The 56,223-nt window shown below is 62.1% G+C and carries 51 protein-coding genes, 8 pseudogenes and 1 other annotated feature (1 of these 60 only partly in view); of the genes and pseudogenes, 23 read left to right on the forward strand and 36 right to left on the reverse strand.

The annotated features are described in order from the left end of the window. Positions 1 to 137: 137 nt before the first annotated feature. Positions 138 to 1,321, forward strand: a pseudogene (locus tag IIE29_RS15560) (IS3 family transposase). Between the two features lie 212 nt (positions 1,322 to 1,533). Then, positions 1,534 to 1,881: a nuclear transport factor 2 family protein gene (locus tag IIE29_RS15565; protein WP_209326222.1), complete on the forward strand. Its 348-nt coding sequence runs from the start codon at positions 1,534 to 1,536 to the stop codon at positions 1,879 to 1,881. A gap of 79 nt (positions 1,882 to 1,960) precedes the next feature. Here the strand turns inward: IIE29_RS15565 and IIE29_RS15570 are convergent, their stop codons facing one another. From IIE29_RS15570 to IIE29_RS15595, 6 genes and pseudogenes are all read right to left on the reverse strand, one after another. Next, positions 1,961 to 2,698: a class I SAM-dependent methyltransferase gene (locus tag IIE29_RS15570; protein ID WP_209326223.1), complete on the reverse strand. Its 738-nt coding sequence runs from the start codon at positions 2,696 to 2,698 to the stop codon at positions 1,961 to 1,963. Positions 2,699 to 2,937: 239 nt separating this feature from the next. Next, positions 2,938 to 3,747 carry an AAA family ATPase gene (locus tag IIE29_RS15575; protein WP_209326224.1) on the reverse strand — a complete coding sequence of 270 codons (810 nt, stop codon included), beginning with the start codon at positions 3,745 to 3,747 and terminating at the stop codon, positions 2,938 to 2,940. Further along, positions 3,747 to 5,135, reverse strand: coding sequence for a Mu transposase C-terminal domain-containing protein (locus IIE29_RS15580; RefSeq protein WP_209326225.1), 1,389 nt, complete (start codon positions 5,133 to 5,135; stop codon positions 3,747 to 3,749). The genes IIE29_RS15575 and IIE29_RS15580 overlap by 1 nt, the downstream gene beginning before the upstream one ends. A 44-nt stretch (positions 5,136 to 5,179) precedes the next feature. After that, on the reverse strand, positions 5,180 to 6,019 hold the full coding sequence (locus IIE29_RS15585) for an IS5 family transposase (protein WP_209326226.1): 840 nt from the start codon (positions 6,017 to 6,019) through the stop codon (positions 5,180 to 5,182). Positions 6,020 to 6,101: 82 nt separating this feature from the next. Further along, positions 6,102 to 7,490 carry an MFS transporter gene (locus IIE29_RS15590; protein ID WP_343071933.1) on the reverse strand — a complete coding sequence of 463 codons (1,389 nt, stop codon included), beginning with the start codon at positions 7,488 to 7,490 and terminating at the stop codon, positions 6,102 to 6,104. A 267-nt stretch (positions 7,491 to 7,757) separates the two neighbouring features. Then, positions 7,758 to 8,342, reverse strand: a pseudogene (locus IIE29_RS15595) (recombinase family protein); the annotation flags it as partial. Between the two features lie 301 nt (positions 8,343 to 8,643). Here IIE29_RS15595 and IIE29_RS17260 point away from each other — a divergent pair. Beyond that, positions 8,644 to 8,895: pseudogene (locus IIE29_RS17260) on the forward strand (transposase); the annotation flags it as partial. A 43-nt stretch (positions 8,896 to 8,938) separates the two neighbouring features. After that, positions 8,939 to 9,499, forward strand: a pseudogene (locus IIE29_RS17265) (IS5 family transposase); the annotation flags it as partial. 27 nt (positions 9,500 to 9,526) lie between these two features. On the opposite strand, the gene IIE29_RS15605 reads toward IIE29_RS17265, so the two are convergent. Together IIE29_RS15605 and IIE29_RS15610 are read right to left on the reverse strand one after the other, a co-directional pair. Beyond that, entirely contained in the window at positions 9,527 to 9,994 is a 468-nt protein-coding gene (locus tag IIE29_RS15605; RefSeq protein WP_209326227.1) for an acetyltransferase, read from the reverse strand. 69 nt (positions 9,995 to 10,063) lie between these two features. Further along, positions 10,064 to 10,972 (reverse strand): NAD(P)/FAD-dependent oxidoreductase, encoded by a 909-nt coding sequence (locus IIE29_RS15610; RefSeq protein ID WP_209326228.1) that lies wholly within the window; start codon positions 10,970 to 10,972, stop codon positions 10,064 to 10,066. Positions 10,973 to 11,031: 59 nt separating this feature from the next. On the opposite strand from IIE29_RS15610, the gene IIE29_RS15615 reads away from it, so the two are divergent. From IIE29_RS15615 to IIE29_RS15630, 4 genes are all read left to right on the forward strand, one after another. Next, positions 11,032 to 11,544, forward strand: coding sequence for a MarR family winged helix-turn-helix transcriptional regulator (locus tag IIE29_RS15615; RefSeq protein ID WP_209326229.1), 513 nt, complete (start codon positions 11,032 to 11,034; stop codon positions 11,542 to 11,544). Between the two features lie 272 nt (positions 11,545 to 11,816). Continuing rightward, positions 11,817 to 12,086 (forward strand): hypothetical protein, encoded by a 270-nt coding sequence (locus IIE29_RS15620; RefSeq protein ID WP_209326230.1) that lies wholly within the window; start codon positions 11,817 to 11,819, stop codon positions 12,084 to 12,086. Beyond that, entirely contained in the window at positions 12,083 to 12,898 is an 816-nt protein-coding gene (locus IIE29_RS15625) for an ABC transporter ATP-binding protein (protein ID WP_209326231.1), read from the forward strand. Before IIE29_RS15620 ends, IIE29_RS15625 begins: the two co-directional genes overlap by 4 nt. Then, positions 12,898 to 14,439, forward strand: a complete 1,542-nt coding sequence (locus IIE29_RS15630) for an ABC transporter substrate-binding protein (protein ID WP_209326232.1) — start codon at positions 12,898 to 12,900, stop codon at positions 14,437 to 14,439. The genes IIE29_RS15625 and IIE29_RS15630 overlap by 1 nt, the downstream gene beginning before the upstream one ends. On the opposite strand, the gene IIE29_RS15635 is transcribed toward IIE29_RS15630, so the two are convergent. The 3 genes from IIE29_RS15635 to IIE29_RS15645 are packed head-to-tail and all read right to left on the reverse strand — an operon-like array spanning position 14,429 to position 17,414. Beyond that, entirely contained in the window at positions 14,429 to 15,859 is a 1,431-nt protein-coding gene (locus IIE29_RS15635) for an MFS transporter (RefSeq protein ID WP_209326233.1), read from the reverse strand. The two genes, IIE29_RS15630 and IIE29_RS15635, sit on opposite strands and share 11 nt — an antisense overlap. Beyond that, positions 15,856 to 16,785 (reverse strand): NADP-dependent oxidoreductase, encoded by a 930-nt coding sequence (locus IIE29_RS15640; protein WP_216629831.1) that lies wholly within the window; start codon positions 16,783 to 16,785, stop codon positions 15,856 to 15,858. Before IIE29_RS15640 ends, IIE29_RS15635 begins: the two co-directional genes overlap by 4 nt. Next, entirely contained in the window at positions 16,782 to 17,414 is a 633-nt protein-coding gene (locus IIE29_RS15645; RefSeq protein ID WP_209326234.1) for a DsbA family oxidoreductase, read from the reverse strand. Before IIE29_RS15645 ends, IIE29_RS15640 begins: the two co-directional genes overlap by 4 nt. Positions 17,415 to 17,493: 79 nt before the next feature. On the opposite strand from IIE29_RS15645, the gene soxR reads away from it, so the two are divergent. After that, complete coding sequence (gene soxR / locus IIE29_RS15650) at positions 17,494 to 17,958, forward strand: redox-sensitive transcriptional activator SoxR (RefSeq protein ID WP_209326235.1); 465 nt, start codon at positions 17,494 to 17,496, stop codon at positions 17,956 to 17,958. A gap of 46 nt (positions 17,959 to 18,004) precedes the next feature. Here the strand turns inward: soxR and IIE29_RS16940 are convergent, their stop codons facing one another. Beyond that, positions 18,005 to 18,388 (reverse strand): 2Fe-2S iron-sulfur cluster-binding protein, encoded by a 384-nt coding sequence (locus tag IIE29_RS16940; RefSeq protein ID WP_343071934.1) that lies wholly within the window; start codon positions 18,386 to 18,388, stop codon positions 18,005 to 18,007. Further along, positions 18,366 to 18,944 carry an FAD-binding oxidoreductase gene (locus IIE29_RS16945; RefSeq protein WP_246476003.1) on the reverse strand — a complete coding sequence of 193 codons (579 nt, stop codon included), beginning with the start codon at positions 18,942 to 18,944 and terminating at the stop codon, positions 18,366 to 18,368. The genes IIE29_RS16940 and IIE29_RS16945 overlap by 23 nt, the downstream gene beginning before the upstream one ends. 238 nt (positions 18,945 to 19,182) lie before the next feature. On the opposite strand from IIE29_RS16945, the gene IIE29_RS15660 reads away from it, so the two are divergent. Next, a complete protein-coding gene (locus IIE29_RS15660; protein ID WP_246475997.1) occupies positions 19,183 to 19,944 on the forward strand; it encodes a helix-turn-helix transcriptional regulator in 762 nt (253 codons plus the stop codon). A gap of 125 nt (positions 19,945 to 20,069) precedes the next feature. On the opposite strand, the gene IIE29_RS15665 is transcribed toward IIE29_RS15660, so the two are convergent. The 6 genes from IIE29_RS15665 to IIE29_RS15690 all read right to left on the reverse strand — a co-directional run bounded on the left by IIE29_RS15665 (position 20,070) and on the right by IIE29_RS15690 (position 27,428). Beyond that, the gene (locus IIE29_RS15665; RefSeq protein ID WP_209326236.1) at positions 20,070 to 20,876 is read right to left on the reverse strand and encodes an enoyl-CoA hydratase/isomerase family protein; all 807 of its coding nucleotides are present in this window, start codon (positions 20,874 to 20,876) and stop codon (positions 20,070 to 20,072) included. Beyond that, a complete protein-coding gene (locus IIE29_RS15670; RefSeq protein ID WP_209326237.1) occupies positions 20,873 to 22,039 on the reverse strand; it encodes a CaiB/BaiF CoA transferase family protein in 1,167 nt (388 codons plus the stop codon). The genes IIE29_RS15665 and IIE29_RS15670 overlap by 4 nt, the downstream gene beginning before the upstream one ends. 4 nt (positions 22,040 to 22,043) lie before the next feature. Then, on the reverse strand, positions 22,044 to 23,636 hold the full coding sequence (locus IIE29_RS15675) for a class I adenylate-forming enzyme family protein (protein WP_209326238.1): 1,593 nt from the start codon (positions 23,634 to 23,636) through the stop codon (positions 22,044 to 22,046). Next, a complete protein-coding gene (locus IIE29_RS15680; protein ID WP_209326239.1) occupies positions 23,620 to 24,831 on the reverse strand; it encodes a type 2 periplasmic-binding domain-containing protein in 1,212 nt (403 codons plus the stop codon). The genes IIE29_RS15675 and IIE29_RS15680 overlap by 17 nt, the downstream gene beginning before the upstream one ends. A gap of 272 nt (positions 24,832 to 25,103) precedes the next feature. After that, positions 25,104 to 26,293, reverse strand: a protein-coding gene (locus IIE29_RS15685) for an IS3 family transposase (protein ID WP_209326240.1) whose coding sequence is annotated in 2 segments (ribosomal slippage) — positions 25,104 to 26,006 and positions 26,009 to 26,293 — 1,188 coding nt in all. Because the reading frame shifts where the segments join, the coding sequence is not laid out codon by codon here. Positions 26,294 to 26,507: 214 nt separating this feature from the next. Next, positions 26,508 to 27,428, reverse strand: a complete 921-nt coding sequence (locus IIE29_RS15690; protein ID WP_209326241.1) for a LysR family transcriptional regulator — start codon at positions 27,426 to 27,428, stop codon at positions 26,508 to 26,510. Positions 27,429 to 27,549: 121 nt separating this feature from the next. Between IIE29_RS15690 and dnaE the strand changes: the two genes are divergently transcribed. The 5 genes from dnaE (at position 27,550) to IIE29_RS15720 (ending at position 34,815) form a co-directional block, all read left to right on the forward strand. Beyond that, complete coding sequence (dnaE, locus tag IIE29_RS15695; RefSeq protein ID WP_209326242.1) at positions 27,550 to 31,062, forward strand: DNA polymerase III subunit alpha; 3,513 nt, start codon at positions 27,550 to 27,552, stop codon at positions 31,060 to 31,062. Positions 31,063 to 31,852: 790 nt separating this feature from the next. Further along, the gene (locus IIE29_RS15705; RefSeq protein WP_209326243.1) at positions 31,853 to 33,964 is read left to right on the forward strand and encodes an FtsK/SpoIIIE domain-containing protein; all 2,112 of its coding nucleotides are present in this window, start codon (positions 31,853 to 31,855) and stop codon (positions 33,962 to 33,964) included. Between the two features lie 10 nt (positions 33,965 to 33,974). Then, positions 33,975 to 34,217, forward strand: a complete 243-nt coding sequence (locus IIE29_RS15710) for a hypothetical protein (RefSeq protein ID WP_209326244.1) — start codon at positions 33,975 to 33,977, stop codon at positions 34,215 to 34,217. Further along, positions 34,214 to 34,513 carry a hypothetical protein gene (locus tag IIE29_RS15715; RefSeq protein ID WP_209326245.1) on the forward strand — a complete coding sequence of 100 codons (300 nt, stop codon included), beginning with the start codon at positions 34,214 to 34,216 and terminating at the stop codon, positions 34,511 to 34,513. The genes IIE29_RS15710 and IIE29_RS15715 overlap by 4 nt, the downstream gene beginning before the upstream one ends. A 50-nt stretch (positions 34,514 to 34,563) precedes the next feature. After that, positions 34,564 to 34,815, forward strand: a complete 252-nt coding sequence (locus IIE29_RS15720; protein WP_173051620.1) for a glutaredoxin domain-containing protein — start codon at positions 34,564 to 34,566, stop codon at positions 34,813 to 34,815. 139 nt (positions 34,816 to 34,954) lie between these two features. Here the strand turns inward: IIE29_RS15720 and IIE29_RS15725 are convergent, their stop codons facing one another. The 5 genes from IIE29_RS15725 to IIE29_RS15745 form a co-directional block, all read right to left on the reverse strand. Next, the gene (locus IIE29_RS15725; RefSeq protein ID WP_209326246.1) at positions 34,955 to 35,272 is read right to left on the reverse strand and encodes a hypothetical protein; all 318 of its coding nucleotides are present in this window, start codon (positions 35,270 to 35,272) and stop codon (positions 34,955 to 34,957) included. Between the two features lie 218 nt (positions 35,273 to 35,490). Then, positions 35,491 to 35,868, reverse strand: a complete 378-nt coding sequence (locus tag IIE29_RS15730) for a hypothetical protein (protein ID WP_209326247.1) — start codon at positions 35,866 to 35,868, stop codon at positions 35,491 to 35,493. 469 nt (positions 35,869 to 36,337) lie between these two features. Then, positions 36,338 to 36,604: a hypothetical protein gene (locus IIE29_RS15735; RefSeq protein ID WP_209326248.1), complete on the reverse strand. Its 267-nt coding sequence runs from the start codon at positions 36,602 to 36,604 to the stop codon at positions 36,338 to 36,340. A gap of 20 nt (positions 36,605 to 36,624) precedes the next feature. Further along, positions 36,625 to 37,710 (reverse strand): hypothetical protein, encoded by a 1,086-nt coding sequence (locus IIE29_RS15740; protein ID WP_137827028.1) that lies wholly within the window; start codon positions 37,708 to 37,710, stop codon positions 36,625 to 36,627. Between the two features lie 139 nt (positions 37,711 to 37,849). Beyond that, complete coding sequence (locus IIE29_RS15745) at positions 37,850 to 38,224, reverse strand: DUF3846 domain-containing protein (RefSeq protein ID WP_209326249.1); 375 nt, start codon at positions 38,222 to 38,224, stop codon at positions 37,850 to 37,852. Between the two features lie 722 nt (positions 38,225 to 38,946). Here IIE29_RS15745 and IIE29_RS15750 point away from each other — a divergent pair. After that, positions 38,947 to 40,210: pseudogene (locus IIE29_RS15750) on the forward strand (IS3 family transposase). Next, positions 39,231 to 39,359 (forward strand) — a sequence feature (AL1L pseudoknot). Its footprint overlaps the pseudogene before it by 129 nt. On the opposite strand, the pseudogene IIE29_RS15755 reads toward IIE29_RS15750, so the two are convergent. Continuing rightward, positions 40,164 to 40,703: pseudogene (locus tag IIE29_RS15755) on the reverse strand (ClbS/DfsB family four-helix bundle protein). The pseudogenes IIE29_RS15750 and IIE29_RS15755 sit on opposite strands and share 47 nt — an antisense overlap. A 261-nt stretch (positions 40,704 to 40,964) precedes the next feature. On the opposite strand from IIE29_RS15755, the gene IIE29_RS17185 reads away from it, so the two are divergent. From IIE29_RS17185 to IIE29_RS17190, 5 genes and pseudogenes are all read left to right on the forward strand, one after another. After that, positions 40,965 to 41,732, forward strand: a complete 768-nt coding sequence (locus IIE29_RS17185) for a VOC family protein (protein ID WP_343071935.1) — start codon at positions 40,965 to 40,967, stop codon at positions 41,730 to 41,732. Next, positions 41,725 to 42,321 (forward strand): SRPBCC domain-containing protein, encoded by a 597-nt coding sequence (locus IIE29_RS15770; RefSeq protein ID WP_209326250.1) that lies wholly within the window; start codon positions 41,725 to 41,727, stop codon positions 42,319 to 42,321. Before IIE29_RS17185 ends, IIE29_RS15770 begins: the two co-directional genes overlap by 8 nt. Positions 42,322 to 42,336: 15 nt before the next feature. Beyond that, positions 42,337 to 43,773 carry an MFS transporter gene (locus IIE29_RS15775; RefSeq protein ID WP_209326251.1) on the forward strand — a complete coding sequence of 479 codons (1,437 nt, stop codon included), beginning with the start codon at positions 42,337 to 42,339 and terminating at the stop codon, positions 43,771 to 43,773. Beyond that, a complete protein-coding gene (locus IIE29_RS15780; RefSeq protein WP_209326252.1) occupies positions 43,770 to 44,141 on the forward strand; it encodes an ArsR/SmtB family transcription factor in 372 nt (123 codons plus the stop codon). The genes IIE29_RS15775 and IIE29_RS15780 overlap by 4 nt, the downstream gene beginning before the upstream one ends. A gap of 117 nt (positions 44,142 to 44,258) precedes the next feature. Continuing rightward, a pseudogene (locus IIE29_RS17190) lies at positions 44,259 to 44,848 on the forward strand (AraC family transcriptional regulator); the annotation flags it as partial. Positions 44,849 to 45,380: 532 nt separating this feature from the next. Here the strand turns inward: IIE29_RS17190 and IIE29_RS15790 are convergent. Further along, positions 45,381 to 46,304, reverse strand: a complete 924-nt coding sequence (locus tag IIE29_RS15790) for a phosphotransferase (RefSeq protein ID WP_209326253.1) — start codon at positions 46,302 to 46,304, stop codon at positions 45,381 to 45,383. A gap of 420 nt (positions 46,305 to 46,724) precedes the next feature. Between IIE29_RS15790 and IIE29_RS16955 the strand changes: the two genes are divergently transcribed. Next, positions 46,725 to 47,015, forward strand: a complete 291-nt coding sequence (locus IIE29_RS16955; RefSeq protein WP_209326272.1) for a hypothetical protein — start codon at positions 46,725 to 46,727, stop codon at positions 47,013 to 47,015. A gap of 28 nt (positions 47,016 to 47,043) precedes the next feature. On the opposite strand, the gene IIE29_RS15800 is transcribed toward IIE29_RS16955, so the two are convergent. The 6 genes from IIE29_RS15800 to IIE29_RS17270 form a co-directional block, all read right to left on the reverse strand. Beyond that, positions 47,044 to 48,000 (reverse strand): hypothetical protein, encoded by a 957-nt coding sequence (locus IIE29_RS15800; RefSeq protein WP_209326254.1) that lies wholly within the window; start codon positions 47,998 to 48,000, stop codon positions 47,044 to 47,046. Then, positions 47,997 to 48,563 carry a hypothetical protein gene (locus IIE29_RS15805; protein ID WP_209326255.1) on the reverse strand — a complete coding sequence of 189 codons (567 nt, stop codon included), beginning with the start codon at positions 48,561 to 48,563 and terminating at the stop codon, positions 47,997 to 47,999. The genes IIE29_RS15800 and IIE29_RS15805 overlap by 4 nt, the downstream gene beginning before the upstream one ends. Further along, positions 48,560 to 49,201, reverse strand: coding sequence for a hypothetical protein (locus tag IIE29_RS15810; protein ID WP_209326256.1), 642 nt, complete (start codon positions 49,199 to 49,201; stop codon positions 48,560 to 48,562). The genes IIE29_RS15805 and IIE29_RS15810 overlap by 4 nt, the downstream gene beginning before the upstream one ends. Positions 49,202 to 49,227: 26 nt before the next feature. Continuing rightward, on the reverse strand, positions 49,228 to 49,866 hold the full coding sequence (locus IIE29_RS15815) for a LysE family translocator (RefSeq protein ID WP_209326257.1): 639 nt from the start codon (positions 49,864 to 49,866) through the stop codon (positions 49,228 to 49,230). Then, positions 49,867 to 50,403, reverse strand: a complete 537-nt coding sequence (locus IIE29_RS17075) for a MarR family winged helix-turn-helix transcriptional regulator (RefSeq protein WP_343071938.1) — start codon at positions 50,401 to 50,403, stop codon at positions 49,867 to 49,869. Positions 50,404 to 50,911: 508 nt separating this feature from the next. After that, a complete protein-coding gene (locus IIE29_RS17270; protein WP_209326271.1) occupies positions 50,912 to 51,241 on the reverse strand; it encodes a LysR family transcriptional regulator substrate-binding protein in 330 nt (109 codons plus the stop codon). 327 nt (positions 51,242 to 51,568) lie between these two features. Here IIE29_RS17270 and IIE29_RS15830 point away from each other — a divergent pair, with 327 nt between their 5' ends. Continuing rightward, a complete protein-coding gene (locus tag IIE29_RS15830; protein ID WP_209326258.1) occupies positions 51,569 to 52,081 on the forward strand; it encodes a GNAT family N-acetyltransferase in 513 nt (170 codons plus the stop codon). A 150-nt stretch (positions 52,082 to 52,231) separates the two neighbouring features. Here IIE29_RS15830 and IIE29_RS15835 read toward each other — a convergent pair. The 4 genes and pseudogenes from IIE29_RS15835 to IIE29_RS15850 form a co-directional block, all read right to left on the reverse strand. Further along, positions 52,232 to 53,229 (reverse strand): annotated as a pseudogene (locus tag IIE29_RS15835) (IS481 family transposase). Then, positions 53,226 to 54,590 (reverse strand): MFS transporter, encoded by a 1,365-nt coding sequence (locus IIE29_RS15840; protein WP_209326259.1) that lies wholly within the window; start codon positions 54,588 to 54,590, stop codon positions 53,226 to 53,228. Before IIE29_RS15840 ends, IIE29_RS15835 begins: the two are co-directional and overlap by 4 nt. Next, entirely contained in the window at positions 54,587 to 55,150 is a 564-nt protein-coding gene (locus IIE29_RS15845) for a TetR/AcrR family transcriptional regulator (protein ID WP_209326260.1), read from the reverse strand. Before IIE29_RS15845 ends, IIE29_RS15840 begins: the two co-directional genes overlap by 4 nt. A 276-nt stretch (positions 55,151 to 55,426) precedes the next feature. Beyond that, positions 55,427 to 56,223: the 3' portion of a helix-turn-helix transcriptional regulator gene (locus IIE29_RS15850; protein WP_209326261.1), read on the reverse strand. Its footprint extends 37 nt past the window's final position; only the last 797 of its 834 coding nucleotides appear in the window; its start codon lies beyond the right edge, outside the window; it ends in the stop codon at positions 55,427 to 55,429.

Below are 56,223 nucleotides of genomic sequence, written 5' to 3' on the forward strand. Positions count from 1 at the left end.
ATCAGGCGCTCGATCGTGCATCGGGCCACATGCCCGCGCCCTAACTGGTCGGGTTCGCGGTTGAGGACGATATGCATGGGACTGCTGAAGGTTTGGTTGACTTCACGACTGGATAAATTCCAGGAAGGATAGAAGTCATGCCAAAGATCTACACCGATGAGTTCAAGCAATCAGCGCTCGAGCTCTTGGACGATGGAATGACCCAAAAGCAGGTGTGTGCCGACCTCGGTATCTCGAAGTCAGCTCTCCAGGCCTGGGTGCGTGACTCGCGGCTACGCGAGCACGGACTCGAGCCCTCCCGTGATGTCGAGGAGTCACGCGCCCAGGCGGCAGCGCTGAAACGCATTCGCGAGCTCGAGCGTGAGAACAAGATCCTCCGCGAGGCCGCAGCGTACCTTTCGCAAGCGAACTTGAAGCTCGGTGGCCATCACCCAAAATGATGTACCCGCTGGTCCTTGAACTTGCTGCCACCGGGGTGCCGGTGGCAGTGACCTGTCGGGTGCTCGGCTTTACCAAGCAGGGGTTCTACAAGTGGTGCGCTCATCCGGTCTCAGCTCGGGACTGGGACGAGGCACATCTGATCAATGCCGCCTACGACGTTCATACGGACGATCCTGAGTTCGGGCACCGGTTCATCGCCGATGAACTCCACGCCGCGGGTCTGCAGACGTCAGAGCGTCGTGTGTGGCGATTGTGCTCGCAGCAGGAGCTGTTCTCGCACACGATCAAACGGGCCCGGAAGCACGGTAAGAAGCCCGGCCCGCCAGTGTGTGATGACCTCGTCGAACGCGACTTCACTGCCAAGGCAGTCAACGAGTTGTGGCTGACCTATATCACCGAGCATCACACCAGTGAGGGCAAGCTGTATATGTGCGCGGTCAAGGATGTGTTCAGCAACAGAATCGTCGGCTATGCCATCGATTCGAGGATGAAATCTCGCCTGGCTGTGGCGGCGATTGATGATGCTGTGGCCCGTCGTGGCGGACAGCGAGCCGTGGCCGGTTGCGTGGTGCATTCGGATCGCGGGTCGCAATTTCGTTCTCGGAAGTTCCAGCAGGTTCTACGGCGTTACGGGCTCGTGGGATCGATGGGTCGGGTCGGTGCTGCTGGTGATAATGCGGCGATGGAATCGTTCTTCGCCGTGTTGCAGAAGAACGTCCTCGATCGGGGCCGTTGGGACACGCGAGCGAGGTTGCGCACAGCGATCGTCCACTTGGTCGAGCGGACCTAGCACCGGAAGCGTCGACAGCGACGTTTGGGTAAACTGACCCCGGTTGAATACGAGCTTGTTCACCAAAAGGCCGTCGCCCTGGCGGCATAAACCCAGGAGTCAACCAAACCTTCAGCAGTCCCATGTGGCCCCCTTCCGTGCGCAGCGGGGACGTAAAATCAGGGGTATGGACTGTGAGATTCAACGATGAATGGCGGTGTTCTTGCATCGCTATGTGGCGGTCACTCGCTTTCCTCCGACAAATGTCCGAGATGCCCCCGCGGCCACTATGCTTGTGCTGACCATATTTCGAAGGAGCAATCATGAGTCAGACACCGAATCTCGTGCAGCGACATATAAATGCTTTCAACAATCGCGACGTCGACGCGCTGCTCAAAGACTTTGCGCCTTCGGCCGAGTGGATCACTGGTGACTACACGGTACCCAAAGGGCAACTGCGCGATTTCTTCACCTCCGCGATGGAATCGCTCACACCCCAGCTCACTCTCCGACGCGCTATCGACGGAGGAAATGCAGTTGCCATCGAAATGACAGAGGCCTGGACCCACGACTCCACCGCAAAATCAGCTGAGCTGATAGCAGTTTTCGATCTAGACGCGGGAAAGATCACCCGAGCGAGAATTTACCGCGAGGGCACCGCAGATCCGTAAGCCCCAGCGTTGGTCTTTCTCGACCGGCAGGCAACTCCGAATCATCAGCTCCGCTTAGCAGTGCATCCATAGCAGGCAGTCATCCTCGTGCGAGGATCAACCACCCACGTCCCGGAGCGTACGACAGGTCGCGCACCTCGATGTCTATGAAGCCAGCCGCCGAGAGCGATTGTTCGAACGCTTCTTTGTTGCGAAACCGTAGGGTCGAAGTGGAGTCGATTCGTTCACCATCGCGGTGAAAGATCGTCGGTGATTCGAAGCTCACGAGCTCCCCGTCTATTTTGGTCACCTGTATCCATTCCTCAACTGGCCCTTCGCTGTCGAGCTCGACGAGCCGATGAGTCTGTTCTTTAGTCCAACGCTCCCAACCGCGGTCGGCGGGACGTCGTGCCTCGAAGATGAGGTGCCCTCCTGGCCGAAGGCAGGTCTTGATTGCCTCCAAGGTGGCCATCCAGGCGTCGTCGCTCAAAAACACTTGCGCGACGTTGGCAGTCATCGTAGCGAGATCGAATTGCCCTTGTCGGCGTGGATCAGCAGAAACGTCGACTGTTGTGCCAACCACGAATTCTGCGAGGTCAGAGTCCACCTTTTCTCGCGCAACGTCGATGGACGCCGCCGCTGGGTCAACTCCCAACGTGAAAATTCCCAGGGTCGTGAGCTTTGAAATCAAGGTTCCAGTACCGCAACCGACGTCGAGTACCGTTGTCGCTTTGAACTCCTTGATGTACCGAAGATACATGTCAAGATCGCTTCGGTCAGGGTCAAGCGGATCGTAGACACGAGCGAGCCTGGGATTGGAGAAGATGCTATCTGGCATTTTTCCAGGCTACCGGTTCAAGACACCCTCCAGCCGGGACAATCTATACCGTCCACACGTAACCGCTAGGCTCGGCAAAACACCGGAGGTCGGTGTACAGGCTCTGAGGTGGGCGGCACGAAGCATGATCGTGAACAGATCCGAGTCGAAAGCATTCGCATGTATTGGAAACCTTTTGGATGATGCAACACCGCTACAGAGTATTCGAGAGTGTCCGCTCACCGAGTCTCGTGATGCCTCTAGTTACCGATGACGAGGATACTCGCGGCTGCCTCAACGACATCGTCGGTGATGGTCTCAAGTTGATTGATTCTCATGACTCGTCTGATCTGGGGAAAGAGTCGTTCAAGCAAACGGAAGTTGCCACGAGTGATTCGCTCGATCGCTGCGACCGCTTGGGCATCGGTGAAGTCGTCCATGTCGAGTGTCGATCCCAGACGCTTCCATTGTCGTTCGAGGACGAAGAGGAGTTCGTCGCGGCCGAGTGAACGGTAGTTGTGGGAGAACCCGAGACGCGAGTACAGCTGTGGGTAATGTCGGAAACGTTGATCGATTCCGGGCATCCCGATGAAGATGATCGCCAGCCCGTGCCGGTCGTGTTCGTCGCGCAGGAGTTCCAGCGCCGTTGGTGTCAGTCGTTCAGCCTCGTCGATGATGACCAACTCGACCAGGTTCGCCGCGTTTCCGACGTGGACGCCAGTGACTTTCCCAATCGTGCGTAAATGCTCATCGATGCAGAACCCGACTCGGGTTTGAAGATGCCCGATGTCATTCATGATCTGCTTATGACGAGGCAAGACTTCCGGGGTATAAAAGACTGTTCGGGACCGATGCGCGGTGGCATGGACTTTCGCATCAGCTGTAGACCGCGGCCCCCATTCGTCGACGAAGGTGCCGACTTCATCCCAATGGGCGTAACGGCGCGCCGAAAGTGTCTTACCGACGCCAGCCTCGCCGTGACAGATACCGATCGTTTTCTCTTTGCGCACTGCCGTGGCGAACTCTTTGAACCGACGGTGTTCCTTGGTGATGATGAAGTCCCGTGCCATTAGTCGTCCTCTTCATAGGTGCGTAGCTTCGACCGTCGGCGCGCAGTCTGGCTACTTCTCTGGGGTTCTTCGCGATTCGCAACTCTGGGGATGCGTTCGTTGATGTCTTTGCGTAACTGTCGGCGGCGGGCGCGGCGGGCTGATTCGACTTCTCGGAGGCTGAGCCTCTGGTTCGGGTTGGTCTGATCGACGGCCACGCAGATGAGGGTGTCGCGCTCGTAGACTCGGATCTCCGAAATGTCGCGGGGGTCATAGCGGATCGTCACTGGCTTTCCGACGAGCGGAGCGAGCGTTGGTGAGAGATAGCGTTGACCTTGGAAATGGATGCCATCGCGGCGGACAGTGCGGTGTTTGGGAACGGTCAGCAACAGTCCGTCGAGCTCGGCCAGCGTCTCGGGCATTCGCGGGAGCCATCCCTGTCCGATCCAAGCTGCCTTGGGGCTGGTGTTGATTTCTCGGTGCGGGCGTTCGTTGTATGCCGTGATGAAGTCACCGATCTTCTGATCCCGGGTGGGCAGGTCCATTGAAGGCGTCGGCTTCTTCTCGGAGCCTTTGGTGTATCCGGGCAGGGTGGTGAGGAGTTCGGTGTTGAGGGTACCGAAGAAGCGCTCAATCTTTCCGCGGCCTTGTGGGCGGGCGATGGTTGAGTAGATGATCCGGATTTTCAGCGCGGTTGCGGTGTATTCGAGGTGGTGGCTGGTGAAGTCGCTGCCGTGGTCGACGTGGAGGACGTTGGGGATGCCGCACATGGCCCAGGCGGGGTCGTCTTTGCGCCAGATCGCTTGCCGGAGTGCTAACGCGGTATTCATTGCTGAGGGTGCTCCGGTGAAGACCATGTATCCGCAGATTGCTCGGGAGCAGTCGTCGATGATTGTCGTCAGCCACGGGCGTTCCGGGCGTCCACTGGCATCGGTGATGAGGATGTCGAGTTCGGTGTGATCGGCTTGCCATGTGTCATTGGGATGCTCGGCGGTGTGCCGGTAGATGAGTTCGTACTGGTCCCTGTACGCGGCAGGACCGTCGAGGGCGAGAGTCACCATCGCCGGATCCAAGCTTTCCAGGATGGAACGGACCGTCCCATAGCTGGGTGCCGCCTCGCCTATTCGATGCGCCTCCTTCACCGTGAGACGGTGGAGATTAGCAATGCTCGGGCGTGGCCGTGTGAGCCCGAGTCGTTCGATGAACGCTTGAAGCTTAGGGTGTGTGCGCCTGGAACCAGAGTCGTGTCGGGTCTGCGGTTCAAGAGCAGCGACGCCACCGGTTTTGTATTGCTGGTGCCAGCGTTGCAGGGTGCGCAAACCAATGCCAGTGTCTCGGGCCAGAGTTGTCAGAGGAATGTCGTCTTCGACGTGGAGCCGAAGGATTCGCCACTTCTCTGACCCGTCCATTTCACATCGGTTTAGTTAGAGGTCGCGCGGATAGGGCGTTTGGATCAAGGGCACCGGGCAGGGCGAGCATCCCACCTGTAGCGCTTCCAAGACTGGCGGACCAGGCGGCGGATGAGGATGACCGCGCTGGCCAGCGCGACCCAAGCGTTCTGCACACACCCCTGCCGGTCGGTCACCTTTGCCAGCGCCGAGAACCCTCGGTTGTGCCATGAGTTGGTCCGCTCAACGACCCATCGATGAGTGTGGCTGATAGGTAGGAAGGTGCCTTTGGGAGTGATGTTCGGCGTGCAGCCCATCTCAGCGAGCAAATCCCGGGTCCGAGCCGAGTCGTAGCCTGCGTCCAGGTGGACTGTGATGACCTCTGGAAGCCAGAACCCGAGCCCGGCGAGAGTCTCAAGCGTGGGACGCAGGAGCGCGGAGTCGTTCCTGTTGGCCCCGGTCAGCACCCATCCGACCGGAATTCCGCCGCCGTCCACGAGCATAGATCTCTTGAGACCAGATTTGCCGCGGTCGACAGGGCTGCGTCCGGTGTTTTCTCCTCCGCACGGTGCTTTGACGATGCATCCGTCGACCACGAGGTTGTGCAGGTCGAGGCCGACGGCCTGGTCGTAGGCCTCGAGGGCCAGGCGGTGGAGTTGTTCGAAGACGCCGGCGTGTATCCACTCGTCGCGACGGTCGCGCATCGTGGTCGCCGAGCAGGACTCGTCGGCGTGCTGCTGATAGGTGCCACCCAGGACGAGGCGCACCAGAAGTTTGTCGAAGACGACCCGGTCAGGTATGCGTGGCCGGTGGCAACCCAGGGGGTGGTTGATGTTCCGTTCGGGAAGCAGCGTTTGGAACTGCTCCCACAGAGGGTCGGTGATGAAGGTGGGCAGGACGGGCACGTGGCCTTCTAATTCTCGTCGTGTTGGAGCGGAGGGGTTGCCGCGCCGCATCCTTCTGGGCGCGGCGCGGCAGCCTACTCTGCTACCCGGCCTGCGGCTGCTCCACGGCGGTGGCCGGCGAGCGGGAAACGACCACGGCTCCGACGATCAGCCCAATGACGGCGAGTACCGCCGCGATCACGAACGGGTCTCCGGCGTGCAGGGCGGGGGCGAACCCGAGCCCTACGTAGATAGCCACACCGGTTGCCCCGCCGAGCTGGTCTGCTGCTCGCTGGACGCCGGAGGCGATCCCTGCGTCCGCGTCGGTGGTCCCGCTGACCGCGATGTACTGCAGACCCACGAGTCCGAAGCCCATGCCCGCTGCGATCAACAGCATCGCCGGGAGCAGCCATGCCGCCCCGCCGCCCAGGACGGCCACGAGTGCGACCAGGCCCATCGCGCCCGCAGCGGCCGCGAGCCCGACCAGCACGCACGCGCGTGCACCCCACTTCCCCAGCAGCCGGGGAACGAGCACCGATGCCCCAATCAGCGCCGCGGCCAGGGGCAGCATCGTGAGGCCTGCCCCCAGAGGCCCGATCCCGAGCCTGTCCTGCAGGTAGAAGGTGAATAGCAGGAACGACGTCGACAGCGCACCGCTGAGCAGCATCGTCGTTAGGTTCGCCCGCAGTCGAGCGCGGTCGGCGAAGAAGGTCAGTGGGACCAGCGGGTTCGGCGACCTCGACTCGACGCGCACGAACCCGACAGCGGCCAGCACCGCACCGACCAACGCGGCCACGCTCACCCAGAGGCTGGTGGCAGGCTCACCGGCCTCCACCGCCGCGTAGACGAAAAGCAACGGGCATGCGGTCAACAGGAGCGAGCCCGGGAGGTCCAGGCGGACCCTCTCACGAGACGCGGATCGGTCCGCAGGGACCAGGACGAGCGCGGCCACGATCACCACCAGGATGAACGGCACCGAGACCAGGAAGACCCAGCGCCAGCCCAGGTGGGCAGTGATGATCCCCGACAGAGCGAACCCAAGAACGAGGCCGCAGCTGGCCACGGCGGCCCACACGCTCAGGGCGCGTGACCGGCGCGGGCCTTCGGGGAAGAGCAGCACGATGGTCGCCATCGCCGCGGGTAGCGCTACGGCCTCGCCGGCTCCCTGGAGCAGGCGTGCGGCGACCAGGACCGGGAAGGATGAGGCCAGACCCGCGAGCAGAGAAGCCGCGCCGAAGAGAGTAGTGCCGACCAGGAGAGTGCGGCGACGGCCGAGAAGGTCACCGAGCCGGCCGCCGAGCATCAGCAGCCCGCCGCCGGTGATGGTGTAGCCGACCACGACCCAGGTCAAGGAGTGGCCCTCGACGCCGAAGTCCGCGCCGATCGAGGGTAGCGCAATGTTGACTACGGTCACATCGATCGCGATGAAGAATTGCAGCATGGACATCGCGCACAGCACGAGCCATGCGCGCACACGGTCGAAACTGTGCACGCGGGTAGAAGATGAAAAACTTGATTGCATCTGTTGCTCCGTCGCCCTAAAGAGTTACGAGCAGCACAAACGGCCGCTCCGGATAGATCACGAAGCGACTGGACGTTCCAGGTGAGATGTTGCTGAGAGCAGGACGTCCCGCCGCTAGCGGGACGTCCTGGTCACTGCCGCACAAGCGGCCGAGCATGAAGAGGCAGACATGCTACCAACGCTAGCAGAGGGACCCTGTGACTCCGGGCCTGTTTTCCTATCCGCGCGAGCTCTTAGTGTGTCGTGAGTGCCGGCGGCCTGACGGTGTCGATACAAGGTGGCTCTCGACCAGCCCACCAAGCGTGCCGCATCTTCAGCGGTGCGTCCCTTGGCTCGGGCGTCTTCAGCGATAGAGAGCTTCTGGGCGATCTCGTCCGGGTTCACCGGTGGCCGCCCAAACTTGGTGCCGTTTTGCTTGGCTGCGGCAATGCCGGCGTTGACGCGTTCGGTGATGAGTTCACGTTCGTACTCGGCCAGCGTGGCTAGCATTCCCAGCATCATCCGACCCGATGATGTCTCGGGGTCGATGTTGTCTGAGACGGATCGAACCTTTACGCCTCGGTCCCGGAGGTGGTTCACGGTTGCCAGAACATCGAGGAGCGATCGGCCGAGGCGGTCAATTCGCCACACGACGACGGTGTCGCCGTCCTCAGCATAGTCCAGCAGCCGCCTCATTCCAGGTCGCTGTTTTGCTGTCCTACTCCCAGAGGTTACGTCTGAGAAAACATCTCGTTTCTGGACTCCCGCACCGACGAGTGCGTCGAGTTGGAGCTGCGCATCTTGTCCGGCAGTACTGACTCGCGTGTATCCCAGAAGTCTCATGCTTCAAGAATGACTCACAAAGGCCAAAAAGTCACGACCGTAAGACAGTTCACGGTGAGACAAGTTTTCGAGACATTCTCTGACCTGTGAAGTCGGGCGGCGAGAGCTTCCAAGACCGAACGAGATGCCTGTCTTATAAATCTAAACGTTTAAGAGACGCACAAGTGAAGAAGAAGGCACCATCCCTCTTGGCGTCGAGGGAAGAACTTAGGCGAGACAGCTATTGCGTCAGTTTGCTAGGGCGTGTTGCTAAACGTTTCTCATCCTCTCTTCAGAGAGACTTAACCACGTGTCGCGTGATGTGATTTCTGATGAGATATGGGCCGTCATTGGCCACTTGCTCCCTCCCATGAAATCGACGGGTCGCCCGCCGATCGATAGACGTATAGTCGTCGAAGCCACTGCGTGGCGATACCGTACCGGCGCACCATGGCGAGACCTCCCTGAACGGTTCGGGAATTGGAACACGATCTACAAGAACTTCAACCGATGGGCCCAGGCCGGGGTCTGGGCAAAACTACTTGAACACGTCCAATCCCTTGCCGCCCACAGCAAATCCCTCGATTGGGTAGCCTCGATCGACTCAACAATCGTGCGCGTCCACCAACATGGCGCGACGCTCTCGCGCCACACAGGGGGCACAGTCGAACTACAAAAAATTCGGCGAGGAACCTCCCGATCACGCAATTGGCCGATCTCGCGGAGGCATGACGACCAAGAACCACCTCGTCGCTGATGGTCGAGGACGAGCGCTGGCGTTCATCCTCACACCAGGACAGACGGCGGATACATCAATGCTGACGGCCACGATGGAGCAGATCCGTGTCGTGGGTGCCAAAGGCCGCCCGCGCACACGACCAGATCGATTGATGGCCGACAAGGGCTACCCGTCCAGAGCAAACCGAGCCTGGCTGCGAGATCGGGGCATACCCGCGACTATCCCCGAACGTGACGATCAGATCGCCCACCGGCGCAAACGACGTGGACGCCCGATCGATTTCGGTGACGACCAACGCGAACGCTACCGGGGACGCAACGTCGTCGAACGGTGTTTCGGGAAACTCAAGCAGTGGCGTGGGATCGCGATGAGATCAGACAAGACTGCCCGCAACTATCACGCTGCAGTCTGCCTCGCCGCTTCACTCCAATGGCTATAGTTCTCGAGAAGGACCAGACCCCACGCGTTAGCTCACTTGTAGATGCAACAGTGGGTAGGGGCGTCCGGCATCGTCGATTTCGCTGCGGCCAACGACGCAGAATCCTCGATGGGTATAGAACTCTACAGCTTGGACATTCTGCTCGTTAACGTCAACGCTTCTGATGCCGTGTTCCTTGACCGCGTGTCTCAGAAGTCTCGTACCAATCCCTCCGCCACGTCGTCCAGCGTCGATAAACAGCATTTCCAGCTTTCCATCCAAGACGCCGGAGAATCCTGCTGGGCGACCATCGAGTTCTGCGACAAATAGCGAGACGGCAGGGAAATAGTCAGTCTCCAGCTTGGATTCGATCTCTCTTCGGTCCGCTTCGGATAAGAAGTCGTGAGTGGCGTTGACTGCGCTTCGCCAGATCGCTTTGAGTAGCGGATAGTCTGTTTGCCCGTTGGAGGGCCGGATACTGAGTTCAGTCTCGCCGCCGTGTGGTTGCTCGCTCATATCTCCATCATGACAGGCCAATCGGGTTGGCGCGTGACCGAACTTCGGGGACCACTTTAGCAACACGCCCTAAGCCAATCCAAGGAGAGTGTCATTGATGTTAATAGCTGCAGTCGCTCCTTCTGCCGCGGCATTGACTAGTTGAGCGGACGAGGTGACTACATTTCCTGCTGCCCAGATCCCCTCTATGCTCGTACGGCCGAACTGATCACGAGTGGTCCAGCCTTGCCCGTCGCGCGCGCAACCTGCCTTACGTAAAAGGTCGTCATTCGGCTGAAAGCTTGGTCCGACAAACACGGCCCCGACCGTCATCGTGTCTCCAGGGTTAATGGCTAGAACAGAATCGTTAGTGGAGCTGGTGGATACGGAGGTCACCATGCGATCATCTACTGAAATGCCGCGCGCCAACAGGTCGTCTCGCTCGTCCTTTGAGAGCGACATCCCGCAAGTAATCAACGAGACCTTTGGATTCCACTGCGTCAGTAACTTCGCTTGCTTCAAGATGAATGGCTTGTTCTCGCCGCCCAAAACCGCCACGGCTTTCTCCGGGTCCAGCTCAGCCCCGTGGCAATAGCTGCAATGATGCACAGTCTCTCCCCAGTGGTCCTCGACGCCCGGAATTGAGGGAAGAACGTCCGTGATGCCAGTGGCGATGATTACTGCATCTGCACGGATCGATTGGGAGTCTGTAAGAATTGTCAGACTCTTGCCGGATCGATTTTCGGTGATCGAGTTAGCTTTCGCGCGCACGATCTCCCCGCCGAAGGCCTCGACCTCCGAGCGCCCAAGCTCGAGTAATTCCTGGGGCCCTATGCCCTCGCGGGTCAATAGTCCGTGCGCGTGAGAGGCGAACCGGTTTCGAGGCGACCCGGCGTCGACTACCTGCACCTTGCGACGGGCCCTTGCAAGGGTGAGTGCCGCACTGAGCCCGGCGACACCAGCCCCGACAACCGCAACATCGACGTTCAAAGGCTTCACGTGTTTGCCCTTTCATCAGGTATCCTGGACCAGATGATTGTATACTAGTTAACGGAGTGATGGTGAGCTTTCCGCCTGAGTACCGAGGTCAAGTAGTCGATGCGTGGCAAACCTACGCCCCTGCGCTTAATGACCGAACGATGCGCGTTGTTGGAAGTTTGAAGTCGATTCACGAGGCGTTAGCTCGAAGCTCAGAGAAGGCATGCCAGCATCACCCGGTGTCGCCTGCAGAATTGGAAGTGCTGGTACCGCTTCACCGCAGTAGCATTGCGATGACTGGTGCCATGCTGGCGTACCGGCTAGGAATGACGCGCGCGGGAGTTGCAAAGCATTTGAAGCGTCTGGAAGCAAGGGGGCTTTTAAGCCGCGACCAAATGCCCGGAGACAAAAGATCATCGGCGATCACACTCACTGAGCAAGGAGCGCGCGTAACCGAAAGCGCGTTCGCGGAAGAGCTATCTGAGCACGCGCGGCTTCTCCGCGAGGTTATTGATGACAAAAAGCTCTACGAAGCCCTCGCGGAAGCGGCACGGAAGGTCGCTGAAAGTGCAGCTACAGCGGGCGGAGATTGACTGCGCGTCAAGAGCAACGTGAGTCTCCCTAAAGCGAACACGGGACCACCTCGTCGAGGTCGTCACTTTCGATTGATGGGGAGTAGCCGCTGGATTCCACCAAAGACCACAAGCAGGTTCGATTTCAATCGTGGTCACTGCCCATGGTCCCAGGCCAGATCTGGTTGCGGTGAACGCGTTGACGCCATTCTCCGTTTCACAATCACCGCCACTTATCGCTGAAGCTCACACCGCAGGTGCTGCTCTGTGACGAACCGACGACGGCGCTCGACGTGACGATTCAGGCGCAGGTGCTCGATCTCTTCCGCACCATGCAGCAGGACGAGGGTCTCGGTCTGCTCTATGTCACCCATGACCTCGCGGTCGTCGCTCAGCTGTGCTCGTCGATCAGCGTGATGAAGGACGGGCAGATCGTCGAACACGGTGTGCTGCAGGAGGTCTTCGACGATCCTCAGGAGGAGTACACGCGTCGACTGCTGACAGCGACTCCGCGAATCGATGAGGGCGTTGACGATGTGGGCCTTGCCGAGGAGACACGATGACTGAGACTCAGCCGGCACCGGCTCGCGGTCTGCGCGCCGAGAACGTCACCGTCACCTTCGGACGTGGTGACCGCGCCTTCACCGCGGTCGATTCCGCCGACCTGCAGGTCCTCCCGGGCGAGATCGTCGGACTCGTCGGCGAATCGGGTTCGGGGAAGTCGACGCTGTCCCGAGTCATCTGCGGACTCCAGCGTGACTACGACGGCACGGTGAGCGTCGACGGTCGGGAGTTCGCACAGAAGCGCACGAGCGCTCAGTGGCGGATCGTGCAGATGGTCTTCCAGGACCCCTTCGCCTCTCTCGACCCCCGTTATACGGTGCGGGCGACCCTCGCCGAGGTGATCCGCCATCATCGTCTCGCCTCCGGTGCCGCTCTGCGGGCCAGGTGTGCGGAGCTCATGGCGATGGTGCGGCTGCCCGAGGAGTTCCTCGACCGCACCCCGACCGCTATGTCGGGAGGGCAGAGGCAGAGGGTGGCGATCGCCCGAGCGCTTGCCGTCGAGCCCAGGATCATCGTCGCCGATGAGGCCGTCTCCGCCCTCGACGTCAGTGTTCAAGCTGAGATCGTCGCACTCTTCGCCCGACTGCGCGAGGAACTCGACCTGTCAATCCTCTTCATCTCCCATGACCTGGCGGTCGTCAAGAAGCTGTGCGAGCGGATCTACGTCATCCACAACGGACGTCTCGTCGAAGAGAACACCACCGAGGAGATCTTCACGTCACCGCGCGACGACTACACGAAGACACTGCTGAAGGCGATACCCACCTTCGACAGCGCTTACCTCGATCGGATCCGAAGAGGGGAAGGGTGATGGCCAAGGGATTCGCAGCGGTGACTGCCGCGCTCTGCGCCTGCCTCGTGGTCCTCGCAGGGTGCGGTTCATCAGGAGAGAAGACTGCCCGGCCCGGAGGCGACCTCGTCTTCGCTCGCGCCGCCGATGCCACAACTCTGCTGCCACCGACGACGACCCAGAATGAAGACATCTGGACACTGCAGCAGGTCTACGAGACTCTCACGCTCAACAAACCCGACGGGTCCGGGGTCGAACCGGGGCTGGCAACCGATTGGGAAGAATCGAAGGACAAGATGTCCTGGACCTTCCACCTGCGCGAGGGAGTGAAATTCCACAGCGGCAAGACCCTCGACGCCGACGATGTCGTCTTCTCCCTCAACTATGCGCGGGATCAGGAGGATGAGAACAATCTCTGGGCAGCCGAATTCGACCCGATCAAAGACGTGAAGAAAGTCGATGACCACACGGTGCGCATTGACCTGAAGCAGCCGTGGGGTCCCCTGCCGAGCTATATGGCGCTGTTCGCCGCATCGATCTACCCCGATGACTTCGGCGGACACGACGCCGAGTACATGGCAGCGCACGCAGACGGCACCGGGCCGTTCGAGGTCGGCAGTTGGAATAAGGGACAGAGCCTGGAACTGGTGAAGAATCCGGACTACTGGGAGGACGGCGTCCCCTCTCTGGATTCCGTGACCTTCAACGTCGTCGCCGATGACAACACTCGTCGCCTGCAGCTGCAGGGCGGCCAGGCCGATATCAATCAGGAGCCTGCTCCATTGAGCATGAGTCAGCTTTCGCGCTCTCAGGACATCAATGCCCAGGCGTTCACCTCGACGAAGATCCTCTATTTCAACATCAACAACAAGGAGAAGGGACTCGACGATCCCAAGCTGCGCCGTGCTATGTCGTATGCGGTCGACCGCAAGTCCATCGTCGAGGTGGTCTACGCCGGTTACGCTGAGCCCGCGACTTCGTTCATCTCACCGGGACTTGCCGGTCATGCGGACAAGGTCGACAGCAGCCAGTTCGACATGGAGAAGGCCAAGCAGCTGGTCAAGGAGTCTGATCATCCAGACGGTATCGACATCACTATTCAGATTCCCTCGGGTGTCGCCAACCGTGAGCTGCTGGCGCAGATCGCCCAGCAGGCGTGGCAGGACATCGGCCTGACCGTTCACGTCCAAAAGCTCGACGATGCGACTCTGACGACGAACCGCACGAACGGTGACTTCCAAGTTCAGGTCAGCTATGCGACGTCCGATGTCTCCGACACTTCGCAGATGATCAACTTCCTCGCCGTCACCGACGACTCGGGAATCCGCTCCGGCTACGCGAATCCCAAGGTGGAGAAATGGGCGGAGGAGGCCGTGGCCGAAGAGGACCCGGAGAAGCAGAACGAGCTCTACGCCCAGATCCAGCAGCAGGTCGCCGACGAGGCCCCGATCGTACCGATCGCCTACCAGCGGGCGCTGTACGGAATGAGCCGGGATGTCGTCGGTTTCGAACCCTATGTGCTGGGCACCTATGGGCTGAAGGAGACGAAGCTCAAGCACTGAGGCGGTAGGACCATGCGACCGCGACCCCGACCAGCGCAAGTCCGGACATCACGAGGTAGCTGATGACGAAGCCCGAGCTACTCGCCGATGATGACAGTACGATTCCGACCACGGCGAGCAGCGTGGTCGTGATCATGCTCTCGGAGACCTGCAATGATGAGCTGAATTCCCCGTGCCGCCTCGGATCCGTGATCCTTAGAGTCGCCGACGCGATGCGCGGGTAGACAATCCCCATTCCCAGTCCCATGAGGACGCAGCCGATGACCACGCCGGCGAGGGGGAGCAGTTCAGTGACATGACCGAGAACGGCCAGCGGACCGCATGCGACCAAGGGCGCGCCGGCCGCGAGCAGCAGTCCGTCCGTCGCTCCTCGGGAGTCGAATCTGCCCTGTGCCCATGAGCCGACCGCCCACCCGCCGGCACCGCTGGCGACGACGAGACCAGCCGTCGTCGCAGAGTGACCGTTGTGACTCTGCAGGAACAGCGTGAGGTGGACATCGCAGGCAGTCACCGTGGCACCGAGGGCCCCTCGCAGCCCTATGAGTCGAGAAGCGGGGCCCCTGAGCCGCAGGGTTCCGGCCGGCAGAATGGCCCTGGCAGCGCCCACAAGGATCACGCTGGCCAGCACAAGCGCAGCTACGGAGGCTCCGAGAGGGAGTTGACTCGCAGAATGCAGAGCTAGGAGCGCCGCCGCGGCCACGGCCGCCGACAGAATTCGGCGGTGACCCCGCTGCGACGACGCACCGGACTGGGCCGGACCAGACTCTGCAGTGTCAATAGACGGAGCGTCAACGCCGGCCGTCGGCGAGACGGCAGTCGAAGTGAAGAGCGCGATGATCGCAGCCGCCGACCCGACGACCACGAACCAGAAGACCACGCGCCACGACGTCGCCTCGGTGAGATAGCCGGCGGCCAGGGGCCCGGCGAGCGAAGGCACAAGCCAAGCGGCGCTGAGCAGACCGAACATCCGCGGACGCAGGTCCTCAGGCAGCACACGGGCGATGAGCACATAGATGACCACGGAGTCGATGCCGCCGCCGAGGCCCTGAACGAGACGGCCGAACACGAACATCTGCGGATCGGTCGCCACCGCGCAGGCGGCGATGCCCAGGACGAACAGAGTCCCACCGAGGGCAAGCGGCTTCCGCACTCCGTGGGCATCGATCCACGTTCCGGCGAGCACGTAGCCGACCAGTCCGGTGGTGATCGTGCCCGCATAGGCAGCCGAATACCACGTCCGCCCGTCCAGATCAGCCATTGCAACCGGCAGCACGGTCGTGACTGCGAAGGACTCGAATGCGATGAGCGCCATGAGAGTCAGGGCACTTGAGATGAACGGCGCCCGCTTCGCCGTCCACAGTCCGCCTCCTCGACTCACCGCACCGCGCCGCTTCCCCGACCCGGCTGAGGCTGATCTCATGGTCCGCCGATTCGCAGGGCGATCTTGCCTCGCCCGTGCCCGGTCTCGACGTTCCGATGCGCCTCAGCGGCTTCGTCCAATCGGAAGGTGCGCCGAATGTGGACTCTCAGTCGGCCGTCGGCAACGAGTCGGGCGAGATCGCCGAGGCGCTCGGCCGTCCGCCGACTGCGGACGATCCGACACCCCAGTTCGTCGGCCAGCGCCATATCCACGATCGTCGCGATGCGGGCTCTGTCGTCGACGAAGCCCACCGCCAGGCGCAGGTTCTCGTGCCCGGCGGCGTCGAACGCGGCGTCGAATCCGCGTCCGACTCCTCTGAGTCGATCCATCTCGCCGGAGCCATATCTGACCGGGTGCGCTCCGAGAGAGCGCAGGTAGTCGTGGTTGGCCTCGCCTGCGGTCCCGACGACCTCGGCGCCGGCGAGAACCGCCAGCTGGGTGAAGATCGTCCCCACACCGCCCGCGGCTCCGTGGACGAGCACGCGGTCACCCTGTGCAATACCGAGATCCTCGAAAGCGGTCAGAGCTGTCTGTCCGGAAGCCGAGAGTGCCCCCGCCTGGTCCCAGGACAGCTCTTTCGGCTTGAGGACGACCTGAGCGGCAGGGACCGCAGCGTACTCCGCATAGGAACCGAGCATCGAATAGCCGAGCACCTCATCACCGAGGGCAAAGTCCTCGACATCAGGTCCGAGTCCGACAATGATTCCGGAGAAGTCGTTTCCCGGGATCTGGGGGAAGACGATATGGGCCCCCGGCGGAGTCCAGCCTGCACGGATTGCCGCATCGGTCAGCTGCACTCCGGCGGACATCACGCGAACGAGCACCTCGCCCGATTCTGCAGAGGGTCGCTCCATCCGCCGAGTGCGCAGGACTTCGGCGGGTCCGAATTCGTCGAACGCCGCCGCCGTCATCAGCATCGCGCTCATCGTGACACCGCCTCGCTGTGCAGGAATGATGCGATGTCTGCGGCAGACCGCGCCCCGGAGATTGAATGATCGCCGAGGAGGTACGTCGGAACCGAGGGGAATCCTCGGCGGACCGCTTCGTCGTGGTCGTCTCTCACCGCAGTGTCCAGTCGTGGGCTGTCGACGGCGGTTTCCACCTCAGAATCGCTAAGTCCCATCCGCCTGCCGAGTTCTGCGAGCACCTGCGGGGACGAGATGTCGAGGTTCTCGGACAGATGTGCGGCGAAGACGATTTCCCAAGCGGCATCGACGTCGAGGGCGCGTTCCTTCACGGAGCGGAGCAGACGGTGCGCGGCTCGCGAATCGACCCGCAGCGCAGTGTCGATCGCGATGTCGAGGCCGACCTCTCTGCCGGCTTCGCGAATCGTGCTCGACAGTCGCTCCCACTGCTGCTCCATCATCCCCCATTCGGATGTCGCCACGTCCGGCAGCATCTGTCCGGCGGTTGGCGGTCCATCCGGTTCGAGCAGGAAGCTTCGATGGTGGACGGTCAGCTCCTCGCCGAGCAGTGCAGTTGCCTTTCTCAGCCTGTGGTACCCGATCCAGCACCAGGGGCATCGCACATCTGCCCACAGTCGTATGTCGATCATCGTTTCGTCTCCTCATCGTTCGGTGTTCATGTACAGTCGACTACATGAAGTGAACTTGACGTCAAGGAGATCTTCGACGATGCCGCAGATCCATGAGGACGTGGTCTGGCTGAAGCCGGGACAGGTCGCCGAACGAGCGGGCATTGCGGTCTCGGCCCTGCATTACTACGAGAGCCTGGGCCTGATCCGGAGCCGGCGCACAGCGGGGAATCGGCGTGAGTATCGCCGAGACACGCTCCGTGTCATCGCCTTCATCCGCGCGTCCCAACGTGTCGGAATCGGGCTGGACAGAATCAAGGAGGCTCTCGACGAGCTGCCAGAGGACGGCATTCCGACGAAGCGTGATTGGGCGCGGATCTCTCGTCGTTGGCATGATGATCTCACCGAGAGGATCGAACATCTCACCGCGCTGCGTGATACCTTCTCGAATTGCATCGGCTGCGGCTGCCTGTCCCTGAAGTCATGCCCCTACTCGAATCCCGATGACATCCTCGGCACAGATGGACCGGGGGCACGGCGGCTTGGAGGCCCCAAGAGGAGCTGAGCTTCACGGATCGGGAGCCGCTCCGCTCAGCTCTCGACGCCCCAGCTCACCTGTCGACGACGATGTCGGTCAGCGGAGTCGAGCAGCAGGGCAGGAACTTTCCTGCGGCGATCTCCTTCGGCCGGATTCCGCCCGCATGCTTCATCTCGACTTCGCCGCTGACGAGCACGGACTTGCAGGTTCCGCACGCGCCCTCCGAGCAGGATGAGGGCACCGACAGTCCGGCATCCAGAGCGGAGTCGAGCACGGTCGCGGACTCATCGCAGTCGACCACGCGCCCGGAGACCGTGAACTCGACGGAATGGCTCCCACCGGTGATTCCGACTGAGCCACTTCCCGCAGCCTTGGCCCTCGCACCGGCCTTGGCCAAACGGTCGGCGGGTGAGGTGGCGAAGACAAAGGATTCCTCATGCGTCCGCGCAGACGGCACCCCCCGCCTCGGCGAGCAGGGGTCGCACGGCCTCCATACACGGTCCCGGCCCACACACGAAGGTTTCGCGGTCGGCCGCGTCGGGGACCACCTCGGCGAGGGTATTCTCATCGATCCGGCCGCGCCGACCAGCCCAGGTCTCCACCTCGGAATCCCTGGAGCACAGGATGGTGACGCTGACTCCGGCGACCTCGGCGAGCTGTTCGAGCTCGGCGCGGAAGATGATGTCGAGCGGCGTCGAGGCGCTGTGGACGAAGGCGATGTCGGCGCCGGACCCTCCCTGTCGGGCGAGCAGGCTGCGCACCATCGACATGATCGGGGTGATTCCGGAGCCGGCGGAGAGGAAGAGGTGTCGTTCGGCCTGGTGGAAGCTCGTGCTGAACAGTCCGTAGGGCCCGTCCGCGTGCAGCTGATCGCCGACCTGCACGGTATCGTGCAGATGATTCGACACCGCTCCCCCGGGCACGCGCTTGACCGTGATGGTGAAGATATTCGTGCCGAAGGGCGCCGAGGAGATCGAATAGCAGCGCTCGAGTCCGAGCTCGGGGATGCGCATCGTCACGTACTGACCGGGGGCATCTCGGACATTTGTCGGAGGAAAGCGAGTGACCGCCACATAGCGATGCAAGAACACCGCCATTCATCGTTGAATCTCACAGGTATGGACAGTGCGCGAGACGAAGCCAGAGAGTTCTTGCGCTCGCGTCGTGCTCGGATAACCCCCCGAGGTCGCGGGCGTCACCACGTTCGGGGGTGCCCGGCGGGTACCGGGTCTGCGCCGCGAGGAGGTCGCGATGCTCGCGGGCGTCAGCGTAGATTACTACACCCGCTTGGAGAAGGGGAATCTGCGCACGGCCTCCGACCAAGTGCTTGACGCGATTGCCGAGGCCCTACGACTAGACCCGGCCGAACGCTCCCACTTGTTCGACCTCGCCCGCTCCGCCCGCAGTCGCACGGCACCGGTAATGGACGATCCACGAGTGACCAGCTCGCACGTCACCGATAGTCTGCGACCCATTCTAGACGGCATGATCGGCACTCCAGCTTTGATCAGCAACGGCCGCCTCGACATTCTCGCTGCGAACCCACTCGCCCGCGGCCTGTACGCACCGGTGTTCGATAGCCCTACTCGAGCGCCGAAATCACCGGCGAACCTCGCCCGGTTCCGGTCCCTCGACCCGGCCAGCCGCGATTTCTACCCGGACTGGGCGGAGTCTGCGGACGCGCCGGTCGCGATCCTCCGCTATCAAGCCGGGCAGTATCCCCGCGACACCGCACTGAGTAACCTCGTCGGGGAGCTTTCTACCCGCAGCGACGAGTTCCGTACCCGGTGGGCCGCGCACAATGTCCGCACTCACGACAGAGGCGCCAAACGCATCAATCACCCTGTCGTCGGGGAAATCGCCCTGGACTTTGACGCGATGACTGTTGACGCGAATCGGTCGCTGCGCTTCATGGTCTACACCGCACGGCCCGATACTCGAGATGCCGAGACTCTTGCTCTCCTGGGCTCATGGATCACCAGCGAGACGGCCCTTAAAAGCCTGAAGCGATAAGCACGACCAAGCACCCCATGTTTGCGTCTGTTCTTCTGCTGGGCAAGTCCTACCGGCGATAGGTCGACAGTCTGCCTCTGTACGTTACCGGGCAGAGTTGCGACTCACGCCCGCCGACATGAAACTCAATTTTGGTCGAACTCCGCGGATCGCTTCTCCACGAATGCACGGATGCCTTCAATACCGTCTTCGGATCCGAAAAGCCGAGCCAACGCCAACTGGTCTGCTGTGAGAGCGGTCTCCAGATCTTGCGAACGCCCAGAATCGATGACATGTTTCGCCTCACGCAACGCATCGCGCGGTCGAGCAGCGAGTGTCGATGCGAACTCGATCACCACAGCATCTAATTCTTCGCGCTCCACAACCTGCGTCACTATTCCTCTAGCGTTAGCCTCGTTAGCAGTCACTGTTCGACCCGTCATAACCAGCTCTTTGGTCCACCGAGCTCCCACTTCGCGCACAAGTCGTTGAGGGCCTCCTCCGCCGGGAATGAGACCGAGCTTGATCTCAGGGAGCCCGAACTTAGCCGTGTGTGCAGCAAATATGAAGTCACAGCATAAGGCGATTTCGAAACCTCCGCCGAAGGCATAGCCATTGACGGCAGCAATTGTCACTTGCGGCAAGCGCGCCAAATCATCGAAAACAGCTCGCGAACGACGTTGATACTCCGCGAACTCCTCTATACTCGCCGTCGCGTACTCCTCGATGTCCGCTCCAGCCACGAACCCACGTCCCGTGCCAGTGAGAATAACGACTCGAATACTGGTTGTCTGCCGGATACGGCTGATCTCGCGACCGATTGCAGAAACCAGCGAGCTTGAGAACGCTCCGAGCTTGTCTTCGCGGTCGATCTGGAGGATGCGAACGTGGCCGATGTCCCGCACCTTCAAATTCGGGTGCACCGCCGTTCCCGCGGACAGGTCATTGGTCATCTCGCTTCTCCGATGAGCTCGTGAACCTCGGCATCAGTCAGGACTTCGCGCAGGATGTCCGCCGAGTGTTCGCCGACGCGCGGCGGGGCGAGACGCTGTTGCCAGGGTGTTTCACTTAGACGAATAGCGGATCCAATAAGTTCAATAGGTTTGTCGCCCGGACCCTTAACCTCCACAAGCAAGTCCGAATCGTCATCGCGCAGCTCGTCGACAGCTTCTCGCGTAGTTCGCACGCGAGAAGCCCACAGTCCGCGACGGCTCAGTTCGTCAAGCCAGTGCTTGACTGTTTGAGTACGGGTGATGGTCTCCAGTCTCCGTTTTACCTCATCGCGGTCCTCCCAGGGGTCGAGCCCGATGAGATCCGCGCCCTGAACGCCCTCGGAAATCGCCGGTAGTGACGCCATGGCAATAGCTATCCAGCCGTCTTTTGCTTCGTACACGCCGAACGGCGCCGAAAGCCAGGATTGACCGATGCCTTCCTCAGAACGGTCGTAGTCCGCGCGCTGATTGACGAAGGTGGAAATTTCCTGACACTGCATCGCTATTGCCGTCGAGTACAGATCGACTTCAACTCTCTGTCCGATCCCGTGCGTGTTGCGGGCGACGATAGCGGCAAGGATGCCGTTGGCGAGCGTGAGCGCCGTGGCGTGATCGACGATAGCGGTGCCTGCGGGAGTAGGAGGATCGTTGCGGCGACCGGTCGAAGACGCAAGGCCAGACATCGCCTGGATGAGGAGATCTTGTCCGGGGCGATTTTCGCGAGCGAAAGTCGTGTCTTGACCCCACCCAGATCCGGAAGCGTAGATGATGTCTGATTTCACCGCCTTGAAGTCCTCATAGCCGAGACCCAGGCGGGCAAGGACTCCGGGTCGGAAATTCTCCACGACAACATCGCAGGTCTTGGCGAGTTCCAGCAACGCGTTTTTCGCTGCTGGATTCTTCAAATCAACCGCTAGCGAACGTTTGTTCCGATTCATCGCGAGGTAGGCGGCAGATTCGCCCTCCACGAGTTCGCCCATCATTTCGAGCGAACGCTCCCATTCTCCTTCCGGTCGTTCCACTTTGATGACGTCGGCGCCCAAGTCAGCAAGGACTTGCGTGCCGAAGGGGCCGAGCATCATCTGCGTGAAGTCTAAGATGCGGATTCCGTCGAGTGCTTGCAAGGGTCTATCTCCGTCCTTCGGCGGTGGTGCGATTATCACTGGTAGCTGGCGTCTGAAACAGAGCGCGTATGGTTGCGCGGTCGACTTTCCCGAAGGAGTTGCGCGGCAGAACTTCGAGGATATGCACGCCAACAGGCTTTTTATATGAAGCAATGTGGTCCAAACATTCCTCGCGTATGGCCTGCGTCAACGTCTCGCGAGTGCGGGCGGAGGCATGGGGGTCGATGACAACGAACGCGTGAACGCCTTCACCCCACCGTTCATCAGGCAGTCCCACTACTGCCACCTCGGCAATTTGATCCATTTGCTCGATCACTTGCTCGACTTCGCGCGGTTGCACATTGAACCCGCCGGAGATGATTGTGTCTGTGCGCCGACCAAGCAGCTGAAGGTAACCTTCATCGTCCGTGTAACCGAAGTCGCCTGTCGCGAACCATCCATCCGCGCGCACGGGGCAATTCCAATACTGCGGCATAACAGTAGAACTGCGAACCTGCAGTTCGCCATCTTCTGACTCCCGGTATTCGACCCCGTCTACCCAGCGGCCAGCAGATTGTAGGTGGGCAAGCCATCTCGCCGAGTCGGCCGGATTGGCCTCAAGCTCGATGACGGCTTCTCGGTGATCTTCAGAGGAAAGAACTGCGAGCGGAGCGAGTGCCTCTGCCAGCCCGTAGAACTGCACAAGTGCGTCGGGGAGGAGCCGAGTTGCCCGCATAAGAACGTCAGCCTGTGTGGGGGATCCTCCGTACGGCATTGCCCGAACAGTCGACACAGCTTCAGGACGTGCCTCCATCGACGAGAGAAGACGTGACAATAGGGTAGGCACCAGGGGGACGATGGTTCCTCCGTGAAGCTCGATGGCATTGAGGAGGCCTCCGGGTTCGAAAGGATCCACGATTACCGTGGAGGCGCCTTGCATCATGCAATCCAGGGCGATGGACCCACCGAAATGCGCCATAGGCGCGCCAAGCACGACTACATCGCGTGGAGATATCGTGGGCAAATTGTCCAATGCGTTGCTCATTTGGGCAAGCCATGTCTCATTTGTTACCACCACGCCCTTCGGCTGACCAGTAGTTCCAGAGCTATACATGAGCATCACAATTTCGTTCTGCTTAACAGGCCCAGGTGCCGGTACGATATTCAACTGCGCCGCGGCGCGAAGGCGAGCTAGTTCCGTCAGGCTGCCTGTCAAGACACTAACTTCCGCTGATGAACCCACAACGGCCAAAGCCTCCCGGACCTGATCCTCGACAGACGGCGAGCAGACTACGACTGAGGCGCCCGCGTCGACCGCGATTGCTGCAACCTCACTCGGGTGCAGCCTGGCACTCAGTGCCACGCGTACGAATTGAAACCCTAAAATTGCATGATCGAGGAGGCGCGCCGGAACACCGTTATGGAGGTAGCCTACAACTCGGTCACCGGGATGGACTCCCTTTAACGTAAGCTCCACGGCAAGACCACGAGCTAACTCTGCGACCTCGGCGAAGGTGAACCAGTGGTCTTCGCTTAATAAAGCGGGCTTGTCGCCGAATTTCTCATATGTGGAGGAAAGGACGCTGGCCACCGTTGTTTCGTCAAAGTGTGACGACATCAAGCCACATCCTATTCAAAGTACGTAGCACTGTTTCCGACCGGGTGCCTTCAGTAAACATATTATGCAGTGCGCGACTTGCTGTGCGTTGATACTGCGGGTATCCCACACGTCGTGGACGGATGAATGATCTTGACATCGTTGCTGCCGTGTTTCGGTAGAGGTCGGCAACCCGCGCGTTCACAGCATCGTCCGACCACGCATCGATTGTGGCAGGCTGACCGCCGGCCTCTGTGTACAGTCCACGTTGCACATTGTGGCTGGTAGCGAAAAGGACGAAATCAGCTGCCTTATCCCCGTGTTGCGACTGTGAAGAGACCCCGAGCCCAACGCCACCGGTAAGCGTCCCTACGGGGGAATCACCTAGACGAGGAGCGTCGTGGAAGGTCACCAAGCGACGGTCAGAGCGTTTGAGCGAGTAGGTGGAATAAATAAACACCGAGGGACAGTAGACGCCCGGACCGCCACCAGACAGCTCGTCGAGTACTTGCACAGGATCCATCTGCAATGACCGTGGAGAGCTGAGTGCGGCCAGTTCTCGCAGGGCCTCTAACGCGGGAAGACCCACGTTTGAGGCGATGCCGTCTTCATGCCACCACGTAGGTCCACTGACAAAATCGGACTGCGGTCCCGGCGAGTGAGCCTCGCATAGCGACAGGAAGGTGCCCCAGAGGTGCGTCGGATTTGCGGTCAGGAGAACCCTCTCACGACCGAGCTCATACATTGTTTCGAGGGCTTGTTGCCAAGTAATGGGGGGATCGTCGGTTGAGAATATTTCATTCGAACTCGCCGCACTGACCATGCATGCAGCGTCCACGGGCATCGCGTAGAGCTCCTCATTCCACACGTAGCTTTCGAAACTTCTCCCCATGAAAGAATTTTTGCACTCAACGAGGCGCGATGAGGGGACGAGTGACGTCAGTGGTGCAAGAGCACTCTTTTCCACCCCATCGCCCACGAAGGGATGATCGATGGCCATGATGTCGAACTTCTCTGCTAGAAGCTCTATCGGCATCTCTTCGAATGCATGTAACGGACGGGCAGTCCAGTCGATCTCAATGCCTGGGTGAAGGGAAGAATACGCCTCGCTCGCTTGGTGGATCGAGTCAACTGCGCGAGGATGATCCCACGTGATGCCATGGAGCGTGATTTGAGAGTTCTGACGGTCTGACTCTACGGCGGTACTACTACCCATTGATGCTTGGCTCCTTCGTCCGATCCAAATTAAAGTAACACGTTTTACCGAAACTGTCATATTCCTGGATGCCTACAGTAGAGGTCATCGCTTTGTTTTCACGAAAGAGCCCTCGACACTGTTGTGTTAGATTTCCACGGCTTGCGGCAGTGTGGACCAGTGAGGCATCCTCGAGGCGAAGCGCGTGATGCGAGCGCTTCGATGATGTCGTACAACTCCACCGCGAGCGCACCGCTGGGGGACTGATGCAAAGAAAGGTGACAGTTTGAGTGTCAAGCTGCGAGAGCAGCTGGCTCTATGATTGCTTCGTACTCTACTGGTGTCAATCGACCCAACCGGGCTTGTCGGCGACGTCGGTGATATGTCCGCTCGATCCAGGTCACGATCGCGATTCTCAACTGGTCGCGAGTGGTCCACCGGCGACGGTCGAGAACGTTCTTCTGCAACAGGGCGAAGAACGATTCCATGGCCGCGTTATCGCCCGCTGCGCCTACTCGTCCCATCGACCCGATGATGCCGTGACAGGCCAAAGCCCGAGTGAATTTCTTCGATCTGAATTGGCTGCCGCGGTCGCTGTGGGTCACGCATCCGGCCACGTCACCCCGCCTGGTCACAGCCATCTCGAGGGCATCGACAGCCAACCGGGCCTTCATCCTCGAGCTGATCGAATAGCCAACGATCCTCGACGAGTAGGCGTCCTTGACCGCACAGAGGTACAGCTTGCCCTCATTCGTATGGTGCTCCGAAATGTCGGTCAACCACAGCTGGTTCGGGCCATCAGCTCGAAACTCGTGCCTGGTCCGCCCGTCGGCATCGACAACCGCGCACAGATCGTCGTGAACGGGTGGGCCGGGTTTCTTCCCGTTCTTCGCCCGGCCCTTACCGAAGGCGGAAAACCAGTCATTGGCCGAACACAACCGCCACGCAGTGCGTGCCGCCATGGGTTGGCCGGCCGCTTCGGCTTCGTCGGCGAGGTATCGGTACCCGAACTCGGGATCATCGCGGTGGGCATCGAAGAGCGCATCGGCCCGATATGCCTCAATGACGACTGCTTCAGGGATGGGTGCTGCCAGCCACCGGTAGTAGGGCTGGCGGGAGAGCTTCAAGACCTGGCACGACACCGCCACGGGGATCCCGTCGGCGGCGAGCTCTCTCACGAGCGGGTAGAGCCTTTTGACGGCAGATTCGCCTGTGACAGATACGCGGCCGCGCGGCGCAGGACCTCGTTCTCCTGCTCAAGCAGACGATTGCGCCGACGCATCTCTCGTAGTTCGGCGGACTCGTCGCTGGTGTTGCCGGGTTTGTTGCCGGCATCGATTTCTGCTTGGCGGAGCCATTTGTTGATGGTGCCTTCGTGGACTCCGAAGTCCTTGGCGATCTGTCCGATCGTCGTCTTGGAATCCCTGGTCTGGACGACGCGGATGACGTCGTCGCGGAATTCTTTCGGGTAGGGCTGTGGCATGGTGTCTATCATTTCAGGCTTGCCTATGAACAAGCCAGATTAGATGTCACCTAACCCTGCATCAGTCCCAGCTGATTCTCTCCCCAATGGCACGGTTGTGTCTCATGACTGGTTGGTAGCTTAATGACAGGGAGATTCGCGAGCGGACGATAGGGATGGCCATCGGACCTTCTCTGGAAGGTTGTGTCAGGCAGGCGGCGGTCGCGATCACGTACTACGGCAACCAGACCTTCTCATTACCCGGAGTGGGCACCGCTCGGAAGTAGTCGAGGATTGCCGCTAGCCCGGGGTGGCTATTGTCCTGGCGGTGTACGAGCGAGTAGGGGTAGATGGGAATTGGATCCCGAACTGGTATACGCCGAAGATCGAAATGAGACGGCCACAAGTACCGATCGCGATGACCCACAAAGGTCCCCAGTGATCGAGAGTCCGCGATTTCTTCGAGGAGAGCTTCGTCGCCGAAGTGCGGTCCGATGCCGTCGATGCTGAGGTCGAAGTTTTCCATCAGCCTGTCGTAATAGTGGGCCCATTCGGTCCCGGGGGCGATCCCGGGAATCCATATCCGATGGCCTCTCAAATCGCGAAGCGTGACAGATTTGGCGTTGGCTAATGGGTGACCGGGGCCGACTAGTACCTCCATCTGGGACTCGAAGACGCGAGTTGCTGTGATGTCGGGACCATAGGCCTGTGCGCTATCAAGGATCGCTCGGAACGAGGCATCGATGGTTCCGGCGCGGATCGCTTCAACAGCACGTGGTGCACTTGCAGACTCCAGCGTCACGATGTCGAGAAGTGCGTCGGGGTGAGCTCGATGGTACTCATGAAGCAGAACTGAGGGTGCGATGCGACGGTGGAGGACATCGACTCGCAATGCTCGGTGTCCAGGATGGACGGAGTCCAGGGCGCGTTTGGCGACCTGTACGAATTCGCGGGCGTGCGGAAGGAGGGCCTGTCCGTCGACGCTGAGCTGCGCTCCTCGCGGCGTGCGGGCGAACACGCGAACTCCGAGCTCCGACTCTAGCCGGGAGACGCGCTTCGAGATCGCCTGCTGAGTGACCCCCAGCTCGGCCGCCGCCTCCTGGAACTGCCCGAGCTCTGCGACGGCGAGGAACGTCTTTACTGATTCCACATCCATGCCGCCACTCTACGGGGTACAACTTTTGGTTGTGGCACATCGATACTCATGTTGTTGGATTCATGTCCGTTCGCACTGCTGAACTGATCCGGTCAACCATGCGTTGTTCGGAAGAAGTCGAATGTCTGCAGACGAGTTTGTCCATCTCCACGTCCACAGCGAGTACTCCATGCTCGATGGGGCCGCCCACATCGGTCCGCTCGTGGACGAAGCCGCCCGTCAGGGCATGCCCGCGGTCGCCGTTACAGACCACGGGAACGTCTTCGGGGCGTTCGAGTTCTGGCGGACCGCGAAGGACGCCGGCATCAAACCGATCATCGGGACCGAGGCGTACCTGACCCCAGGTACTCACCGATCGGAGCGCACCCGTGTGCGCTGGGGTGACGGATCGAGAGACGACGTCTCCGGCGCTGGTGCTTATACACACCTGACGATGCTCGCGGAGACCACCGAGGGCATGCACAACCTCTTCCGGCTCTCATCGCTGGCCTCGATGGAAGGACAGTACTTCAAGCCGAGGATGGACCGCGAACTCCTGAGCACCTACGGAAAGGGCCTCATCGCAACGACCGGCTGCCCGAGCAGCGAGGTCCAGACTCGCCTCCGTCTCGGCCAGTACGACGAGGCCCGTCAGGCGGCAGCGGACTTCCGTGACATCTTCGGGGCGGAGAACTACTTCTGCGAGCTCATGGACCACGGCCTGGGAATCGAGAAGCGTGTGATGGGCGACCTCATCAAAATCGCGAAAGACCTCGGCCTGCCGCTCGTGGCCACGAACGACCTGCACTACGTCGCCGCCGACGACGCGAAGAGCCACGCCGCTCTGCTGTGTGTGCAGTCCGGAACGACCATGGATGACCCGAACCGCTTCAAGTTCGACGCCGACGAGTTCTATCTGAAATCCGCTGCCCAGATGCGGCACCTGTTCCGAGACTTCCCGGGCGCCTGCGACAACACATTACTGATCGCCGAACGGTGCAACGTCGAGTTCGATACCTCGGCGAACTACATGCCGCGATTCCCCGTGCCCGCCGGAGAGACCGAGGAGACCTGGCTGGTCAAGGAGATCGAGCGCGGACTGAACATGCGCTACCCGGGTGGCATCAGCCAAGAGGTGCGTGAGCGCGCGGAGTACGAGACCAGGATCATCCTCCAGATGGGCTTCGCCGGCTATTTCCTTGTCGTGGCGGACTTCATCCAGTGGGCCAAAAGCCAGGGCATCCGCGTCGGACCTGGACGCGGCTCCGGAGCCGGGTCGATGGTCGCCTACGCGCTGACGATCACGGGGCTCGACCCGCTCGTCCACGATCTGATCTTCGAGCGATTCCTGAACCCCGATCGCGTGTCGATGCCCGACTTCGACGTGGACTTCGACGATCGCCGCCGGGGCGAGGTCATCCAATACGTCACCGACAAGTACGGCGCCGACCGAGTCGCACAGATCGTCACCTACGGCACGATCAAGGCAAAGCAAGCACTGAAAGACTCCGCTCGCGTCCTCGGACACCCCTTCAGCATGGGGGAGAAGATCACCAAAGCCATGCCCCCAACTGTCTCCGGCAAGGACATCCCCCTCGGTGGCATCTTCGATTCCGAGCATCCGCGTTACGCCGAAGCTCAGGACGTGCGGGCTCTCATTGAATCCGATCCCGAGGTCCGGACCGTCTACGACACAGCGACAGGGTTGGAGAACCTGAAGCGGCAGTGGGGTGTGCACGCGGCGGGGGTGATCATGTCCAGCGATCCTCTCATAGACGTGATCCCGCTGATGAAGCGGGAGCAGGATGGGCAGATCATCACCCAGTTCGACTATCCGACGTGTGAAGGCCTCGGCCTGATCAAGATGGACTTCCTCGGTCTGCGGAACCTCACTATCATCAGCGACGCGCTCGACAACATCCGCACCAACCGTGACGAGGAGATCGACCTCGAGGAGCTGCCGCTCGACGATCCCGGCGTGTTCGAGCTGATGCGCCGCGGCGACACGTTGGGAGTGATCCAGTTCGATGGCGACGCCATGCGTTCCCTGCTGCGGCTTGCCCAGCCTGATCATTTTGAGGACATCACTGCTGTGGGTGCCTTGTACCGCCCTGGCCCGATGGGGGCAAACTCGCACATCAATTACGCGCTACGCAAGACCGGGCAGCAGGACATCGTCCCCATTCACCCCGAGCTGGCGGAGCCGCTGGATGAGGTTCTGGGCAAGACGTACGGCCTCATTGTCTACCAGGAGCAGGTGATGACGATCGCCCAGGTTCTGGCCGGCTTCACGCTGGGTCAAGCAGACCTGCTCCGTCGTGCGATGGGCAAGAAGAAGAAAGCTGAGCTGGACAAGCAGTTCGAGGGGTTCTCATCCGGGATGCGGTCTAACGGCTACAGCGAGGACGCGATCACGACCTTGTGGGATATCCTCCTGCCGTTCTCCGACTATGCTTTCAACAAGGCCCACTCTGCCGCCTATGGACTCCTCAGCTATTGGACGGCCTACCTCAAGGCGCACTATCCGGCCGAGTACATGGCTGCTCTGCTGACGAGCGTCGGGGAGAACCGCGACAAGATGGCGCTCTATCTCGGGGAGACCCGCAGGATGGGCATCCGCGTCCTCCCGCCCGACGTCAACGAGTCGATCCGGTACTTCGCCGCAGTCGGCGAGGACATCCGGTTCGGGCTGGAGGCGATCCGCAATGTCGGTGGCAATGTGGTCGAACAGATCGTGCACACACGGAAGGGTCGTCCATTCGAAGGGTTCCACGACTTCCTCCGGAGAGTGCCGCAGGAGGCGTCCAACAAACGGACGGTCGAATCGTTGATCAAGGCAGGTGCATTCGACGAGTACGGCCATTCCCGGCGCGCTCTCGTCAGGATCCACAAAGATGCTGTCGACGCTGCGGCATCAGTCAAACGGGAAGAAGCGCGCGGGCAGTACGACCTGTTCGCTGGGATCGGAGATAGTGGGTTCGATAATGTTGCAACCAAAATACCTGCACTCCCAGAGTGGGGGAGGCTCGAGAAGCTCGGCTACGAGCGCGATATGCTCGGGCTGTACGTTTCCGACCATCCGCTCACCGGGCTCGAGCAGCAGCTTTCGAAACGGTCGACCCATTCGATCGAGCAGCTCTTGGGCGAGAGGCCACCAAAGGACGGTCAGCGGATCACTGTCGCTGGTCTGATCACCCAGGTTCAGCAGCGTGTCGCCAAGTCTTCCGGGAACCCGTATGCGATCGTGCGTGTTGAAGACCTCAGCGCTGACGTCACCGTCATGGTGATGGGCAAGACTCACCAGTTGTATTCATCTGCCCTCGAGCAGGACGTAGTCGTCGCCGTGACCGGGCGAGTGAGCGTCCGCGACGAGGGACTCAGCCTCCATGCCGATGGCATTGAAGTCCTCGATGCCATGATCGACCGGCACGATCGACCGTTCACCATCCTCATCGCCGAAGACGCGGCGACGGAACCGCGAGTCACCGAGCTCGGCGAGATTCTGTCAAGGCATCCGGGCGAGACGGCGACCCATCTGAAGATGCGCAAGACGCAGAGCATCGTCCACTTCGACCTTCCTAACCACCCGGTTTCGGTGACGAATGACCTCTATGCGGACGTTAAGGCACTTCTGGGCGCAAACTCTATTGAGTAGTAGTTAATCGGAAGCAAGAGCGAAACGAACGGTGATACCCCGGAGGACGCTCTTCATTGTATTAGAGATACCAAGCACTTCTCGAGGGCGAGTGGACAGACTAGGGCGGCGAAGGGGCCGGCCGTCTGGGTGTTGGTTGCGGTCTGGCTCAGAGCCGAAACCGCTGGCCGCTAGGTTATGTCTCCTTTATTGGCGCAGCCATGTCAGGATCGCGCTGATCACGATAGCTGCCCTGTAGACGATGGCGGGTTTGTCATAGCGCGTCGCCAGTCCTCGCCAATGCTCCACACCGGCGAACGAACGTTCGACGACGCTGCGCCTCCGAAACGCAGCAGCGTCGAATGCCGGCGGCCGCCCACCTATCTGCTGCCGTGTTTCTTACGAGTCGCGTTTGGTCCTTTTCTCCGGGATCACCGCTCGTATGCTGCGGGGACGCAGGTAGTCGCGGTTACCTCTGGATCCATAAGCACGGTAAGGCAGGGGGATAGCGGTGTCGCTGGCCTAATCGCGACGACGCCCGTGCGGGACTTCTCGGCCGCGATTCTCATAAAAGCTTGAGGAATCGGACAAGTTAGTGAGACAGATGGCGTCTCATGATTGTGCCCAATCTCAGGTCAGCTCGGTACACGGCTGACAAATTCCACGAGATCCTACAGATATCGCCCTGACATCACAAGAGTTCACCAGACGTCACCACGCAAGGGGACATACCAAAAAATCGTGTTGGCAGATGTCAGATCCGGTTCCTCGAAGTGGCCTATATCGGTAAAGAGCAACTCGAGGAGATGGCATGAAACTGGACCCATTCGAGCCATGGAAGAGACGCGGATTGGAGGATCTCGGATTCAGCGAAGGATCTTCGGTCGGTCTGACGCCGCGAACGGTGATGTGGCCATACGGTATGGTCTTCGCCGGAGGAGCGGCAGTCGCTTGCGCGATCGCCGCCATGATCCGAGGGTGGCCGCTCTGGAGTTTGGTAGCCATCCTGATTCTGGGGTTTGTGGCTGCCGGACTCGTGTCGATCTTCGGGTGGCGCAAGCAACGCAGAGACGAGCTCGGTGATCGCATCATCGAATCACTGGCCGTGCTGATCTCCGACACTAAGAGGCCATCACGCCGGGACTACCAATTCCGTTCTTGGGTGCCCGGAGACTTCAAACGACCGCTCGATCGATTCATCGGGGCGCCCGCCGACATCCGGATTCGTTTCGAAGCTCGCTTGGATGAAGAGAGCATCGACTGGCGTATGGCGGTGGCAGACAAGGTGTCTCAACGCTCCGGAATGGACTACGACATCACACGGTATGACTCTCGAGCATGCGTGCTCGCTCTCGGGTTCGCGGCCCCGGTCGAGGAACCCGAACCAGACCCGGTCTTCAAAACCAAAACCACTGCATTGGCCAAACAGGTCTTCGGAGATTCGGCAGCAGTATCGGTGGCCCTCAACGAGGATGATGAGCCGTTGCCGACACAGCTCTCTGTCGAATATGACACCGACCGAAAGTGGGCAAAGGCTTCAGTCCGGCGTGATATCGAAATGACAGTGAACGCTCTCCTGCCTGGACGGTGGCGCCCGGATTGGAACCTCACCGATGACACCGTCCAGTTCGAGCTCCGCCCGACAATGCCGCTGTCGATCCCGCACCCTCGCCCAGACACATTTGGCCAGGTTGAAGATACGATCCTGCCCTACGCCGAAGACGAAGACGGCCGCATCGTGGCGTGGGATCTCAAAGCAGCAGGACCGCACATGATCGTGGTCGGCCGAACGGGCACAGGCAAGACCGTGCTCATCATCGGGATCCTCATCGAAGCGGCAGCGCGCGGTTGGAAGATCTGGGTCTCTGACCCTAAGCGAGTCGAGTTCCTGGGTCTGCGCGGCTGGCCCAATATTCAGATCGTGGCCACGCAAGTTTCGGAGCAGGTCGCGATGATCTATAAGGCGTGGGAGCTGATGGAGTATCGCTACTCCCTCATCGAAGCCGGCGAAGCTGACGAGGACGACTTCGAACCTCTCATCGTGTGCCTCGACGAGTACCGTGACTTCGTCGCCATGGTGACCGGCTGGTACCAGTCAGTCAAGGAAAAGGGGATGCCGACCAAATGCCCCGTGTTCGAGTGGATCGGCAGCCTTGCCCGTAAGGGACGTACCGCGCGCATTCATCTACTCATGGGCACCCAGCGCCCTGATGCGGACTTCCTCGGCGGCGAGATGAGAGACAACTTCCCGGCCAGAGCAGCATTGGGCAGCCTCTCGCCACAAGGTGCACAGATGATGTGGAACTCTCCATCGACCGGGATCGCGCTGCCGAAGGGAGTCAAGGGCCGAGCCACCGCGGTGACCGTCGACGGTGCACCGGGGGAGGTCCAGGTGTATTGGACCCCGGACCCTCGGAGAGCTAAGAAATCGGGCAACGAGGCCGATATGGCAATCCTGAAGAGTCTGCGACCGCCGGAGGCTGTGCACCCGCCATTGAGGATCGACATCGCCGAAGAGCCATTCGATGGAGATGACTACAGCGAATGGCAGGAAGTTCTGGCTGCAGAGCTCGTCGAGATCTCCGTGGAAGAAGCGATGAAGCCTCGCGCGGTGTCGACCAAGACGGTCGTCAACGCTGTGATCGAGGACAAGCGAGCCGCGGAGTCCGAGGACGGATATATGCCAACAGAGGACCTCCAGGCTTGTGAAGTCGAAGCCGGTGATCTCGTCAGGGTGGACGGACAGTGGGTTGCTGTCGAGGGCTCGATCGAAGATCCAGGAGAAGAGGATCTGTGGTGTATCGACTACCGCACCGACGATGACGAATCAGAGATGCTCGCAATCGACGCGAGCGAAGTGCTGCCCGTGAGGAAGCCAGACAACTCCGAAACTGAGGCTACTGGCCTCCTGGACGAACAGTGAGGACCGTCTGATGAACACAGGGGGACATACCATCAGCGCTGAGTTGGAGCGGATCATCGATGCCTGGCTTCTCATGGAGCTCAGGCACGAAGGCCAGGTCGACGTCGACGACACGATATCGATTGAGATCTCCGAGTCCTGCGCTGCCGAGATAGCCCAACACCCATTGGCGTACTACCTGGAATCCCTCCCGCGGTTTGGGCCGGAGGTCGGGATCGAAGTCTCTGTCAACACAGGAATGGACCAATCATGAACCGGAGCAAAGAAGAAGAGCAGATCATCACCATTCTGTTGCTCGCCTGCGGTGGCATCGGGTCTATCGTGCTTGGCGTCGCCGTGCCGGCGTTTCGTCAGGCACTCGTCGACTTCCACATTCTCGCGGCAGAGGGCGTCATTGTGCCCTTGTTCGGAGATGACATCGGCCTTGACTGGGCACGAATCATCATCGGAGGGGCAGTTGTTCTCCTCGTCATCGGGTTGCTCATTCTCAATGCGGTGGTGAGGCTGCGCCGCCGGCGCCGGCTGATGCGTATCACGGATGCCTTGTGAGCGGGCCGCCCACCGAATCCGAATCAGCAATCAAACAAGGGGGACATACCATGACAAGTCATCCGACCGTGTACACCAGCGATGAATGCAACAAGTGCACTCGAACTAAAGGCGAGTTCGAGCGGCGAGGAGTGGCCATCACCGAGATCAATGTCAAGGAGACGCCAGGTGCCGTGCCAGCGTTGAAAGCGATGGGGTTTGGAGAACTGCCGGTTGTCGTCACAGACGATGACCGCTGGTCCGGGCACCGGCTCGACAAGATTCTCATGTACATTCGGCACCGGACCCGTGATGGCGTGTGAACGCTACGATCGCTATCTCGAGGGGACGAGCCTTGAGCGAGCTGCGCAGTGGTTGACAGATCAAGGCATTGAAATTCCGTCCACGTCGTAGAGATCGCCGAGATCATCGACGGTCAGTTCGATGGGGGCCTGCACTGGTTCATTGCCAGTCAGTTCTCTTCGGCAGCAGATCCGTCCGGAAAACGACCTCAGCATTGAGGATCCACTCTTTGATGCTCTGGCGAGTCCACAAAGGGCTGCGCCCGACCTGGTCGACAGGATCTGGGAACTGATCTCGTTGCCGGTGTGTGCGCAGGCGCTCAGTGGGGATGCTGAGAGCTTCGGCGATTTGCCCGCCGGTCATCAGATCGGAGCCTGCTCCGGAGAAGATCCCGGCGTAGCGCCACTTGCGGTGGGCCCTCCTCCATTTCACGAGGTCGTCCTCGTCCCAGTAGAACTGCTGCGAGGTGACGCGCATGGGATTGGGGAAGGGGACAGGGGAGTGGCGAGTCCACACTGCTTGGAGCCGGAGAAAAGTCGATCGAGAGATCCGCAGGAGATCACAGGCCTCGAGCGTGGTGAGCATCCGGTGGGTCAATTCGGCAACTCCATGTCGCGTGGTCGGCAGAGATTCTGCATACCGGACGTGAACTCGGCCGGTTCAGACTAGTGTGTCATGAGCCGGTGAAACATAGATTAGTTGTCGATGAGGGTGGCGAGCCAGGGGAGAGCTGCTTCGGCAGATTCGTGCACCGGCCGTGTCTTCCAGTCGTAGGCCGGCGAGCAGTTGGCGACGATCGTCTGCAGCGCTGTGTGCATCCGCAGAGCGGCCTCAGAGTGGATGGGTGTCTGACGAAGAAATGGGTCGGACTCCCAGATCCAGAGATCGGGGAGTCCTCCCATCGTTCCAGTTGCATCGCACCACGCTGAGTAATTGGCATCGAGGAGCTCCCGGATGATCTCCTCGGCACGGTCTTCGAAAGAGCCCACACGTGTCGATCGCATCGTCTCGTAGTGGGCGATGCCGGTGACACCGTCAAAGAGGATGCGTGGTGGGAGAATCTCGACAGACATGGTGCGGTCCCTACCGATTCATGAGGCTCCTTGGTGCAGCCATCATGTCATTTCTGAGTTGCTACCGCAGGCGGGCGATAGGTGCTCTCGAAAGGAAACCTGCACTGTGAGCAGAACCGACCGGTAGCCTCACTATGGTCTCCGCAGCGGGGACAGGACATGATCGAGCCGCTAATCGCGATGTAGTTCTCTCTCATCGCCTGAGGAGTTCCCCAGGCCGCAGCTTCGATTGCGTCGCAGACACCTGCTTCGGCCTGGCTCTGAGGCCGATAGGTGATCTCGGAGTGGACGAGTCTATTGATCGTCGACGTGCTGGTGCCGAGCTCTGCCGCGAGTTGTCTTTGGAGCCCTCCCTCGGCCGCACGCTCTTGAACGTATCGAGCTGCCAAGCGTTGCTTCACGTGCTGAGCAAAGTCGACTACTCGTTTGGCAGAGGCGAGAGGGTGCTCAGTGACATGTTCGGTGTCCATCACACCTCCTCAGGATTCGGCTCGATCGTGAGGCGCCGTGTCGGGCCGTTGTATTCACGAGACAGCTGACGGAGCCAGGCCTCGGGGTGAGAGTCGTGGGTGACGGGTCCGCCGGCCTCCCGGTCAACGAACTTGAGATCCATGAGCCACTCGGGATCTCCCTGGATTTCGCCGATGGCTCCGTCCTCGGCGAAGGAGAAGGCGCCCATGGTTTCCCACTCTCCGGTGGCCTGCAGCTTGCGTTCGATGGTGACGATCTTGTTCATGGCTGGTTCTCCTGTTCTGTTCAGAATCTACCGTTGGTGGGAATGGGGGGAAGCTTTTTCAGCTCGATCATGCAGTCGATGTGTGTGAGCCGGTCGAGTATTCGGTCTGGGTGGACGATTCCGCGGAGGAAGTCGAGGTTGGTGGATCGGAGGCGTTTGAGGTCCTCGATGTGAGCTTCAGTGAGCGAGCTGTCGTTGGTGAACTTCTCGCCTTGTTGGTAGATCCTCCAGACTGAAAAGTTGTGGGCATATTCGCCGATCCTGGTGAAGCCGTAGCCGTGATCGATGAGCGTGATTCCGAGGTGCTCGGGGGTTCGCCGGTAGACGAGTGTGTTACCGGGATGCCTGTCCCGCTGGCCGGTGATTGCGTCGAATACAGCTGCGTCGTGAACCTGATGAGGGTCGAGTTGGTTGCGATCGGTGAATGGGCTGAAGTCTTCCCCAGGGTACTTCTTCGACAGAGTCCCCAGCTCGCCGTTGACTTCCCTGAGTACCGTGGGCGGAACCATGTCGGTGTACCTGGTCCCCAGTTGCTGTGCTACTTTCCACGTGGCGACTTCGTGCTGTGCTTGCATGGAGTACTCGTGGCCGAGTGAAATCTCGTTGTCGATTTCCTGTCCGGCGAGAGGTTTGAAGAATCCTTCGCCTCCGTCTGCGAATTCGACCCGGATGGTTTCGTTGACTCCTTGGCTGTGGTCTGTGGAATCGACGATTTTCGCTGTCAGTAGTCGCCGCTCCTCAGGTCCTTTCCCTGACTTGCCTTGTATCGACAGCGCCGTAGCGATGGCCGCTCGTGTCTGAGGGTAGTTGTGGCTGTACGGCGTCCAGCGAGGACCCTGAGGTGGGGTATCGGGCTTCTGAGGGTTGGTGTGTGCTGGTTGGGCGATCCAGGTGGGAGCGCCGGCGTCCTGGGCCCATTGCTTGGCTCTGCCTGGGGGAAGCTTTTGAACGAAATCGCGGACCGCGGGATCCTTGACGTTCTCTTCATCGTTGGCCCAGCTCCGCAGTGCCTTCTGTACCCCGCGGTTCTGGCGTCGACGCCAGTTGTGTCGGTTTAGGGCAGAGGGGCTGTTGCACCCCGGGCAGCGGCGATTGGTGTCACACATATGTTCTCCTCTCCTACGCATGTAAGCGGTGGAGAGTGCCGGGGTCTGACACAGGCGGAGAGATTCTTTGATGGAGTCATGGCAGTGGAGGGGAAGGGCAACGATGCTGTGAGTGCTGCACATTGCTCTTCCTTCCCGGTCAAAGGTTGGCGTTGAGGTAAGTCTCGAGCTTGCTGGCGATGGCGCGCGCAGCTGCCTCGGAGATGGATGAGAGTTCTTCCCCGCTGCCGGTGATCAGGAGCGGACCGTACAGCACGTGCTGGTAGGCGAAGTACTCGGTGGCGCTGGTTCCACAGACCTCCTTGAGGGCGATGGTGCCGAGCACGTTGGCTTCCTGGTTGAATGCCCCCTCGTCGTCGACCCACACATCGATGGATTCGGCGGTGGCCGTGAGCGTGAAGACAACGCAGTCGATGTAGTCGCAGCCGAGGTCACGAGGGATACAGTCGTCGCTGCCAATGGTCACTGCTTGGTGGGTTCCGTCGGTGTCGATGCGAAGTGCGGTGTGATTCATAGTAGCTCCTATAACGTGTTTAACGTAGACAAATATATCGACACATATATTCCCTGGCAAGCGAAGATGGGGGACATACCGCAAATTTGATGGCGGTATGTCCCCTGAGATCTCTGCTCGGTCACTGCTGCAGAGAGGAATCTTCTAGGAGCGGGCTATTCACGCTTAGGTCCGGCCGGTCCTGCCATCGGGTATGTCCGGGAAGGTGTCGATGGGCGATTGCGCGGATCTGTGGCGCCTGCAACACGTGATGGGTCAGGATCGCGTCCGGGAGGTCGTGGAAGAGGGCCTGGTGGGTTTTCAGGGCAGTGCGAGCTCGGCTGCTGGCCTCCCTGATAAGTGAGTCGATGCTGAGTGGTCCGACATCCCCTTGGAGGATCCGGTCGATCTCCGGTCTCCGCTGATCGTCTCGGGAACTCGCGGATTCCCTTGTTCTTACAGGGAACCGGGCGGTTCGCTTAGTCCGAGTGTAGCCGGTTGGTGGCGAGTCGTGGCGGGTGATTTAGGTGGGTTGCTGATGGGTCGGGCTTCGGACTCGCGCCAAGGGAAAGGTCACGGGTTCGAGCGGGATCCGGATGGAGTGGCGGATCGCTGAGAATCCGCATTTTTCGCGGTTCTCATGGGGTCAATCTCCGGAGGCGCACCGGCTGGTGAAGAGTCTTCGGAGGGGTGAATCGCCCCGGGTCTGGTGGAGGGTCTGATTCCCCGAGAGGATGATGACTATGCCAGCACCGAGGAAGTATCCGCCGGAGCTTCGTGAGCGTGCGATGCGGCTTGTTGCCGAGGCCCGGAAGGAAGATCCGGAGCTGTCGCTGAACGCGGCGGTGGTCCGGATCGGGCAGCGTGTGGGAGTGAACTCTGACACGCTGCGAGGCTGGTGCAAGCAGGCCGCGATCGACGCGGGCGAACGCCCCGGCACTACGACGAACGACGCGCAGCGGATCAAGCAGCTCGAGGCCGAGGTGCGTGAGCTGAAGCGCGCCAATGAGATCCTGTTGGCGGCTTCCTCATTCTTCGCGCGGGAGCTCGACCCGCGACTGCCGTGGTAGTTCAGTTCATCGACGATCATCGTGACCGGTTCGGGGTCGAGCCGATCTGCCGCGTGCTCACAGAGCACGGGGTGAAGATCGCTCCGTCCGGTTACTACGCGTTCAAGAAGCGCCCGGCGTTCGCGCGAGCGGTCGCGGATGCCGAGCTGGTCGTGCAGATCGAGCGGGTGTTCTGGGACCGCAAGCTCGGCCGCGGCATCAGCGGCGCCCGGAAGGTCTGGCATCTGCTGCGCCGTGAGGGCATCGTGGTGGCCAGGTGCACGGCGTGCGTCTCATGCGACAGCAGGGACTGCGCGGTATCCGCCGCGGCAAGCAGTTCGTCACCACGCGTCCTGACTCCTCGTCGACCCGGGCGCCGGATCACGTGCAGCGCTGCTTCCGCGCGGACCGGCCGAACGAGCTCTGGGTGGTCGACTTCACCTATGTTCCGACGTGGTCGGGGATGGCGTTCACCGCCTTCGTCACCGACGTCTACTCCCGCCGGATCGTCGGGTGGCGGAGCATGGACCGGATGCCGACCGGCCTGCCGCTGGATGCGCTGGAGATGGCGCTCTGGATCCGCGACCGAGCCGGTGAGGACGTCACCGGCGTCATCCAGCATTCGGACGCCGGATCGCGATACACCGCGCTGCGCTACTCCGAGCGCCTCGCGGACGTCGGCGCCATCGCCTCGATCGGAACCGTCGGAGACAGCTACGACAACGCCCTCGCCGAGACCGTCGTGGGGCTCTACAAGACCGAGTGCGTCAAGATCGACGGCCCGTTCCGCACAGTCGACGAACTCGAGCTCGCCGCCCTCTCCTGGGTGCACTGGTTCAACGAGAACCGGCTGCACTCCTCGATCGGATACCTCACCCCGATCGAGAAGGAGAACGAGTACTACCGTGAGATTAACCCCCAGCGTCAGCCGGCGCTGGGAGAACTCGCCCTCCACTAAACCCGGGGCGATTCAAGGCGCCGCGCGCGTTAGTGTAGGGCGATGAGGTGTTGAAGGAGATCATGCGACCCATCGTCCACTTTCCGTACCAGCGCTGACCGTACAGTTCGGCATCGGATTAGCCCTGGATCAGATCCACAATGACATCCTTCGCGTCACGCAACTGCGCGCGCAGCTCGTCCCAGGTTTCCGTCTCGTGTTCGGCGTAGTAGCGCTGTGCGAGCAAGCCGAGTTCGTTCCACTTGATACCGGGTGCGGGCAGCTCGTCGGGAAGCCCCTCTTCTCGACGCCGATGCCACGTGAGAACCTGCTGGTTCCAGCCAATGAGGTACGCGAGCAGGTCTGCCGGGCTCATCATCGTGTTCTTGACGTGCCCATCGAGAACCAGCTCGCGCGCGGCGACCGGAGGCACTCTGTCGAGGTCTCGTTCGAGCTGCGCATAGGTCTTGTCGATCGCTGCCAGCAGGTCAGCCTTCGTCGCGGGAACAGCCATCAGAGCCTCGGTTCTATGCAGGCGGAGCTGCCACAACCGCACTTCAGATCTCACCCCGATCCTATCGAGCACAGCGATGAGCACTCTCAGTGCCAGACGTGTGGAGGGAAGGACAGGCTCCTGGCGAGGGTGAGTCGAGAGCAGCGAAGGCAGTCAACGACCGGGATCGGATCGCGTGATCACAGGGCTCAGACAAGTCCGCTTATGCAAGTAGCGACTTGCGCTTGACATGCAAGCCACTACCTGCCTAACGTTGATGGTGTGACGGATGTATTCAAGGCACTCTCGGACCCGACTCGGCAGGCGATCGTCGATGAGTTGCGCGAGCGGGATGGGCAGTCGCTGTTCGAGCTGTATGCCCGGCTCGCGACCAACCACGGGCTGACGTCCTCGCGTCAGGCCGTCTCCCAGCATCTGGACGTGCTGGAGGCCGTTGGCCTGGTAACGACCGAGCGCAAGGGTAGGTACAAGATGCTGTTCCTCAACACAGCGCCGCTGGCCCCGATCGTCGAGAGCTGGCTGGCCGAGAGCACTGAACCTTCGCCTTCCCGAGCTACCACCGCCCCTGCTGCCGGGTCAGTGAAGCGGGCGGGCATGAGGGTCACGTGGGTCAGCGTGTTCGTCGACGACCAGGAACATGCGCTGCGGTTCTACACCGACGTGCTGGGCTTTGTCACCAAGCACGACGTTCCGGTCGGTGAGGACCGCTGGATCACCGTGGTCTCACCCCTAGACCCGAACGGCGTCGAACTCGTCCTCGAACCCACCAGTCCTCCGGCGCGGCAGTTCCGGGATGCACTGACGGCCGAAGGCACGCCTTTCAACTCCTTCGCCGTCGACGATGTCAACGTCGAGTACCAGAGACTTCAGGGCATTGGTGTCCATTTCACTCAGCCCCCCACCGTCATGGGTGAAACCACCACTGCGGTGTTCGACGACACCTGCGGAAACCTGATCCAGATTCACCACCATGTCGACCAGCCGGTCGGCGAACCAGGCCATCACGAAAAGGAGAATAACAATGACTGACCTCGCACCCCAGGACGCGAGCATCCCTCTCGTGGAGCGCAGCGTCACGAACCGTGAATTCGTGGACGGCCCTGCCCACGCCGTCGTGCTCCGTCGCCGTTTCGACGCATCGATCCAGGACGTATGGGCCGCCGTCACGACGCCCAATCGAATTGACCGCTTCTTCCTTCCCATCAGCGGCGACTTCCGCGAGGGTGGACACTACGCCTTCGAGGGCCAGGCCAGCGGGGAGATTCTCGCCTGTGACGCGCCCAACCTGCTCCGGTTGGAGTGGATTCCACCGGACTGCACGGAGGCCGATCTGGTCGAGGTCCGACTGTCCGCAGACGGGGACGACGCAACGTGGCTTGAACTGGAGCACGCCTCCATCGCTGACGTCTTCCACACCGACCTGTCCGGCGACAAGATCAGTCCTGCGATCAGCTGGGAAGGCCCATTGCACTTCCTCGGCGAGTACCTGCGCGGCGTTCTTCCGGACCGGCCGAGCATGGAGTGGTACGTCTTCGATGAAGCCGAGGAAGTCCGACTCGCCAAACTCCGCGCCGCCGAGTGGGTCAAGGCAGAGGCGCAGTACGCCGAGTCCCGCTGAAGCAGAGCATCCCTCATGAGTGAGTCTCCCCCTTCACCCGGAGGCGCCGCAGAGTCGGCGCCTCCGGCGTCCTCGGAGAGTGTCCAGGTGCCGCCGAACGGATTCCGCATTTTCGTGCAGGTTCTCGTCAACACGGCTGTCGCCAACGTGACGACGAGCTTTCTCTGGTTCGCGCTGACGTTCTGGATTTACGCCGAGAGCCGCAACTTGATCGCCACTGGTGTGATCGGTGCCTCGTACATGCTGTTCGTCTCGCTGTTCAGCATGTTCTTCGGCACTATGGTCGACCGTTTCCGTAAGAAGTCCGTGATGGTGTGGACCACCCTCGCCACGCTCGTTGTCTTCATCCTCGACGCCGGGTTCTTCTTCGCCATCGGCGAGGACGGCGTGGCGGACCTGACCCTGCCGTGGTTCTGGATCTTCGCGGTCGTTATGCTCGCCGGTGCAGTGGTCGAGCAACTGCGCAACATCGCGCTCTCCACCACCGTTACCCTGCTGGTCCCGGATGAGCGCCACGCGAACGCCAACGGACTCGTCGGTGCCGTGCAGGGACTCGCGATGCTCGTGACCAGCGTGCTCAGTGGCCTCTCCGTCGGCTTCCTCGGCATGGGATGGACGCTCATCATCGGCCTGGTGGCCCTCGCGCTCACGCTGCTCCACCTGCTCGGGCTTCGCATCCCGGAACGAAACATCATCCACGCCGAGCAACAAGTGAAGTGGGTTGACATCAGAGGCGGATGGCTCGCCGTCCTCGCCGTGCCCGGTCTGCTCGCGCTGGTGCTGTTCACCACGCTCAACAACCTGTTTGGCGGAGTCTCGATGGCCCTGATGGACCCCTATGGCATCGACCTGTTCGGTGTGCAGGCCTGGGGCATCTGGTTCGCTGTCGCCTCCACGGGCCTGTTCGTCGGCGGCGGGCTTATCGCTGCAAAGGGCCTCAGTAAGAACCCGATCCGAACGATGTTGCTCGTCGTCGCTGTTATCGGTGTGATCGGGATGCTCTTCACGATCCGCGAGTGGGGCTGGCTCTTCATCGCTGGCATCTGGCTGACGATGGCTCTCATGCCCGCCGTCGAGGCGGCAGAGCAAACGGTCATTCAGAAGGTCGTTCCTTACGAGAAGCAGGGGCGTGTGTTCGGGTTCGCGAACACCTTCGAGGCTGCGGCGGCGCCGATCACCGCGTTGCTGATCGCGCCCATCGCCGAGCTCTGGACCATCCCGCATCTGCGCACCGAGGCAGGGCAACGGGAATGGGAATGGCTACTCGGCGCGGGAGATTCGCGTGGCATCGCGCTCATCCTCGTGTTCGCAGGTTTCGGGCTTGTGCTGCTCGCCGTCGCCGCGCTGCTCACCCCGCAATACCGCTTCCTCTCTCGGCAATACGCGAACGCGGAGCCGAAGAATGACGAAGCAAGAACTGAGCCGAGTACGGCCTTGCGGACCGATGGATGAGAACCGGGATCGCGTGCAGAACCCGTGGACCGGGGCGACCAAACCCGCTCCAGGGTGCCAAGAAGGTGCCGCATGAGCTTCGATACAGGACAGGACGTGCGTTCCGGGCGCTCGGTGAGCCACGCCGTCGAGCCATTCTCGAACTGCTGTCGGCAGATGAACTCCCAGCCGGAGAAGTCAGTAGGCGGTTCACGGAGGTGAGCGCCCCGGCAGTCTCTCAACACCTCGGAGTGCTCAAAGATGCGGGACTTCTCATCGAACATCGCGACGGCACTCGTCGGCTGTACAGAACAAGTACAAGCGCGCTGGAACTGCTCTGCACCTATCTGAACGACCTGCATGCATCAAGCCGGCGCGTTCGCCGATAGGTTGGGGCTGTAAGTGCTGAGCTCGAGTTCGACATGGAAGCGGAGTGGTCGCCCGAACGGAGCTACTTCCAACCGTTGATAGCACGTACTAGGACGGTGCATCGTCCGTTGGGGCCGGTGGCCTATGACTGCGTGAAAGTGATCGTCGTCCGCGACGGCTCCGCGATCCTGTTCAGCGAGCTCGGGCAGGAGCCGGTCAAGTCCGGTGACGTGATCCTGCTCGGTGCAAACGTGCTGTGCGGGTCCGAGCCTGAGGGCCACATCACCGTGACCACGGTCTACCTCGATACGGACTACGTGCTCGATCAGGTGCGGTGGCAGTACGCCGGGTTTCTCGAAGACCGGCTTGCTGCCCAGGGGTTCGCGGACACGATCTATTCCGAGCCCGCGCAGATTCTCCGGGTCGGGGAGGATCGTGCCGGGATGCTCATGCCGTGGTTGGACGAACTGGTGGCGCTCAGCATCGAGGGGAACTTCGTGCGCCACTGCTACCGGATGCAAGCGCTGTGTGGTTTCAGATCACTTACGTGATCGCCCCGTTCATCAAGGTCTCGCCTGTGCGCATCTCGCCCTCGCAGCGTGCGCATATCCGGCCCACGCTCCCGCGTGATCGCCGGTTCGCGCCGCTGCGGGTCGAGGCGCGCCGGGCTGCCGCACTGCTGCGAGAGAGCCCAGCACGGCGGTGGACGCTGGACGATCTCGCCGCCGGGGGGCTTCCACGGGTTTGACGTGTTCGCGCCAGACTCCGAGGTTGCGAACCGAGCAGTCACGACGAGGAACAACTGGATTGCACTGGTCCTGAGCTCTTAGGGCGTGTCAGGACCTCGTCCCCGGGGGAAGCCAGACGTTCTGACTGTCCGCATCGCGTTGGACTGTCGCCTCCAGGTAGGTTCGTAGCGCGATAAGGCCAGGATGCGGGTTCGCCTTGAGCCATAAGAGCGAGTAGGGGTATGTCCAGTCCGGTACCACCCTCGACGATCCGAAGCGATTCAAGTTCGACGCGGACGAGTTCTATCTGAAATCGGCCGCCCAGATGCGCGACCTGTTCCGCGACTATCCGGAAGCCTGCGACAACACCCTGCTCATCGCTCGCCAAGGGCGTGATGATCGGCGCGGTCAAGGGCTGACCGGCTGCCGCATCCTCGGGTCGGTCGTGCGCCGCTGCAAACGTCGACGCCGTGATCACCGGTCGGCCGATCGGGCCGTTTCCGGAGCGCAGCGTCTGCGTTTGCAGCGGTCTCAGGGGATGTACGTCTCCAGCAACTCCAGGCACCGGTCCAGGCACCGCTCGGCGAAGTCGTGTTCGCCGTCGGCCAGGCTCTCGGTGATCTCGCTGATGCCGGTCAGCAGGTCGTAGCAGAGCACCCGAGCCCGGTAGTCGGGCAATCGGCCGAGCTGCTGATCGGCGTGGTCGGCCTGCGCCCGGACGCAGGTCGACACCGGCGGCCAGAACTCCCAGAACCGGCCGGCGATGTCCTGCAGCGGATCACCGATCCCGGCCGCCTCCCAGTCCAGGATCGCGGTGACCCGATCACCGTCGGCGAGGATGTTGTTGGTCCCCCAGTCGCCGTGCACGAGGCCGCGTTCTACCGGGCAGGCGTCGATCAGCGACCCGACGCGGTCGACCACCGCCGAGATCGCGTGCCGCCTCGCGTCGGTCCAGTCATCCGGCCAGCCCTCGACGCCGGCAAGATCGGCGCGCAGCCGCTCGCGGTGTGAGCGGTACGGTCCGGCCAGGGTGTCCGGGTCCAGCAGCCCGAAGCCGGAGGTCCGGTCGATCACGCCGGTCTGCAGCCGGGTCCAGGCCTCGAAGACGAGCGGGGTGATCCGCTGCACCTGTTCGGTCGTCAGGTCCTGCACGGTCTCCCCCGGCGCCCAGTCCGTCAGGCAGTAGGCGTCGCCGTCCGGCAACTCCCCCATGGCCCGAACCTCGGGGACCGGCAGGAGGTCACCGAACGTCGAGGCGGCCCACGCATCCTTGCGGAACCCGCACAGCCCGGACCCGATCCGCAGGCAGCGGGTGGCTCCGGCGGCGTCCACCCGGAACGCCTGCGTCTCCATCCCTGGTGTGCCCACCGGAGCGATCTCTACCTGCTCACCTGCGAACAACTCGGTGGCCAACGAGGTGATCCGTTCAGCGCTCAGGCCAGGTCTGCGGGACATGGATCCTCCCATCGCTCAGCGGTAGTGGCGCCTGCCTCACCCTACCGACCGAACCGAGGAGCGGCAACGGCATTGCACGGCGACGACACCCCGACGACCAGAGCCTGACTTCTCGGAAACGAATGCCGAGACTACCCGGCACAGGTTTCCGAAAAACTGCCAACGTCGTTTGCGGTCCGATCAAGGGGCTCTCCAGCGTCACTCGTCATGAGCAGGTCGAGTGATCGGCAGTCGCGACGGCTGAGAACCAGCGTCCGAAATCAAAAAGTGGAGGTAGCGCGACAGTGCTCTAACCGTGCCCCGGCTCTACAGTTGGCGGTCTCGTCGCGTCGGGCGATCCGGCGTCGCCGTAGGTCGGCAGGGTCAGGCCCGGCCTTCTCGCGGCCCTTGCCGCGACCAGTTCCGCAGTTGACGGCGGCGATGCTGGATGAGGCAGAGCGCCGCTACAAGGACGGCGAGATCCTGCGCGTGATCGCGGGTGATCTGGGGATGAGCCGTCAGCGTCTCGCTGAGCGGTTGCGGGCGCGAGGTGTGCGGTTGCGCCGTGAGAAGCCGTCATCTGAGCAGGTGCGCGAGATGTGCCTGCGTTACGAGCAGGGCGAGTCCTTGGCGAGGATCGGCGAGAGGCTCGGCTTCAATCCAAGCTCTGTTCGGGTGTACCTGCTCCGCGCGGGGATGGCGCTCCGCGATCCCCACGGCCGCGAACGTTAGGTGGAACGGGCCTCGCCGTTGCCGCCGGTCAGCCTTCGATCACGAGGGTGTCAGTGGTCTCCGCGCCGTCGACGACAGGCAGGAAGCCGTACCTTCCCACGTCGATGTGTTTCGTAAAGCGGATATCGCGCGCATCGGGTCCGAGAGGATCCAGCGGATCAGTGTTCTCCATGACGATAATCTGGCCGTCAAAGTTGGCCTGGATGTCACGGTAAAAGGCCCGCACAACGCCCTCCGGTGGCTCGCCGTCGGCGTCTATTGATTGATCGGGTGGCCGGTAGGTGACGAGGGGCGAGTCGAGCACGACGAATCCAGGGTGCGGCAGCTCCCGGTCAAAGCAATACTGGGCGAGGGCGAGCGTAAAGGCGGCGTGGAGAACTGCGCGTACTCCCTTGCCGTGCGCCGAGCGCCGTTGGTCGCCCGCGATAATGTCGAGTTCGTTTCGGTCATAACGAACAGATGCTGCGGACGGGTAGTCCCATTCGGCGAGGCGCTTGGAAATCTCCGCCGAGAACTCCCGTACGGCGGTGAGGCTCAATCCCGCAACCGCTGTTGCCACCTCCGCTTCAGTCTCGTCAGCGATCCGTCGAATCATATCCTCGAAGGTTTTGACTTGCTCATAGAGACCGAGGTGTTTCTCGATCTCGCTACGCTTCGCGAGAAGTTCCCGGAGGTTCCCCTTCTCTGGGTTCATCCTCGCGTCCAGATTCTCGATGCGCTTCTGTAACGACAAGGCTTCTCGACGAGTCGTCTTGATCGATGTGCGAAGCACCTCGGTTCGCGCATCGAGGCTCTCGATGGTCACGCGAAGATCATCCAGAAGGCCCTGGGTTTTCCGAGTCTCGGATTCGACGGCGGCGCCGAAGCTGGTCGCATCTCCCTCACAATCCAAATTGAGATGCTGACTGGCCGGTTCTGCACCGCAGAAGACAGCCGCCGCTGATCCGGATGAGATATCAGACATCATGGACACGCCCATGCTCATGTGGCTTCTGGTGTCGGGGTGCTGTCGGTGAGCAGGTGCGCGAGCAGCAGTTTGATGACGAGCAGCGGCGCGATCCAGGCCAGCGCGTCCTCCGTCGGCGCGGTGACGACGGTCCACGTGATCAGTGCGGCGGCGCAGGCGAAAGCCACCGGCCGACGGAGCGAGAGCGGCGCCGAGGTGATCAGCAGCGCAGATACGACCAGTCCCAGGTAGAGGACGGCGCTTGCCGACCAGGACTGTGCGGGGAAGAGCACGGCGACGACGAACGGGTGCACGTGCGCGGCGACGAACAGCACGGAGCGCCGTCGCCAGTGGGGGCCGTGATGGAAGCGTCGTGCCGCTGCCCGTGTGGCGTTGACGACGACACCGCCTGCGATGTCGAATCCGAGCACGGCGAGGACGAGCACGTGCGCGGCCCCGTATCCGGAGACGAGTCCGCCCGCTGCCGCAGCCGCAGCCCCTATCAGGGCAGCACTGTATCCGAGCGCGAGCTCCGGCCTCGTCGCGTCCGGCGCGACGAGCAGCGCGTTGACTCGCCCGAGCGCGGAGAGCCTGTCGTTCACGATGCGTGGGGTCCTTCCTCGCGGGTCGCGGGTTCGGTTCTCCGGCGGTTCAACCACTCCTGAAGCTCCGTCTCCGAGCGGACGGCGTCCTGGATGACGGCTTCATAGATCAGGTATCCGGGTACGGGGTCATCGCCTGTGTCACGCGTTCGGGTCACGCGTTTCAAGGTCAGGACGGCTGTGCGGGATTCGTCGGTTACGAGTGGTGCGAAGCGGCGGAGGTGCTCGAGGTCGGGTTGGCGTTCGGGCTCGTCGACGAACCACAGATCGGCCGTCCACAGCTTCTCGCGCGGCGACATGATCTCCAGCCCCAGGTAGTAGCCGTCCGGGTATCGCGGGTCGGTGTTCCATCGGCCGGTGTCGTCCCGGATCACGACCTGCCGCACGTCTTCGTGCGAGGCGAGTTCCGCCCCCAGAGACGTGATGCGCCCGATGGTCTCCTCGTTCAGCGCCACGCACGAGGTGGTGATGTCGATGTCCCGCCGATCGATCACGCCCAGGCCGGCGGCGCCGACCACGACCGGAGCGCCGACGCTCTCCAGCCGGCGCCAAATGCCAAGGCGCTCACACATCGCCCATGCCTCCTGGTCGAGCCGCCTCGCCCGCTCCAGCAGATGCTCCCCCTGGTGATCCGCCACCGCTCTACGCTTTTCGTGCATGCCGGTCAGCTCTTGGCGGGGGCGAGGGCGAGGGTCGCGCCCATGCCGACGAGCATCCCGCCGCCGGTTGCGCGCATCGTCGACAGCCGGCGCGGCGAGGTCGCGAACCACTGACGCGCCGCGGAGGCCACCAGCGCCCAGCACGCATCGCAGGCGAATGCGATCGCCGTGAACACGAGCCCCAGGATCGCCATCTGCACCGCGACGGGCCCGCTCTCCGGGCTGACGAACTGCGGCAGCACCGCCACGAAGAACACGATTGTCTTCGGATTCGTCACACCGATGATGAAGCCCTCCCGCAGCACGCTCCACGACGACGCGCCCTGCCTTGAAGCGGTCATCGCGCCGGTGTCCACGCGCCGATGCCGGATCGCCTGCACTCCCAGATACACGAGATAGCCCGCCCCCAGCAGCTTGACCACCAGGAACACCATCGCGGACTGCGCGACGACGGCACCGAGCCCCACGGACACCAGGAGAACAAGCGGTAGACCGCCGAGCTCGTTCCCGAGCACGCTCAACAACCCACCCCGCCGACCCAGCGCCAGCGACCGCCCGATGACGAACAGCACGCTCGGCCCCGGCACCACGATCAGCACGAACGACATCACGGCGAACGCTACAAGCGCCTGCATATCCGGCATTTACTTCTCCTCTACTTGTCCTCGCCCCGCGCGACGTCTTCGATGCGGCGGGGCTGTCATCTCACGGGCTAGCGTCCCGGGGTCCGCTGCCACTCGCCGAGTGTGTTCTTCTGCATTGTTCGCCATCGCGGACAGGAGCCGTTCGAAGGCGAGGATCTGCTCGGCGTCGAACTCCTCCAGAAGCCGGTGCCCATCCTGCACGAGGGGTCCGTACATCCTCCAGAGGACCTCCTGCCCCTCCGGAGTCAACTCGACCAAGACCTTCCGACGGTCCGCCGGTGCCGGTCCACGACGCACGAAACCGCGACGACACAGACGATCGACCAGCGTGGTCGTCGCCGCTGGCCGCAGCCCAATAGCCTTCGCCAACTCGCCCGAGGACATTGCGCCGTCCGTCAGCCAGTCCAGACACCGCAGCTCGGTCGCCCCAAGACCCAATGTGCGACCGACCGCGTCATCGAAGGCTTGCACCACCCGTTGATACTGCTGAACAGCGACGCCGAACGCCTCCGCAGCCTCTTCTCGCGACGAGCTCACGCCGCCCTCCTTCGGCTGACGAATCTTTCGACGATCATAGTATCGGAGGGCGCTGCATGATGTGAAGAACGTTCGCTTGGTGCGCCGCGTCGTCGGCGAGGCGGACGGACGTCCCGGCGATTCAACTAGACGGACACCGGCTCTGCGCGACTGTCGGGTCATGAGTCTGCTCGTCGGAGTTTCATGGTGCCGAGGCGCGTGCTGATGTCGAATGCGATTAGCAATGTGCTCGCGGCTCTGACCGACCTTCGGAACGAGGCAAGGTAGATCGCCAGTCAACTCCGCTATCTCATCGCATGCCCGGTTCCACAGCTTCGTCCTCGTCCACGGCGCTGTCCCGATCTACGAGCTCTTCGACGCCGGGGACGCTACTCTCAGGCATCACCCACGATGGGTCACCGGGCGACTCATTCCCAGCACCGGCGATCCTGAACGAGGGCGGCGGGCCTCACCTGGCTCTCGTCTTCCCAGTGTGGCCATCGGGGTTGGATCCCCGGTGGGATCCTGATCAGGGCTCAGAACGTCGCCCTCCGTCACTCGGCAATGAGTGCTCGATGGTGCTGAGAAACCGGTCCGTTGCCGGGCTGGGTGGCCGGTTGGCGGCGTACACCATCACAAGTTCGCGACCGATCTCGGGCTCGGTGTTCCCCGTCCGCAGGTGCGGGTGGCCAACCATCGTTTCGGGGGGAACCAGGGCGATCCCGATGCCGTGTTCGACGGCGCTCAGCAGGTCCGCGATGGTGTCGGCTTCGAAGATGCTCCGCCGATGGAGGCCCGCTTCCTCGCACGCGACGTCGATCCGTGCGCGGAGCGCAGAGTCCGAGCGAGGCGCTGGCAGAACTCGTCCCCCTTACGACGAGGCGCCATCTCTCACCGAGACCATGAAGGTCGCTATTAGCCGCCCGCGTGGAGTGCCCGAGCAGCAGAGGAGCCCTCGCGGATGATCAGGCGTTCTGGCAGCACGTCGGTCAGTTGCAGGACCGGCTTGACGCTCAGGATTTTGCCGCGACGACCTATGTGACCGCTCTTCATGACCGTCCCAAGCGATTCGAGAGCATCGTTTGGGACGTCGCTTCGACGCTCCTATAAGACGGCTGCTGCTCGCCGAAACCTTATAGCAGAGACCGCAACGCTCCGTCCAGGTGCATCATGGAAACTCTCAGTTATGAACTCAGATGTGCAAACACGCTTCCATGTCACGGTAGCGAGCGATGCGGACCGGGATGTGCTCGAGCGCCTGTGGGTTATGTTCAGTCACGATCTCTCGCAGTACAACCGCGCGCTACCCGACCACGACGGGCGGTTCCGTCAAGAAAGGCTTGACGCCGCCCTCGGCAGCGAGACAGGTTGGATCGCCCGACTGATCCATCTCGGCGGTTCACCTGTGGGCTTCGCCCTGCTACGAGCACTGGACAACTCGCCCCACGTCATCAACAGCTTCTTCCTCGTCCACGGGGCCCGGCGACGAGGCATTGGAACGCTCACCGTCAAGTGCATTGTGGAGGAGTTTCCTGGACGCTGGTCCGTCGCTTTCCAGGACACCAATGAGCCTGCGGCAGCGTTCTGGCAGCGCGTGTGCAACTCGATCGACCCCGCCGCAATGAAAGAGCATCGTCCAGTGCCAGGTCGCCCCGAGCTCCGACCGGACACGTGGATCGAGTTCACTGTCAGGGGGTGAGCCAGTATCGACCGCGACTCTGCTACAGCACCTCCGGGCAGGAAATCCACCAGACCGGTGCTCCGACCTGGAACCTCGGTGGCGAGGGTGGTACGGACTGCACGCCAGTTCGGGTGTTGACGTCATTCAACCAAGGTCGATCCCTGACTGCTAGCTGTGATCTCTCATGACGTTGTTGACGCGTGACGGTGTAGCGGATGCGGGCGGCTTGCCGTCGTGGGCACCATGGGGCCGGTGGTAGTTGTAGTGCAGGTTCCAGGCCTCGAGTGCTTTTTCGCGCTGCTGTTCTGAGGTCCAGGTCCTGGCGTAGAGGAACTCTTCGGCGAGGATGCGGTTGTACCGCTCGACTTTCCCGTTGTGCTTGGGCATGTACGGTCTCGTCCTCCGGTGCTCCGCGCCGCCCATGGCGGCGGCGAAGGTAGCGGAGCGGTAGCAGGCGCCGTTGTCGGTGATGATCCGCTCGATCTGCACTATCCCGTGCTGGGCGAACCATTCCCGGGCGCGGTTCAGGAATGCGACGGCGGTCGGGCCCTGCTCGTTCTCGAGCGACTCGGTGTATGCCAGACGCGTGTGCCCGTCGATGGCGGAGTGCAGGTAGGCGTAGCCGGCGCGAGCCCCGCGGGTCTTCGCGCGGGCGGCGGCCCGGGCTTCGGGGCTGTTCTTCCCGTGCACCCGCCAGCCGCCGCCGGGGATGCGCCCGACCTTCTTCACATCCAGGTGCACCATGTGCCCAGGGTGCTTGGCGGTGATCGTCTTGGCCCCCGGTTCGTCTCGCCGTTCGGGTCGATGAACCGGCGGCGGTTGAGCCCGAGCTGGGCCAGGTGCCGGGTGACCGTGCGGCGGCTGACCGCAACACCGTCGGCGTGCAGCTCGAACGCGATGCGCGACGCCGACCACTTCTTCTCCCGCCGCATCGACTCGATTCGCGCCACCGTCTCGCCGGGCGTCGCGGTCGGCTGCCGGACCGGAGCGGATGACCGGTCGATCAGCCCGAGCTCGCCGAACTGCTTATAGCGGTTCACCCACTTCGACGCGGTCGCCTGCGAGATGCCCATCTCGGCGGCCACATGCGCGATCGGCCGCGTCCGGCACCGCTCAATCAGGCGCTTGCGGCCCTCCGGTGTGAGAGGGGCGTTCTTGTGCGTCATGCGAGCGCGGCGGTGCGGGGCCGCAGCTCGGTGGCGGCGATCGCGGCGGCGCAACAGGTGATCAGGGCGATCGCGGCGATGAAGCCGGCACGTGAGTCCGCGAGGGCGGCCAGAGCGCCGAGGATCGCGATGCCGACGGACTGGCCGACCTGGCGGGCGGTGTTGTAGATGCCGGAGGCGAGGCCTGCGGAGTCCGCGCCGAGGGAGGTGCTGGCGGTCTTGTTCAGGGCGGTGGAGTAGATGCCGGTGCCGGCACCGATGACGAACTCCGCGATGACGAGCACCCACCACCATTCGGCTGCCGTCGTAGCGAGGAGCAGGAGGGTCCCGGCGGCCGCGGCGGCGGAGCCGACGAGGATCATCTGTCGGGTGCCTCGTCGCAGCAGGTACGGGTTCGCGAACACGCTGGAGGCGACGATGCCGACCGCGAAGGGAGCCAGCAGCAGGCCTCCGGTAAGCGCGGAGACGCCCCAGGCGGCTTGAAGATACAGGGCGAGGAAGAACTGGAGCCCGTAGGCGCCGAATTGGAAGGCGAAGCCTCCGACGGTCGCGCCGGTGAATCCTGGGCTGCGGAAGACGCTCAGCGGCATCATCGGCGCCGGCGAGCGGTGCTCGACCAGGACGAAGATCACGAGCAGGACCACGCCGGCTACGAGGAGCGCCCAGGTGAGCGCCGGGCTCGTGCCGCGGCCGGCCTCGATGAGTCCCGCGACCACCGCAACGAGGCCTGCGGTCCCGATGAGCTGCCCGGCCCAGTCGAAGCGCGGCCGGCTCTGCCTGGTGCGCGGTCGGTCTGCGGCACCAACGAGGGCCGCGGCGGCGATCGCGATCGGCGCGGTGAGCCAGAACACGGCCCGCCAGCCGGCCGTATCGGTCAGCAGCCCGCCGAGGAACGGCCCTGCGGCCATGCCCGCCCCGCCGAAGACCGTCATCAGGTTCACCGCGCTCGAGCGCTGCCCGGGATCGTTGAAGCTCTTGCCGACGAGGGCGAGGACCATCGGCAGCAGCAGCGCGGCGAAGACCCCCTGCGCGGTACGGCACGCGATCAGCAGCCCGATCGACGGGCTCAGCGCGCACGCGACGGATGCCGCGGCGAAGCCGATCGCGCCGATACGGAACAGCCGCTCCGCGCCGACCCGGTCGCCGAGGCTCCCGCCGAGCAGCAGCAGCGAGGCTAGCGGCAGCGTATACGCGTCGACCACCCAAGAGATGCCACTAGCGTGTGCGTTGAGATCCTCCGCGATCCGCGGTAGCGCGAGGTTTAGTGCGCTCCCGTCCAGGGTGATCACAATCCAGCCGAGGTAGATCGCCCAGGCCCGCGCCGACCACGCCGTGCGCGCCGGCGCCAGCAGCGCGGTCACGCGCGCGCTGCTTCAAGCAGAGCCAGCACGCCCTCGACCGCATCGTCGAAGACCGAGGGATTCTTCGCCGCCCGCGCCAGCACATACGCGCCCTGCAAAGCCGCCGCGACCGCCGCGGCCGTCCGGACCGGGTCCAAGTCTGCGCGGAACTCCCCACCGTTGACGCCGGCCGAGATGACCTCGGCGAGCTGCCCGCGAATCCACGCGAACATCTCCTGCACCTCGCTCCGCAACGCGGGAGTGTCAATCACATCCGGGTCCTGCACCAGCCGCCCGAACTGGCAGCCTTTAAGCACTTCGCGCTCCCGCGTCAGGTACGCCCGCACCTGACCGAGTGCGGTACATCCAGAAGCCAGGTCGCCTGTGATCTGGTCCCGCATCTCTTCCGCGTTGCGCTCGATCGCCGCCTGCGCCAGCGCCTCCTTACCGCGGAAGTGGTGGTACATGCTGCCCTTCCCGGCGCCGGCGGCATCCAGGATCTCCCGCGGACTCGTCGCCCCGTACCCGCGCTCCCACAACAGCCCCCGGGTCGCTTCAATCAGATCATCACGCGTACTCACACAAGTACTGTACCTACCTACAGGTACAGAATCAAACGAACGTCAACAACCTCATGACCAGCAACAGCTAGCTGTGATCTCTCATGACGTTGTTGTCACCGACTCCGGCCGCGCCGTCGACGTGAGCCTGCCCTGCCCGAGCGCCTTTCCTGGGATACGGCCGCACTCCTGCAGGCGTCACCGACGAGGGGCGTCATGGTCGAATCGGATTAGAGCCCTATCCGACGAACCCGAATTGGCGCACCCCACGCCAGGCCAGGCCCGGCTACGAGTTCCCTAAGTGCCGACCACGTCGTCACCTTGAGGACGCTGGTGTCGGTGTTCGCCGGTGTAGGTGACGAGTCGCTGGTCGGTGCTGGAGGGCGACAGGAGCGTGTCGTAACGGAGGGGTACGACGCCGTCGGGCATGCGGAATTGCTTGATACCGCTGGACTTCTCACGCACGTGGTGTTGCGCCCACCATCGGGCGAACTCGGGACTGGCGTGGGTGAGGTGAGCGACCAGGTCCTGCACCTCGGGTAGGTCCAGGTATCGCCCGACGGAGGCGCGGAAGTTCGCGACCGTCTCCTCAGCGACAGCCGGCCAGTCGGCGTACCGCTCCTGATAGCTCGAGTAGAGGAACGTGAGCTCGATCAGATTGCGCCGCTCGGCGGGGTAAGTGTCGAGGGGCACGAGCAGGTCGCACAGCGCGTCGTTCCAGGCCAGGAGGTCCCAGCGTCGGCCCAGCAGCATCGCCGGCACGGTGTCGGGAAGTGCGTGCAGGACGCGCAGCAGCGTTGCGTCGGCGCGTTCGTCGGGCGTGCTGTTCAGTGGCGGACGCTCGGCCCGCGCGAGCGCATACAGGTGGTGCCGCTCATCGTCGGACAGTCGCAGCGCCCCCGACAGGGCATCGAGCACCGACGGTGAGGGCCGTTCGGCGCGGCCCTGCTCGAGGCGGATGTACCAGTCGACGCTGACCCCGGCGAGTGACGCGAGCTCCTCGCGACGCAAACCCGGCGTACGGCGTCGTCGGCCCGTCGTGGCCGGCAAGCCCACATCGGACGGAGAGAGCCCGGCGCGACGCCGGGTGAGGA

Origin of the sequence: Brevibacterium renqingii, from assembly GCF_017808095.1 — a bacterium.
Classification (GTDB): Bacteria; Actinomycetota; Actinomycetes; order Actinomycetales; family Brevibacteriaceae; genus Brevibacterium; species Brevibacterium renqingii.

Bases quoted from the DNA above. Each gene is read 5' to 3' on its own strand.
- IIE29_RS15565 (WP_209326222.1), top strand. From the start codon at position 1,534: ATGAGTCAGACACCGAATCTCGTGCAGCGACATATAAATGCTTTCAAC.
- IIE29_RS15570 (WP_209326223.1), bottom strand. From the start codon at position 2,698: ATGCCAGATAGCATCTTCTCCAATCCCAGGCTCGCTCGTGTCTACGAT.
- IIE29_RS15575 (WP_209326224.1), bottom strand. From the start codon at position 3,747: ATGGCACGGGACTTCATCATCACCAAGGAACACCGTCGGTTCAAAGAG.
- IIE29_RS15580 (WP_209326225.1), bottom strand. From the start codon at position 5,135: ATGGACGGGTCAGAGAAGTGGCGAATCCTTCGGCTCCACGTCGAAGAC.
- IIE29_RS15605 (WP_209326227.1), bottom strand. From the start codon at position 9,994: ATGAGCGAGCAACCACACGGCGGCGAGACTGAACTCAGTATCCGGCCC.
- IIE29_RS15615 (WP_209326229.1), top strand. From the start codon at position 11,032: ATGGTGAGCTTTCCGCCTGAGTACCGAGGTCAAGTAGTCGATGCGTGG.
- IIE29_RS15625 (WP_209326231.1), top strand. From the start codon at position 12,083: ATGACTGAGACTCAGCCGGCACCGGCTCGCGGTCTGCGCGCCGAGAAC.
- IIE29_RS15630 (WP_209326232.1), top strand. From the start codon at position 12,898: ATGGCCAAGGGATTCGCAGCGGTGACTGCCGCGCTCTGCGCCTGCCTC.
- IIE29_RS15635 (WP_209326233.1), bottom strand. From the start codon at position 15,859: ATGAGATCAGCCTCAGCCGGGTCGGGGAAGCGGCGCGGTGCGGTGAGT.
- IIE29_RS15640 (WP_216629831.1), bottom strand. From the start codon at position 16,785: ATGAGCGCGATGCTGATGACGGCGGCGGCGTTCGACGAATTCGGACCC.
- IIE29_RS15645 (WP_209326234.1), bottom strand. From the start codon at position 17,414: ATGATCGACATACGACTGTGGGCAGATGTGCGATGCCCCTGGTGCTGG.
- soxR (WP_209326235.1), top strand. From the start codon at position 17,494: ATGCCGCAGATCCATGAGGACGTGGTCTGGCTGAAGCCGGGACAGGTC.
- IIE29_RS16945 (WP_246476003.1), bottom strand. From the start codon at position 18,944: ATGCGCATCCCCGAGCTCGGACTCGAGCGCTGCTATTCGATCTCCTCG.
- IIE29_RS15660 (WP_246475997.1), top strand. From the start codon at position 19,183: ATGCTCGCGGGCGTCAGCGTAGATTACTACACCCGCTTGGAGAAGGGG.
- IIE29_RS15665 (WP_209326236.1), bottom strand. From the start codon at position 20,876: ATGACCAATGACCTGTCCGCGGGAACGGCGGTGCACCCGAATTTGAAG.
- IIE29_RS15675 (WP_209326238.1), bottom strand. From the start codon at position 23,636: ATGTCGTCACACTTTGACGAAACAACGGTGGCCAGCGTCCTTTCCTCC.
- IIE29_RS15680 (WP_209326239.1), bottom strand. From the start codon at position 24,831: ATGGGTAGTAGTACCGCCGTAGAGTCAGACCGTCAGAACTCTCAAATC.
- IIE29_RS15690 (WP_209326241.1), bottom strand. From the start codon at position 27,428: ATGGATGTGGAATCAGTAAAGACGTTCCTCGCCGTCGCAGAGCTCGGG.
- dnaE (WP_209326242.1), top strand. From the start codon at position 27,550: ATGTCTGCAGACGAGTTTGTCCATCTCCACGTCCACAGCGAGTACTCC.
- IIE29_RS15705 (WP_209326243.1), top strand. From the start codon at position 31,853: ATGAAACTGGACCCATTCGAGCCATGGAAGAGACGCGGATTGGAGGAT.
- IIE29_RS15710 (WP_209326244.1), top strand. From the start codon at position 33,975: ATGAACACAGGGGGACATACCATCAGCGCTGAGTTGGAGCGGATCATC.
- IIE29_RS15715 (WP_209326245.1), top strand. From the start codon at position 34,214: ATGAACCGGAGCAAAGAAGAAGAGCAGATCATCACCATTCTGTTGCTC.
- IIE29_RS15720 (WP_173051620.1), top strand. From the start codon at position 34,564: ATGACAAGTCATCCGACCGTGTACACCAGCGATGAATGCAACAAGTGC.
- IIE29_RS15725 (WP_209326246.1), bottom strand. From the start codon at position 35,272: ATGCGCGTCACCTCGCAGCAGTTCTACTGGGACGAGGACGACCTCGTG.
- IIE29_RS15730 (WP_209326247.1), bottom strand. From the start codon at position 35,868: ATGTCTGTCGAGATTCTCCCACCACGCATCCTCTTTGACGGTGTCACC.
- IIE29_RS15735 (WP_209326248.1), bottom strand. From the start codon at position 36,604: ATGAACAAGATCGTCACCATCGAACGCAAGCTGCAGGCCACCGGAGAG.
- IIE29_RS15740 (WP_137827028.1), bottom strand. From the start codon at position 37,710: ATGTGTGACACCAATCGCCGCTGCCCGGGGTGCAACAGCCCCTCTGCC.
- IIE29_RS15745 (WP_209326249.1), bottom strand. From the start codon at position 38,224: ATGAATCACACCGCACTTCGCATCGACACCGACGGAACCCACCAAGCA.
- IIE29_RS15770 (WP_209326250.1), top strand. From the start codon at position 41,725: ATGACTGACCTCGCACCCCAGGACGCGAGCATCCCTCTCGTGGAGCGC.
- IIE29_RS15775 (WP_209326251.1), top strand. From the start codon at position 42,337: ATGAGTGAGTCTCCCCCTTCACCCGGAGGCGCCGCAGAGTCGGCGCCT.
- IIE29_RS15780 (WP_209326252.1), top strand. From the start codon at position 43,770: ATGAGAACCGGGATCGCGTGCAGAACCCGTGGACCGGGGCGACCAAAC.
- IIE29_RS15790 (WP_209326253.1), bottom strand. From the start codon at position 46,304: ATGTCCCGCAGACCTGGCCTGAGCGCTGAACGGATCACCTCGTTGGCC.
- IIE29_RS16955 (WP_209326272.1), top strand. From the start codon at position 46,725: ATGCTGGATGAGGCAGAGCGCCGCTACAAGGACGGCGAGATCCTGCGC.
- IIE29_RS15800 (WP_209326254.1), bottom strand. From the start codon at position 48,000: ATGAGCATGGGCGTGTCCATGATGTCTGATATCTCATCCGGATCAGCG.
- IIE29_RS15815 (WP_209326257.1), bottom strand. From the start codon at position 49,866: ATGCCGGATATGCAGGCGCTTGTAGCGTTCGCCGTGATGTCGTTCGTG.
- IIE29_RS15830 (WP_209326258.1), top strand. From the start codon at position 51,569: ATGAACTCAGATGTGCAAACACGCTTCCATGTCACGGTAGCGAGCGAT.